Annotated in this window: 51 protein-coding genes and 1 riboswitch (2 of these 52 running past the window's edge); of the genes, 35 read left to right on the forward strand and 16 right to left on the reverse strand. The window is 70.4% G+C overall.

The annotated features are described in order from the left end of the window. Positions 1–318, reverse strand: partial view of a dihydroxy-acid dehydratase gene (gene ilvD, locus PLC66_RS02285; protein WP_324537499.1) — the 5' end (the start) only. 1,533 nt of this gene lie to the left of the window's left edge; the window shows 318 of its 1,851 coding nt (coding positions 1–318); it begins with the start codon at positions 316–318; its stop codon lies beyond the left edge, outside the window. A gap of 98 nt (positions 319–416) precedes the next feature. Between ilvD and PLC66_RS02290 the strand changes: the two genes are divergently transcribed. Next, positions 417–1,103: a YceH family protein gene (locus PLC66_RS02290; RefSeq protein ID WP_324537501.1), complete on the forward strand. Its 687-nt coding sequence runs from the start codon at positions 417–419 to the stop codon at positions 1,101–1,103. Between the two features lie 54 nt (positions 1,104–1,157). Next, positions 1,158–1,958 (forward strand): prolipoprotein diacylglyceryl transferase, encoded by an 801-nt coding sequence (gene lgt, locus PLC66_RS02295; RefSeq protein ID WP_324537503.1) that lies wholly within the window; start codon positions 1,158–1,160, stop codon positions 1,956–1,958. Positions 1,959–1,968: 10 nt separating this feature from the next. Here the strand turns inward: lgt and PLC66_RS02300 are convergent, their stop codons facing one another. Beyond that, positions 1,969–2,355: a DNA-binding transcriptional response regulator gene (locus PLC66_RS02300; RefSeq protein ID WP_324537505.1), complete on the reverse strand. Its 387-nt coding sequence runs from the start codon at positions 2,353–2,355 to the stop codon at positions 1,969–1,971. A 192-nt stretch (positions 2,356–2,547) separates the two neighbouring features. Here PLC66_RS02300 and PLC66_RS02305 point away from each other — a divergent pair, with 192 nt between their 5' ends. The 10 genes from PLC66_RS02305 to PLC66_RS02350 all read left to right on the forward strand — a co-directional run bounded on the left by PLC66_RS02305 (position 2,548) and on the right by PLC66_RS02350 (position 11,349). After that, complete coding sequence (locus tag PLC66_RS02305; RefSeq protein ID WP_324537507.1) at positions 2,548–3,936, forward strand: malonyl-CoA decarboxylase; 1,389 nt, start codon at positions 2,548–2,550, stop codon at positions 3,934–3,936. A gap of 16 nt (positions 3,937–3,952) precedes the next feature. After that, complete coding sequence (locus tag PLC66_RS02310) at positions 3,953–6,400, forward strand: EAL domain-containing protein (RefSeq protein WP_324537509.1); 2,448 nt, start codon at positions 3,953–3,955, stop codon at positions 6,398–6,400. Next, positions 6,397–7,575 (forward strand): hypothetical protein, encoded by a 1,179-nt coding sequence (locus tag PLC66_RS02315; protein WP_324537511.1) that lies wholly within the window; start codon positions 6,397–6,399, stop codon positions 7,573–7,575. The genes PLC66_RS02310 and PLC66_RS02315 overlap by 4 nt, the downstream gene beginning before the upstream one ends. Further along, complete coding sequence (locus PLC66_RS02320) at positions 7,562–8,020, forward strand: hypothetical protein (protein ID WP_324537513.1); 459 nt, start codon at positions 7,562–7,564, stop codon at positions 8,018–8,020. Before PLC66_RS02315 ends, PLC66_RS02320 begins: the two co-directional genes overlap by 14 nt. A gap of 206 nt (positions 8,021–8,226) precedes the next feature. Further along, positions 8,227–8,433 carry a hemin uptake protein HemP gene (locus tag PLC66_RS02325; protein ID WP_324537515.1) on the forward strand — a complete coding sequence of 69 codons (207 nt, stop codon included), beginning with the start codon at positions 8,227–8,229 and terminating at the stop codon, positions 8,431–8,433. 43 nt (positions 8,434–8,476) lie between these two features. Next, positions 8,477–8,719 (forward strand): (2Fe-2S)-binding protein, encoded by a 243-nt coding sequence (locus tag PLC66_RS02330; protein WP_324537517.1) that lies wholly within the window; start codon positions 8,477–8,479, stop codon positions 8,717–8,719. Next, positions 8,716–9,195, forward strand: coding sequence for a bacterioferritin (gene bfr, locus PLC66_RS02335; RefSeq protein WP_324537519.1), 480 nt, complete (start codon positions 8,716–8,718; stop codon positions 9,193–9,195). Before PLC66_RS02330 ends, bfr begins: the two co-directional genes overlap by 4 nt. A gap of 53 nt (positions 9,196–9,248) precedes the next feature. Next, positions 9,249–10,154 carry an energy transducer TonB gene (locus PLC66_RS02340; RefSeq protein ID WP_324537521.1) on the forward strand — a complete coding sequence of 302 codons (906 nt, stop codon included), beginning with the start codon at positions 9,249–9,251 and terminating at the stop codon, positions 10,152–10,154. A gap of 2 nt (positions 10,155–10,156) precedes the next feature. Then, positions 10,157–10,933: a MotA/TolQ/ExbB proton channel family protein gene (locus PLC66_RS02345; RefSeq protein ID WP_324537523.1), complete on the forward strand. Its 777-nt coding sequence runs from the start codon at positions 10,157–10,159 to the stop codon at positions 10,931–10,933. Next, on the forward strand, positions 10,933–11,349 hold the full coding sequence (locus PLC66_RS02350) for an ExbD/TolR family protein (protein WP_324537525.1): 417 nt from the start codon (positions 10,933–10,935) through the stop codon (positions 11,347–11,349). Before PLC66_RS02345 ends, PLC66_RS02350 begins: the two co-directional genes overlap by 1 nt. A gap of 16 nt (positions 11,350–11,365) precedes the next feature. Here the strand turns inward: PLC66_RS02350 and PLC66_RS02355 are convergent, their stop codons facing one another. Both PLC66_RS02355 and PLC66_RS02360 read right to left on the reverse strand, forming a co-directional pair. Beyond that, positions 11,366–11,776 (reverse strand): Fur family transcriptional regulator, encoded by a 411-nt coding sequence (locus PLC66_RS02355; protein ID WP_324537527.1) that lies wholly within the window; start codon positions 11,774–11,776, stop codon positions 11,366–11,368. Positions 11,777–11,933: 157 nt separating this feature from the next. Further along, positions 11,934–12,932, reverse strand: a complete 999-nt coding sequence (locus PLC66_RS02360; RefSeq protein ID WP_324537529.1) for a cytochrome-c peroxidase — start codon at positions 12,930–12,932, stop codon at positions 11,934–11,936. 295 nt (positions 12,933–13,227) lie between these two features. Here PLC66_RS02360 and PLC66_RS02365 point away from each other — a divergent pair, with 295 nt between their 5' ends. From PLC66_RS02365 to PLC66_RS02380, 4 genes are all read left to right on the forward strand, one after another. Then, the gene (locus tag PLC66_RS02365) at positions 13,228–14,490 is read left to right on the forward strand and encodes an efflux RND transporter periplasmic adaptor subunit (RefSeq protein ID WP_324537531.1); all 1,263 of its coding nucleotides are present in this window, start codon (positions 13,228–13,230) and stop codon (positions 14,488–14,490) included. Continuing rightward, positions 14,487–16,514 carry a MacB family efflux pump subunit gene (locus tag PLC66_RS02370; RefSeq protein ID WP_324537533.1) on the forward strand — a complete coding sequence of 676 codons (2,028 nt, stop codon included), beginning with the start codon at positions 14,487–14,489 and terminating at the stop codon, positions 16,512–16,514. Before PLC66_RS02365 ends, PLC66_RS02370 begins: the two co-directional genes overlap by 4 nt. 95 nt (positions 16,515–16,609) lie before the next feature. Next, positions 16,610–18,010 (forward strand): efflux transporter outer membrane subunit, encoded by a 1,401-nt coding sequence (locus PLC66_RS02375; RefSeq protein WP_324537682.1) that lies wholly within the window; start codon positions 16,610–16,612, stop codon positions 18,008–18,010. Between the two features lie 49 nt (positions 18,011–18,059). Continuing rightward, positions 18,060–18,230, forward strand: a complete 171-nt coding sequence (locus tag PLC66_RS02380) for a hypothetical protein (RefSeq protein ID WP_324537535.1) — start codon at positions 18,060–18,062, stop codon at positions 18,228–18,230. A 98-nt stretch (positions 18,231–18,328) separates the two neighbouring features. Here PLC66_RS02380 and PLC66_RS02385 read toward each other — a convergent pair whose 3' ends face one another. Both PLC66_RS02385 and PLC66_RS02390 read right to left on the reverse strand, forming a co-directional pair. Further along, the gene (locus tag PLC66_RS02385) at positions 18,329–19,042 is read right to left on the reverse strand and encodes a response regulator transcription factor (protein WP_324537537.1); all 714 of its coding nucleotides are present in this window, start codon (positions 19,040–19,042) and stop codon (positions 18,329–18,331) included. A 111-nt stretch (positions 19,043–19,153) separates the two neighbouring features. Next, positions 19,154–20,680 carry a PAS domain-containing hybrid sensor histidine kinase/response regulator family protein gene (locus tag PLC66_RS02390; RefSeq protein ID WP_324537539.1) on the reverse strand — a complete coding sequence of 509 codons (1,527 nt, stop codon included), beginning with the start codon at positions 20,678–20,680 and terminating at the stop codon, positions 19,154–19,156. A 240-nt stretch (positions 20,681–20,920) separates the two neighbouring features. On the opposite strand from PLC66_RS02390, the gene PLC66_RS02395 reads away from it, so the two are divergent. Then, entirely contained in the window at positions 20,921–22,561 is a 1,641-nt protein-coding gene (locus tag PLC66_RS02395) for an acyl-CoA synthetase (RefSeq protein WP_324537541.1), read from the forward strand. Between the two features lie 93 nt (positions 22,562–22,654). Further along, positions 22,655–24,073, forward strand: a complete 1,419-nt coding sequence (locus PLC66_RS02400) for a solute carrier family 23 protein (RefSeq protein ID WP_324537542.1) — start codon at positions 22,655–22,657, stop codon at positions 24,071–24,073. Positions 24,074–24,119: 46 nt separating this feature from the next. Here PLC66_RS02400 and PLC66_RS02405 read toward each other — a convergent pair whose 3' ends face one another. From PLC66_RS02405 to PLC66_RS02450, 10 genes are all read right to left on the reverse strand, one after another. Further along, positions 24,120–24,461 carry an AzlD domain-containing protein gene (locus PLC66_RS02405; protein WP_324537544.1) on the reverse strand — a complete coding sequence of 114 codons (342 nt, stop codon included), beginning with the start codon at positions 24,459–24,461 and terminating at the stop codon, positions 24,120–24,122. Beyond that, positions 24,458–25,162, reverse strand: a complete 705-nt coding sequence (locus PLC66_RS02410) for an AzlC family ABC transporter permease (protein WP_324537546.1) — start codon at positions 25,160–25,162, stop codon at positions 24,458–24,460. Before PLC66_RS02410 ends, PLC66_RS02405 begins: the two co-directional genes overlap by 4 nt. 74 nt (positions 25,163–25,236) lie before the next feature. Next, positions 25,237–25,812: a TMEM165/GDT1 family protein gene (locus tag PLC66_RS02415; RefSeq protein ID WP_324537548.1), complete on the reverse strand. Its 576-nt coding sequence runs from the start codon at positions 25,810–25,812 to the stop codon at positions 25,237–25,239. Between the two features lie 7 nt (positions 25,813–25,819). Continuing rightward, positions 25,820–25,996: riboswitch (yybP-ykoY riboswitch) on the reverse strand. 137 nt (positions 25,997–26,133) lie between these two features. Next, positions 26,134–26,568, reverse strand: a complete 435-nt coding sequence (locus PLC66_RS02420; RefSeq protein ID WP_324537550.1) for a putative toxin-antitoxin system toxin component, PIN family — start codon at positions 26,566–26,568, stop codon at positions 26,134–26,136. 2 nt (positions 26,569–26,570) lie between these two features. Continuing rightward, a complete protein-coding gene (locus tag PLC66_RS02425; protein ID WP_324537552.1) occupies positions 26,571–26,885 on the reverse strand; it encodes a type II toxin-antitoxin system Phd/YefM family antitoxin in 315 nt (104 codons plus the stop codon). 49 nt (positions 26,886–26,934) lie between these two features. Beyond that, positions 26,935–30,015: an efflux RND transporter permease subunit gene (locus tag PLC66_RS02430; protein ID WP_324537554.1), complete on the reverse strand. Its 3,081-nt coding sequence runs from the start codon at positions 30,013–30,015 to the stop codon at positions 26,935–26,937. Next, positions 30,012–31,028 (reverse strand): efflux RND transporter periplasmic adaptor subunit, encoded by a 1,017-nt coding sequence (locus PLC66_RS02435; RefSeq protein WP_324537556.1) that lies wholly within the window; start codon positions 31,026–31,028, stop codon positions 30,012–30,014. Before PLC66_RS02435 ends, PLC66_RS02430 begins: the two co-directional genes overlap by 4 nt. A gap of 74 nt (positions 31,029–31,102) precedes the next feature. Further along, positions 31,103–32,017: an adenylate/guanylate cyclase domain-containing protein gene (locus PLC66_RS02440; RefSeq protein WP_324537559.1), complete on the reverse strand. Its 915-nt coding sequence runs from the start codon at positions 32,015–32,017 to the stop codon at positions 31,103–31,105. 175 nt (positions 32,018–32,192) lie between these two features. Next, the gene (locus tag PLC66_RS02445) at positions 32,193–33,089 is read right to left on the reverse strand and encodes a ribose-phosphate diphosphokinase (protein WP_324537561.1); all 897 of its coding nucleotides are present in this window, start codon (positions 33,087–33,089) and stop codon (positions 32,193–32,195) included. Positions 33,090–33,216: 127 nt separating this feature from the next. Beyond that, positions 33,217–34,065: an alpha/beta fold hydrolase gene (locus PLC66_RS02450; RefSeq protein WP_324537563.1), complete on the reverse strand. Its 849-nt coding sequence runs from the start codon at positions 34,063–34,065 to the stop codon at positions 33,217–33,219. 392 nt (positions 34,066–34,457) lie between these two features. Here PLC66_RS02450 and PLC66_RS02455 point away from each other — a divergent pair, with 392 nt between their 5' ends. The 17 genes from PLC66_RS02455 to PLC66_RS02535 form a co-directional block, all read left to right on the forward strand. After that, positions 34,458–34,904 (forward strand): hypothetical protein, encoded by a 447-nt coding sequence (locus PLC66_RS02455; protein WP_324537565.1) that lies wholly within the window; start codon positions 34,458–34,460, stop codon positions 34,902–34,904. 103 nt (positions 34,905–35,007) lie between these two features. Beyond that, on the forward strand, positions 35,008–36,090 hold the full coding sequence (locus PLC66_RS02460; RefSeq protein ID WP_324537567.1) for a phage tail sheath C-terminal domain-containing protein: 1,083 nt from the start codon (positions 35,008–35,010) through the stop codon (positions 36,088–36,090). A gap of 22 nt (positions 36,091–36,112) precedes the next feature. Continuing rightward, positions 36,113–36,622: a hypothetical protein gene (locus PLC66_RS02465; RefSeq protein WP_324537569.1), complete on the forward strand. Its 510-nt coding sequence runs from the start codon at positions 36,113–36,115 to the stop codon at positions 36,620–36,622. Between the two features lie 4 nt (positions 36,623–36,626). Next, positions 36,627–37,148, forward strand: coding sequence for a hypothetical protein (locus PLC66_RS02470; protein ID WP_324537571.1), 522 nt, complete (start codon positions 36,627–36,629; stop codon positions 37,146–37,148). After that, positions 37,141–38,373 (forward strand): hypothetical protein, encoded by a 1,233-nt coding sequence (locus PLC66_RS02475; RefSeq protein ID WP_324537573.1) that lies wholly within the window; start codon positions 37,141–37,143, stop codon positions 38,371–38,373. The genes PLC66_RS02470 and PLC66_RS02475 overlap by 8 nt, the downstream gene beginning before the upstream one ends. Beyond that, positions 38,370–38,960, forward strand: coding sequence for a hypothetical protein (locus PLC66_RS02480; protein ID WP_324537575.1), 591 nt, complete (start codon positions 38,370–38,372; stop codon positions 38,958–38,960). The genes PLC66_RS02475 and PLC66_RS02480 overlap by 4 nt, the downstream gene beginning before the upstream one ends. A 6-nt stretch (positions 38,961–38,966) precedes the next feature. Continuing rightward, complete coding sequence (locus tag PLC66_RS02485) at positions 38,967–42,491, forward strand: hypothetical protein (RefSeq protein ID WP_324537577.1); 3,525 nt, start codon at positions 38,967–38,969, stop codon at positions 42,489–42,491. Between the two features lie 12 nt (positions 42,492–42,503). After that, positions 42,504–45,233, forward strand: a complete 2,730-nt coding sequence (locus PLC66_RS02490; RefSeq protein ID WP_324537579.1) for a hypothetical protein — start codon at positions 42,504–42,506, stop codon at positions 45,231–45,233. After that, positions 45,230–46,312, forward strand: a complete 1,083-nt coding sequence (locus PLC66_RS02495; RefSeq protein ID WP_324537581.1) for a hypothetical protein — start codon at positions 45,230–45,232, stop codon at positions 46,310–46,312. Before PLC66_RS02490 ends, PLC66_RS02495 begins: the two co-directional genes overlap by 4 nt. Continuing rightward, the gene (locus tag PLC66_RS02500) at positions 46,309–46,953 is read left to right on the forward strand and encodes a phage baseplate assembly protein V (protein WP_324537583.1); all 645 of its coding nucleotides are present in this window, start codon (positions 46,309–46,311) and stop codon (positions 46,951–46,953) included. The genes PLC66_RS02495 and PLC66_RS02500 overlap by 4 nt, the downstream gene beginning before the upstream one ends. A gap of 21 nt (positions 46,954–46,974) precedes the next feature. Then, positions 46,975–47,367 (forward strand): PAAR domain-containing protein, encoded by a 393-nt coding sequence (locus tag PLC66_RS02505; protein WP_324537585.1) that lies wholly within the window; start codon positions 46,975–46,977, stop codon positions 47,365–47,367. Positions 47,368–47,372: 5 nt separating this feature from the next. Then, positions 47,373–47,837, forward strand: coding sequence for a hypothetical protein (locus tag PLC66_RS02510; protein WP_324537587.1), 465 nt, complete (start codon positions 47,373–47,375; stop codon positions 47,835–47,837). Between the two features lie 7 nt (positions 47,838–47,844). After that, on the forward strand, positions 47,845–49,596 hold the full coding sequence (locus PLC66_RS02515; protein ID WP_324537589.1) for a baseplate J/gp47 family protein: 1,752 nt from the start codon (positions 47,845–47,847) through the stop codon (positions 49,594–49,596). Between the two features lie 43 nt (positions 49,597–49,639). Next, a complete protein-coding gene (locus tag PLC66_RS02520) occupies positions 49,640–52,138 on the forward strand; it encodes a hypothetical protein (protein WP_324537591.1) in 2,499 nt (832 codons plus the stop codon). Continuing rightward, a complete protein-coding gene (locus tag PLC66_RS02525; RefSeq protein WP_324537593.1) occupies positions 52,135–53,613 on the forward strand; it encodes a hypothetical protein in 1,479 nt (492 codons plus the stop codon). The genes PLC66_RS02520 and PLC66_RS02525 overlap by 4 nt, the downstream gene beginning before the upstream one ends. A gap of 69 nt (positions 53,614–53,682) precedes the next feature. Beyond that, on the forward strand, positions 53,683–55,395 hold the full coding sequence (locus PLC66_RS02530; RefSeq protein ID WP_324537595.1) for a hypothetical protein: 1,713 nt from the start codon (positions 53,683–53,685) through the stop codon (positions 55,393–55,395). 1 nt (position 55,396) lies between these two features. Next, a protein-coding gene (locus tag PLC66_RS02535; RefSeq protein WP_324537597.1) for a hypothetical protein crosses the window boundary here: on the forward strand, positions 55,397–56,599 show its 5' portion. The gene runs 630 nt beyond the window's last position; only the first 1,203 of its 1,833 coding nucleotides appear in the window; it begins with the start codon at positions 55,397–55,399; the stop codon falls past the right edge of the window.

Genomic DNA, 56,599 nt, shown 5'->3' on the forward strand with positions numbered 1-56,599 from the left:
GTACTCGACGCTGTCGGCGATGAGCTCGCGCGAGGGCAGCGAATACAGCATGCCGCCGTGACCCATGGCGATGCCGTCATCCACCGCGATGGTGTTGAATTCCTTGGCGACGCCGCCGGCGGCCTCGATCTCGCGCGCGACGAGCTGGCCGAGATCCTTCAGGTGCACATGGCCGGGCACGAACTGCGTGAAGCTGTTGGCAATGGCAATGATCGGTTTTTCAAAGTCGCCGTCCTTCATGCCGGTGGCGCGCCACAGGGCGCGGGCGCCCGCCATGTTGCGGCCGGCGGTCGAGGTGCGGGAACGGTACTGGGGCATGAAGGCGCTCCGGAAAATCTGCAGAGAAGACCGCGATTCTAACGCGCGCGACGAAGCATGCGTATCATCTTGGGTCCCGTCACCCGCCAGGAGCGCCCATGCAAGACTCGAACCCCGCTGCCGACAACGCTGGCGAACCCGGCTTCGACCTGGACGCGGCCGAGCTCCGCGTGCTGGGCGTGCTGATGGAGAAGGCCTTCATCACGCCCGACGCCTACCCGCTGTCGATCAACGCCATCACCACCGGCTGCAATCAGCTCACCGCGCGCGAGCCGGTGATGAGCCTGTCCGAGGCCGAGGTGCAGGCGGCCATCGACAGCCTGATCGCACGCCGCCTCGTGTCCAAGCGCGACCAGGCCAGCGCACGCGTGCCGAAGTACGAACATCTGGTGCGCCTGCGCCATTCGCTGCCGCCGCCCGAGCAGGCGGTGCTGGCCATCCTGCTGCTGCGCGGCGCACAGACCGCAGGCGAACTGCGTCAGCGCTGCGAGCGCCTGTACCGCTTCGACGACGTCGCCGCGGTCGACGCGGTGCTGGAGCACCTGGCCGAAAAATATCCGCCCCTGGTCGCCGCGCTGCCGCGCGCGCCCGGCACCAAGGAGACGCGCCACGTACACCTGCTCGGTGGCGAGGCTGCGGTGCAGGAGATGGCCGAAGCCCAGGCCGGCGGGGCGGCGGGCGGCCGCGCACGAATCGCGGAACTCGAGGACGAGTTGCGCCGTCTGCGTGAGGACTTCGACGCGCTGCGGCGCGAGTTCGACACCTTCCGCCAGCAGTTCGACTGACGGCGCCGGCGCCCCGGGCGCCCGACCCTCCAGGCAATCCACCCCGCCCCGCCCATGCTGACCCACCCGCAGTTCGACCCCATCGCCTTCTCGCTCGGCCCGCTCTCGGTGCGCTGGTACGGCCTGATGTACCTGATCGCCTTCGTGCTCTTCGTCGTGCTCGGCCGCCTGCACGCCAGGCGCCGGCCCGAGCTGGGCTGGAACGCGCAGATGATCGACGACCTGCTGCTGTACGGGGTGATCGGGGTGATCGTGGGCGGACGCCTGGGCGAAGTGCTGTTCTTTCAACCCACTTACTACCTGCAGCACCCGGGCGAGATCCTCGCCGTGTGGAAGGGCGGCATGAGCTTTCATGGCGGCTTTCTGGGCGTCCTGGTGGCCATGTGGCTGTATGGCCGCCGCCACGGCAAGGGCTTCTGGCAGGTCACCGACTTCATCGCGCCCCTGGTGCCAACCGGACTCGCAGCCGGGCGCGTCGGCAACTTCATCAACGGCGAACTGTGGGGTCGGCCGGTCAGCACCGAGCTGCCGTGGGCGATGGTCTTCCCCTGGGTGGACGCGGCGCCGCGCCACCCCTCGCAGCTCTACCAGGCCGCGGGCGAGGGACTGCTGCTGTTCGTGATCCTGTGGCTGTATGCCGCCAGCCCGCGTCCGCTGCGTGCCGTGTCTGCCGTGTTTCTCATCGGCTACGGCAGCCTGCGCTTTGTCGCCGAGTTCTTCCGCACGCCCGACCCGGGCATCTTCGGCACGCTCTCCCTCGGCCTGTCGACCGCGCAGTGGCTGTGCGTGCCGATGGTCGTCGCCGGCGTGCTGCTGCTCGCCATGACCCGCCGCACCCCATCTTCATCGAACTGACGGCGTCAGCTCAGAACAGCAGCGACGGCGCACGGTCGACGAGAAGGCCGGGGATGTCTGCAGGCGCGCTGATGGCGTCCGCACCGAGCGCGCGTGCCGCCCGCGCAGGCATGGAGTCGAGCGCCGGCACGGCGACGACGATGAAGCTGCCCGGCGCCATGCGCTTGAGAAGGCCGACGAAGCGCGCCGGCTCGTCGGGCGCGACGCGCCAATCGAGCACCACCGCGTCGGGCAGGGTCTGGAAATAGAGTTGCAGGGCCTGGCTCTCGCTCGACGTCTGTCCGACGATGTCCATACCCGTCGCATCGAGCGCATGTTGCAACAGACGCACGCCGCCGCGCGCCTGCTCGTCGGGCACGACGAGCAGCACTCGCAGGGATGGGTTGGAGCGGCGCATCGTGAAGGTCACCCGGGAATAAGCTTATGCCGAAGATGACATAGCCATTTGGTATGTGCAAGCACGAAAGCGGAAAATTGTCACGACGTGCCCGACTTGGGCGAGAGCAATTCGCGGCTTGCACGTTATGATCGGTGCAATTATTCAGCACGGGTCGGGACAGACGCTGACAAGACCCGGCAGGAGGAGAACATGACTGGCTCGGGACTCGTATCACGTGGCATCTCCAAGGTTCGCGAACTGGTGGCGAATGCCACGCATTTCGGCAAGGCGCCAGAGGGCGATGACCTCGATCGCATCCGTACCCAGCTGACCGAGTGTGCGGAGGGGCGTGGCGGCGAGGTGTCGACGCGGCAACGTGCGGCACGCCTTGCCGAGACCTACCTGCGCCTTGACGACGCGGGGCGGCATGCCTTCCTCAAATTGATCGCGCACGAGTTCGGGCCCGATCCCGAGCGCGTGGCCGCCGCCCACCAGGACTATCAGGACGCGATCGGCACGCCGACGCAGTGGGATGCCGAGGCCCGCCTGCGGGCGGCGATGCGCTCGCGCCGCCTGCGCATCCTGACCCAGTTCAATGCCATCCCGCAGGGGGTCAAGTTCCTCGTCGACCTGCGCGCCGACCTGCTGCGCTTCCTGCCCGAAGACCCCTTGCTCAAACCGCTCGACCGCGAGCTCGAGGCGCGCCTGTCGGCCTGGTTCGACGTCGGCTTCCTCGAGTTGCAGCGCATCACCTGGAATTCGCCGGCGGCCCTGCTCGAGAAGCTGGTCGAGTACGAGGCGGTGCACGAGATCCGCTCCTGGAAGGACCTCAAGAACCGCCTCGACTCCGACCGCCGCTGCTACGCCTTCTTCCATCCGCGCATGCCCCTGGAGCCGCTGATCTTCGTCCAGGTCGCCCTGCTCGAAGAGCTCGCCGACGACGTCCAGCGCCTGCTCGACATCGAGGCGCCGCTGGCCGATGCGAGCAAGGCGACGACGGCGATCTTCTACTCGATCAGCGCCACCCAGGCCGGCTTGCGCGGCGTCAGTTTCGGCAACTTCCTGCTCAAGCGCGTGATCGACGACCTCAAGCGTGACTTCCCGCGCCTGAAGAGCTTCGCCACCCTGTCGCCCATCCCCGGGCTGGTGCGCTGGGTCCAACGCAATCCCGAAGAGCTCGCCGAAGCCATCACCGCGGCCGACTGGAAACGCCTCGCGGCCTTCGGCGTCAGCGACACCGACATCAACGCGCCCCAGCTTGGCGCCCTGCTCAACGACGACACTGGCTGGACCAAGGACGACAAGCTCGCCCAGGCGCTGCGCGAACCCCTGCTGCGACTGGCCGCCCGCTACCTGCTCGAGGCACGCCGCGGCGACCAGCCGATCGACACGGTCGCCCGCTTCCATCTCGGCAACGGTGCCCGCATCGAACGCCTCAACTGGCTTGCCGACACGTCCGAGAGGGGCCTGAGCCAGTCCTGGGGAATGATGGTGAACTACCTCTACGACCCTGATCGCCTCGAGGCCAATCTCGAGGACTTCGCCAGCGAGGGGCGGATCGACGCCTCCTCCGCCGTCAAGCGCATGGCCAAACGCTGAGCGCCGCCCCCTCCCCATGCTGTTTCCACTGCGCCACTCCTCGATCCGCATCCGCCTGCTGCTCGCCAGCACGGTGGTGCAGATCGTGCTGCTGAGCCTGTTGCTGGCCAACAGCGTGCGCCTGATGAACAACGCCGTCTCGGCGAGCCTGGACACCACCATCGGCCAGAACGCCAGCATGCTCCATGCAATGAGCACGGCGTACGGCGACCAGCAGCGCTTCGACGCCATGCAGGATGTGCTCGGCGAACTGCTCGAGGGCGCCGAGGAGGGCCTGGTGTACGTGCGCATCGTGGGCGCCGACAACCACACCCTGGTCAGCGCCGGTCTCGGCGAACTGCAGGAGCTCCCGCCACCAAGCGAACACCGCCCCGGCTTCGTCGAACGGTTGCTGGGACATGAACTGGTCCATGTGCGCCGCCCCTTGCTGCTACCGCGCAACGAGGTCGGCTTCCTGCAGTTCGGGGTCTCGGTGGCGGTGCTCACCGATGCGCGCCGCGCCATCATGGAACAAGGCCTGGCGATCGCGCTGATCGAGATCGCGCTCACCTTCGTTCTGCTGTCATCGCTCGGCTACCTGCTGACGCGCAACCTTCGCCGCCTGCTCGACGGCAGCAAGGCAATCGCTGACGGCCAGCTCGAATATCGCGTTGCCGCGCGCGGCAACGACGAACTTGCGGTCATCGCCCGCCACTTCAACATCATGGCAGCGACCCTGCAGCAGCGTGTGCTCGAACTGCAGCAGACCGCACAACGCCTGCGCGCCAGCGAAAAGCGCTACGCCATGGCCCTGCATGGCGCCAACGACGGCCTGTGGGACTGGGACATCCGGGCCGGCACGGCGTACTACTCCGAGCGTTTCTGCCAGATCCTCGGCCTGCCGCCGGAGGCGATGCCGGCCGTACCCGAGGCCTTCCTCGAGCTCGTCCACCCCGACGACCGCAACGCCTATCGCCAGCGCCTGGTCGCACACCTCAAGGCCGAGAGTGCCCAGTTCATGGTTGAGCACCGCGTCCGCCTGCCCAACGGCGAGTACCACTGGGTGCTGATGCGGGGCGTCGCCAGCCGCGACGACGACCTGCGGGCGATCCGCATGGCCGGCTCGCTCGGCGACATCAACCTGCGCAAGCGGGCCGAGCAGCAACTCGTACACGACGCCCTGCATGACGGCCTCACCGGCCTGCCCAACCGCGCCATGTTCATCGAGCACGTCGACCGCGCACTGGCGCAGCGGCGCCGCGGCAACGGACATCAGGTCGCCGTGCTCGCCATCAACCTCGAACGCTTCAGCCTGGTCAACGACAGCTATGGCCATGCCGCCGGCGACGAGCTGCTGCGCGCCGTTGCCGGCCACATCGCCTCCATCATGCGCGACGGGGACGTCTGCGCGCGGGTCGGTGGCGACCAGTTCGCCGTGCTGCTCAACGGTTTGAGCAACTCGACCGAGGCCCTGCGCATCTGCGAGGACCTCATTGCGCTACCCGCCTTCGCCGCGAGCGCCACCGAGCAGCTGCTGCATCCGCGCTGCCGGGTCGGCGTCGCCCTCAGCGACAATGACCGCGAGGACGCCGAGTCGCTGCTGCGCGACGCCGACAACGCGCTCCACAAGGCGCGCCGCAGCGAGACCGCGGCGATCGAATTCTTCCAGCCGTCGATGCACGCCCAGGCCCTGCGCGCCCTCAAGATCGAGACCGAACTGCGCAGCGCGCTCGCTCACGGTGGCCTCACGGTGTTCTACCAGCCGATCATCAGCCTCTCCACGCGCCGCCCGACCAGCTTCGAGGCTCTGGTCCGCTGGCCGCACCCGACGCTCGGCCTGCTGTCTCCGGCCGAGTTCATCCCCCTCGCCGAGACGCTGGACCTGATCCATCAGGTGGGCATGGCGGTGCTCGCAACCGCCTGCGCCGACATCCGCGACTGGCGCCAGCGCCTGCCCGATACGCCGCCGCTGCCCGTCAGCGTGAACCTCTCCGCACGCCAGCTCGCGCGCGATGGGCTCGCCGAGGAACTGCTTGCGGCCATGGACCGCGGCGGCGTGTCGCGCGGCGCGATCCGCTTCGAGGTCACCGAGAGCCTGCTCGCGCGCCCGGACGGTCCGGCGATCCGCAGCCTGCATGCGTTGCGCAATGCCGGCATCGACATCCTCATCGATGACTTCGGCACGGGCTTCTCGACCTTGAGCTACCTGCACACCATGCCCTGCAACCAGGTCAAGCTCGACGGCTCCTTCGTGCATTCGATCACCCGCGACGAACGGCTGCGCGCGATCGTCCGCCACAGCATCGAGCTCGCTCACGACCTGGGCATGACCGTGGTGGCCGAATGCATCGAGGAAGAAGAGCAGCTCACCATCCTGCGCGATATGGGCTGCGACTACGGTCAGGGCTACCTGTTCTCGCGTCCGCTCGATCGCGATGCGACCTTTGCCAGCCTGCAAGCCCATTCGGGGGACTTATGTTCATGAGCAAATGGCCGCTCGCGGCACTGGCCGTGCTGGCCCTTCCCGCGGCCGCCCAGCCCGCCCCGGACTGGCAGTTCTCGGGCTTCGCCACCTTGGGGGCGGTCTACACGCGCTCGGACGACCTGCAGTTTGCGCGTGTCGGCATCGACGCACCGGGCGGCAGACGGGTCGACACCGGCCCCGACTCGGTGCTCGGCCTGCAGGCCGGCCTGCGTTTCGGCGAGCGCAGCAATGCCGTGCTGCAGATCGTCACCCGCGAGACCCAGCGCGGCGACCATCGCCCGAGGCCGGCACTCGCCTTCGTGAGCCACGCGCTGACGCCCGCGCTCAGTGTCCGCGCCGGTCGCCTGCGCAGTCCCTTCTTCATGCTGTCGGACTCGGTCGACATCAACTACAGCCATGCCTGGGTGCGCCCACCGGTCGAGGTCTATGGCCTGAACCCGTTTTCAGACCTCGATGGCATCGACCTGCTGCATCGCAAGACCTACGGCGACACCCACATCGAGTTCCACCCCTACCTGGGTCGCAGCAAGATCCCGGTGATCGGTGGCGGCGATGCGGAACTGTCGCGGCTGCTTGGCATGAACGTGACCGTCGAATTCGGCGAGTTCAGCCTTAGCCTTGGCCACGCCACCGCAGACCTCTCGGTGCGCCGCAGCTCGCAGGGTTTTCGCGACTTCGTGGCACCGCTGCCGCCCGAGCTGCAGGATCGACTCAGCGGCAGCGATGCCCGCGCCAGCTTCAGCTCGATCGGACTGCAATGGGATGACGGGCGCTGGCGCTTCAGCGCCGAACTGGCACGCAACACGGCCAAGGCCTTCTCCAACAGCGCCTCCGGTGCGTACGCCTCCCTCGGGCGGCGGCTCGGCAACTTCATGCCTTACGTGACGCTCGCCCGTCAGCGCGAGGATGATCCCGTCATCCGCCCCGAGGAAGCGGGCATCCATGCAGGGCGGATTACGCTGTTCAACCGCTCCCGCAACCAGTCCCAACGCAGCGCCACGGCCGGCCTGCGCTGGGACTTCACGAGCGAGGCCGCGTTCAAGGCCGAACTGAGCCATGTCCGTACCGACCGCGGCGCCTACGGGGCCTTCATCGCACGCGGCAACCCCTTCGCACCGGGCCTGGACCATCGCGTGATCAACCTGCTGAGCGTGTCGGTCGATGTGGTTTTCTGATCTGCCCCGCGCTCGACGCCTGCACGGCACGGTGTTGCTGGTGCTGCTGCTCGTCCTGTGCGCCCCGGCGTTCGCGCAGTCGGCGTCGATCGTGGTCGTGACCGCGGCCGACGGCCCGCTCGCCGAGCTCGACCGCAGCACGACCGAGCAGCTGTATCTGGGCCGGCGCGGCAGCCTGTTCCAGGGCCAGGGCGTCCTCCTGGTTGACCTGCCGTCGGGTCCGGTCCGCGATGAGTTCTACCTGCGCCTGACGCGGAAGAACCCCAGCCAGATCCGCGCCTACTGGTCGCGCCTGGTCTTCACCGGCCGCGCGCAGCCGCCGCGGGAAGCCGCGAGCACGGAGGAGGCACGTCGCATCGTGCTGCAAACCCCCGGCGCCGTGGCCTACCTGCCCCGCGCCGAAGCCGAGGATCCGGCACTGCGCATCCTGTTCAGCCTCGACTGAAGCGGCGGGGCGTGGCAACGCCGGCTGGCGCCGATCATCGCGGCCACTGCCGCTGGTGTCGATCACGTTCTCTCAGCCACTCTGCCCGGCCTTGCGCGAAGCGGGCTCGTCGCCGCGGTTTTCGCCCCGACGCTGACGAAGACAATTGACGGCCTCTTTGGCTGATGATTTAATGCGAATTATTATCATTCGTTTAACTTCAGATCATGGCCCATGGTCGCACTGCAAGCCCCTCGGCACCTGCTCACGCGGAAGACGAGCCCCCTTTGGCACGGCCCCCACGGCCCGGGGCAGACGCGCGGGTCCTTAGCGAAGCGCTGTTCGCAGGGCGCAGCACCCTGACCATCGAGCACGAAGGCACTCAATACATCCTGCGCGCGACGCGCAGTGGCAAATTGATTCTCACCAAGTGATCACGCGCCCCCGAGGGGCAAAATTCTAAAGGGAGGCTAGACTATGTACGTATGCGTTTGCCGCGCGGTCACGGAGCGTCATATCGATCAGGCGGTGCAGGCCGGTGCGCGCAACTTGCGTGACCTGCGCGCCGGACTGGGGGTCACGGTGGACTGCGCAAGCTGCGCACGCCATGCCCACCACTGCCTGCGCGCCGCCGTACAGGGTCGCTGCTTATCCCAGGACCCGCTCGTGCCGCCGGCCACAACGCTGCACCCTGTCAATCTCTCCCTGGAGGCAGCATGAAAGGCGACAAGAAGGTCATCCAGTTCCTCAACAAGCAACTCACCATCGAGCTGACCGCGATCAACCAGTACTTCCTGCATGCGCGCATGTACAAGAACTGGGGTTTCGAGCACCTCGGCAAGCACGAGTACGACGAGTCGATCGAAGAGATGAAGCATGCCGACCTGCTGATCGAGCGCGTGCTCTTCCTCGAGGGGCTGCCCAACCTGCAGAACCTGAACAAGCTCCTGATCGGCGAAAACGTACCGGAGTGCCTGCACGGCGACCTCAAGCTCGAGCAGGGCGGCCGCGAGAACCTGATCGAGGCCATTGCCTACTGCGAGTCCTGCAAGGACTACATCTCGCGCGAAATCTTCGAGCACATCCTCGACGACACCGAAGAGCACATCGACTACCTCGAGACCCAGCTCGGCCTCATCGACAGCGTCGGCCTGCAGAACTACCTGCAATCGCAGATGAAGCCCGCCTCCTCGTAACAGCCGCCCCGATTCACCCGCCCCGTCAAGGGGCGCAGCCCCGCCCCCTGACGATGCTGCCTGCCGCACCTGCCGCGCAACTGATCGACTTGCCCAATTTTGCCGCCGCCGACGCCTCCACTCCGGATGCGCCCCACAAGGCGCACGAGGTGCCCACGCGCGGGGTCGCAGCGGCGGCTGCCCAGTCCGCCACGCTTGGCGCTGGCGGTCGCATCGGCCTTGCGGCCCTGGTTGTGGCCTTGCATCTGGGCGGACTCGCCGCCCTCGCCCACCTGAGCCAGGATCCCGTCATCCCGCCGCAGCCGGAGCCGATCCAGGTTTCGTTGCTGGCCGCCGATCCGGTGCCGGCCCCGGTCGTCGAAGCGCCGCGGCCCCCTGCCCCCGAACCGACGCCCGCCCCCCCACCGCGCGTGGAACCGCCACCCGAAGCACCGCCGCCCGAGCTGCGCCAGCCACCGCCCCCTGCGCCGAAGCCGGTGGTGCGCAAGCCCCCACCGCCCAAGCCGGTCGCTGAACAGGTGCCCCCCAAAGCGCTCACCGAGTCGCCCACGGCCTTGCGCACGGCCGAGGACAGCCCGCCCGCCGTCGCCGAACCCAGCCCGGCGCCGCCGGTCGCACGCCAGGAGGCCGCAGCTGCGCCCGCGACCACGGGCGCCCCGGTGGCGGCGCCGATCACGGCGGCCCGCTTCGACGCCGCCTACCTCAACAATCCGGCGCCGGCCTATCCGATGGTGTCGCGCCGCATGCGCGAGGAAGGCCAGGTGATGTTGCGCGTGCTCGTATCGGCCGACGGCCAGCCCAATCGCATCGAGCTGCGCACCAGCTCCGGCTCCGAACGGCTCGACCGCGCCGCACAGGAGGCCGTGTCGCGCTGGCGCTTCGTGCCTGCCCGCCAGGGCGAGCGCGCCATCGAATCCTGGGTGCTGGTACCTATCGTCTTCAAACTCAAGGGAAACTGAACATGGACAGTTCGCAGGCATTCGGCCTCGCCCACCTGTGGGCGCAATCCGACTTCATCATCCGCGCCGTGGGCGTGATCCTGCTGCTGATGTCGATCACCAGCTGGTACCTGATCCTGATGCGCGCGCTGCGCCAGCTGCGCGCGCGCCGCCACGCCGAAGCGGTCGAGGCCTTCTGGGCCGCGCCCGACCTGGACAGCGGGCTCAAGCGCCTCAATCAGCAGGCCCCCGACTCGCCCTTCGAGGCCCTCGCCGAGCAGGGCGCGGCCGCGGCCCAGCACGTGCGCCGCCACACCCGCAACGACACGCTCGGCGGCACCCTCGATGCCGACGAGGTGATCACGCGCGCCTTGCGCAAGTCGATCGCCCTGTCGACCGCGGCCCTCGAGTCAGGCCTCACCGTGCTCGCCTCGATCGGCTCCACCGCGCCTTTCGTGGGCCTGTTCGGCACGGTGTGGGGCATCTACCACGCCCTGGTCAATATCAGCGCCTCGGGCATGGCCACGCTCGACAAGGTCGCCGGACCGGTGGGCGAGGCGCTGATCATGACCGCCTTCGGCCTGTTCGTCGCCATTCCGGCGGTGCTCGCCTACAACGCCATCACGCGCGCCAACCGCGTGGAGCTGTCCGAGCTGGACGCCTTCGCCCATGACCTGCACGCGGCCTTCTCGACCGGCTCGCGCATTGCCTCCGCGACCGCGCGCCACGACGACAAGGACGATGGCGCCAGGCTCGCGAGCTTGGGCGCCACGCCTGCCGCCAACCACGGAGCGGCATGATGGCTTTCGGCGGATTCAGCCAGGGCGACAACCGCCCGCTGCAGAGCGAGATCAACATGGTCCCGCTGATCGACGTCATGCTGGTGCTCTTGATCGTGTTCATGATCACCGCCCCGCTGCTGACGCACTCGGTCAAGATCGACCTGCCGCAGGCCTCGAGTGCACCGACCGAGCAGAAGCCGGAGACGATCGCGCTGTCGCTCGATGCCGAGGGCGGGATCTTCTGGAACAAGGACCAGATCGACGTGCTCACCCTGCCTGCACGCCTGGCCGCTGCAGCGGCACAGACGCCGCAGCCGGAACTGCACTTGCGCGCCGACCGCAACACGCGCTACGAGACGATCGCCGACGTCATGTCGAAGGCGCGCAGCGCGGGCATCGAGAAAATGGGCTTCGTGACACTGCCCGAGGGATGAGGGCAGCCGCGCGGGCTCAGGCGCCGCGGTTGCGCACCCGGACGATCACATCGACCTCCTGCAGCTCCACCCCTTCGGGGAGGCGCGGCGCACCGATCACCTCGATCTCGTCGGCAGCGAGGTCGCGCACCTCGCCGGTATCCATGTTGTAGAGATGAAAGTGCGGCGTCGTCGTCGAGTCATAGACGATGCGCTGCGGGTCGACGAAGAGCTCGCGCACGAGCTGCTTTTCGGAGAAGAGCTTGAGCGTGTTGTAGACGGTAGCCCGCGACACCTCGGGCGCAGAGCGCTTCACCTGCTCCCAGATCTGGTCGGCGGACATGTGCACGGGCGCAGAGAACAGCACGCGGGCAATCTCGATGCGCTGGTGAGTGACCGGCACGCCCGCCTTGCGCAGGCAAGCAATCGCGTCGGAGGGGCTATACATGGCGGTCTCTCTGGTCAGAATCGGGCTTGCCGGGGTCTTGTACGTGCCTGCTGCGTTCGCAGGCGACGTCGAAATGCTGAACCTCTTCGCCCGTCAACGTCAACAGGCGCCCGCGGCTGATCCCACGGGCGCCTGTCGCCTTGCCTGCCGTTTGTCCTTACTTGAAGGGATCCGGGCGCGGCGTGGCGTTGCTCGACGGCGGCAGGATCGGCATCGTGATCTGCGGCTGGTCACCGGTCAGCGTCTTCAGGAAGGCGACGATGTTGCCGATCTCGTCCTCGCTGTAGGTGCGGCCGAGCTGCAGGCGACCCATGATATCCACCGCCTGCTCCAGCGTGGCGGCCTCGCCATCGTGGAAGTAGGGGTAGGTCATTTCCACGTTGCGCAGCGTGGGCACCTTGAAGTTGAAGCGGTCGGCATCCACGCCGGTCACCGCCGAGCGCCCCTCGGCCGGCGAGGTCGACTGGTAGGCCTCGACCACACCCATGCGCTGGAAGGAGGTGCCGCCTGCGGCCGGGCCATTGTGGCAGGCGACGCAGCCGCTTTCCTTGAACAGCGTGTAGCCGGCAAGCTCGTTGGCGTTGAGGGCCTTGTCGTCGCCCTTGAGCCACTGGTCGAAGCGCGCGTTCGGGGTGACCAAAGTCTCCTCGAAGGCGGCAATGGCGGCCGTCACCATGTCCATGTCGATCTGTTCCTTGCCGAACACGGCCTTGAACTCGCTGACATAGCCCGGGATCGACTGCAGCACGTCGAGCGCCAGCGTGTGCGGCATGTTCATCTCGACGTCGGCCTGGATCGGCCCCCCGGCCTGCTCCTGCAGGTTGGCGGCGCGGCCGTCCCAGAACTGCGCGATGGCGAGGCTGGAATTGAGTACCGTCGGCGAGTTCACCGGGCCAGCCTTCCAGCCGTGACCGATGGAGGTCTTGAGGTTGTCGGTGCCGCCCCGTGACAGGTTGTGGCAGGTGTTGCACGAGATGATGCCGGACATCGACAGGCGGGGCTCGAACCACAGCTTCTTGCCCAGTTCGACCTTCGCTGGCTCGGCAACCTTGGCCGGTTCGATCGGCTTGATCGGCTCGTCACGGACCGTTGCCGCCCACGCTCCCCCGGCCACGGCCAGCGCCACCACCACTCCCACGGCTTTCAGCTTCAACATCATGCTTCTCCTTGTTTTCACAGCGAATTGCGCACACGGGCCCAGCTGCCCGCGAGGCGGAGTCCCGCTCCCCTTTAGACCTGATCCAGATTTCGCCGCCATTAGACGACAAGGAACAACATCGAATCTTGACTTTAATCAAGCATTGAGGCGATGAACGAAGTTGGAGCCACCGGGTCTTTCTGGCGCGAAGCGTGCTTCAATCCGATACAAACCCGGAGCAGGCCTGCCGCTATGCTCCCACTGTCGAATACCTCTCCAGGCGGCCGCGCAGACGGTCGAGCCCCTACGGAACATGCCTACCCCCCTCAGCCCCCACTCGAAACCTGCACGCCCGCGCTGGCGTCGGCCTGTGCTGCTGATCGCGGCCGCCGCCCTCGCCGGTGGCGCCTGGTTCGCCTGGCCGCAGCTCTTCGGCGAGCGCGATCCGCTCGCCCCGTACCAGTTCGCCAACGTGCAGCGGGGTACGGTCGAGGACGTCGTCACCGCCACCGGAACGCTGCAGCCGCGAAACTACGTGGACGTCGGCGCCCAGGTCTCGGGCCAGCTCGAGAAGATCCATGTCGAGGTCGGCACCGAGGTGAAAGAAGGCGAGCTCCTCGCCGAGATCGATCCCACCGTCTACCTGGCGCGGGTGGACGCCTCGCGCGCCCAGTTGCGCAACCTGCGCGCGCAACTGAAGGACCGCGAGGCCCAGCTCGCCCTCGCCCGCATCCAGTTGCGCCGGCAGCAGGCCTTGATGGCCGAGGACGCCACCACCAAGGAAAGCCTGCAGACGGCCGAAGCCTCGGCAAAGTCGGCCGAGGCCCAGCTCGAAGCCCTGCGCGCGCAGATCGAGCAGATCGAATCGACGCTGCGCGCCGACGAGGCCAACCTGCAGTACGCCCGGATCCTGTCGCCGATGACCGGCACCGTGGTGTCGATCACCGCCCGCCAGGGCCAGACGCTCAACACCAACCAGCAAGCGCCGGTGGTGATGCGCATTGCCGACCTCAGCACGATGACGGTGCAGACCCAGGTCTCGGAGGCCGACGTCAGCCGCCTCAAGCTTGGCATGGAGGCCTACTTCACCACCCTGGGCGGCGCCGGCAAGCGCTGGCACGGCACGCTCGAGAAGATCGAGCCCACGCCCACCGTGACCAACAACGTCGTGCTCTACAACGCGCTCTTCGACGTGCCCAACCCCGACGGCCGGCTGATGACGCAGATGACGGCGCAGGTCTTCTTCATCGTCGCCCAGGCCAAGGACGCGCTGCTGATCCCGATGGGCGCGCTCAGCCAGGGCGCGCCGCGACCGCCCCAGGCGAGCGCCGCCGGCCGCGGCCCGGGCCAGGGGCGCGGCCCTGCTGCGAGCGGGGTCCCCGCCGCGGGCGGCAAGGCCGCGGTCCGGGTCGTCGGCGAACGTGGCGCACTGGAAGACCGTGCGGTCGAGATCGGCGTCACCAATCGCGTCCAGGCGCAGGTGCTGAGCGGACTGCAGGAAGGCGAGCGCGTGGTCTCCGGCCTCAGCACCGGCGGCACCTCCGGCAGTCGTCCCCAGATGACGCCGCGGCTATGAAGGCCGAGCGACTCCCCCCGCCTGCCGACATGGGCGCGCCAGCGCACGAGGCTGCGAGGCGGGCCGCTGCGCCCTGCGAGGCACAGCCGGCGCCCGGCGCGGTGCCCCTGATCGCGCTCGCCGGCATCACGCGCAGCTTCATCACGGGTGAAGTCGAGACGCGGGTGCTGCACGGCATCGACCTCGAGATCCATCCCGGCGAGTTCGTCGCCATCGTCGGCGCGTCCGGCTCGGGCAAGTCAACGCTGATGAACATCCTCGGCTGCCTCGATCGCCCCTCCAGCGGCACCTACCGCTTCATGGGCGAGGACGTGGCCGGCTTCGACCGCGACGCGCTCGCGCGCCTGCGTCGCGAGGCCTTCGGCTTCGTGTTCCAGAGCTACAACCTGATCGGCGGCGCCACCGCGCGCGACAACGTCGAGGTGCCGGCGGTGTATTCCGGCATGCCGCCGGAAGAGCGCCACGCCCGCGCCGAGGAACTGCTCGGCACCCTCGGGCTGGCCGAGCGCATCCACCACCGTCCGAGCCAGCTCTCCGGCGGCCAGCAGCAGCGCGTGTCGATCGCGCGCGCGCTGATGAACGGCGGGCGCATCATCCTCGCTGACGAGCCCACCGGCGCCCTCGACAGCAAGAGCGGGGCCGAGGTCATGAAGCTGCTGCGCGAACTCTCCGCCGCCGGCCACACCATCATCCTGATCACCCACGAGCGCGAGGTCGCCGAGCAGGCCAGCCGCATCATCGAGATCCGCGACGGCCGCATCGTCGCCGACCCCGGCCCGCGCCCGCCGCAGGGCGAGGAGCCCGACTTCGCGCCCCACGTCGATCGCACCTCGCCGCTGTCCGACGTCGTCGAAGCCACCCGCACCGCGCTGCGCGCGCTGCGCGCCAACCTGTTCCGCGCCATCCTGACGCTGCTCGGCATCGTCATCGGCGTCGCCTCGGTGATCGCGATGCTGGCGATCGGCGATGGCGCCAAGCAGAAGGTGATCGACCAGGTCAGCGCGATGGGCACCAACCTCCTCACCGTGCGCCCGGGCGCCCCCAACACGCGCGGGCGCGACGCCCCCGCGACCCTGGTGATCGAGGACGTGCAGGCCATCGCCGAGTTGCCCAACATCCTCGCCTCGGTGCCGGAGCAGGGCGCCACCATCACGCTTCGCGCCGGCAACGTCGACCACCGCAGCAGCGTCAACGCCACCTCGGCCGACTACGTGGTGGCGCGCACCTGGGCGCCGGCCAGCGGCACCTTCTTCAGCGCAGAGGACGAGGCACGCTACGCCACCGTCGCGGTGCTGGGCCAGACCGTGGCCAATGCGCTGTTCCCGGCGCGCGGCGCGGTGGGCGAGTTCGTGCTGGTGAACAACATCCCCTTCCAGGTCGTCGGCGTGATGTCGCCCAAGGGCGCCACGCCCTGGGGCCAGGACCAGGACGACATCGTCTTCGTGCCCTACACCACTGGCAGCCTGCGCATCACCGGCCAGCGCTTCCTGCGCAACGTCACCGTGGCGGTGGAAGACGTCGCGCGCATCGACGACACCCAGGCCGAGGTGCACAACCTGCTGCTCGCCCGCCATGGGGTGGAGGACTTCCAGATCCGCAACATGGCCTCGGTGATCGACACCGTGTCCGAAACGCAGAACACGCTCACCATCCTGCTCGGCACGGTGGCGGCGATCTCGCTGCTGGTGGGCGGCATCGGCGTCATGAACATCATGCTGGTGTCGGTCACCGAGCGCACGCGCGAGATCGGCATCCGCATGGCCACCGGCGCGCGCATGAAGAACATCCTGCAGCAGTTCCTGATCGAGGCGCTGGTGGTATCCGCCGTCGGCGGGCTGATCGGCGTGGCGGTCGGGCTGGGCAGCGCGGCCATCATCGAGCGCTTCGGCACTGCCGTGCAGTACTCGCTGACGCCGGTTGTGCTCGCCTTCAGCTGCGCCTTCCTCACCGGCCTGATCTTCGGCTACCTGCCAGCGCGCAAGGCCGCGCGCCTGGACCCGGTGGTGGCCCTCGCCTCCGAATGATCCACCACATCCGAGCCCAAACCCGCTCTCACGCCCACGCCAACGCCAACGCCAACGCAGCGAGCGTGGGCGCGATGACACCGCGTATCGACCCCATGCCGCTCGCGCGACGCCGCCTCCTCCCCGTCCTTGCCGCCCTCTTCGTCACCGGCTGTGCGATCACCGAACCGATCGCCCGCCCGCAGATCGAGCTGCCGGCCGCATGGGCCGAAAGTGCCACCTCCAGCACTGACGCAAGCACCGACGCGATCCACGCAGACTGGTGGCAAAGCTTCGGCTCCGCCCAGCTCGATGCGCTCGTCGCCGAAGCGATGTCCACCGCGCCCGATCTGCGCATCCAGGCCGAGCGCGTGGCACAGGCCGAACTCGCGCTGCGCCAGGCCGGCGCCTCGCTGTTTCCGGCGCTGAACCTGAGCGGCGGCAGCGGCACACGCAACGTCGATGGCAATGAATCGGGTTCCACCGACCTTAGCCTGGGCGCCAGCTACGAGCTCGACCTGTGGGGCCGCATCGCCGCCGGCGTCGACGCCAGCCGCGCCAGCCTCGCCGCCACCCTCTACGACTACGACGCTGCCCGGCTGTCGATGAGCGCCAGCGTCGCGAGCACCTGGTTCCAGGCGCTTGCCCTGCAGGAACGCGTCGCCATCGCACATCAGAATCTCGCCATCGCCGAGCGTGTACTGCGCGTCGTGCAGGCCCGCTACGACAACGGCGCGGCGTCGGCGCTCGAGCTCAGCCAGCAGCGCAGCACCGTGCTCAACCAGCGCAAGGCGATCGAACCGCTGGAGGTGCAGCTGCGCCAGACGCGCAGCGCGCTCGCCATCCTGCTCGGCCGCAACCCGCAGGCCAGCTTCGCCGCCGACCAGCGCCTCGACGGCCTGCAGGTGCCGGAGATCGGCGCCGGCCTGCCCTCGGAGCTGCTGCTGCGCCGCCCCGACATCGCCGCCAGCGAGGCCCGCCTGGACGCCGCGGCCGCCAACATCGCCGCCGCCCGCGCGGCGCTGCTGCCCGGCATCAGCCTGTCGGCCGGTGCAGGTGTCGGCAGCACCGCCCTGCTCTCGCTGGCCGACACCACGCGCACGCTGTCGCTGTCGGCCAGCCTGTTGCAGCAGATCTTCGACGGCGGCCGCCTGCGCACCGAAGTCGAGCTCCAGCGCTCCCGCCAGCGCGAACTGCTCGAGACCCACCGCCGCACCCTCCTCGTCGCCCTCAAGGAAGTGGAAGACGCGCTGTCCGACAGCGCACGCGACGCCCGCCAGGAAGCCGCCCAACGCGAGATCCTCGCCGAGGCCCAGCGCAGCCTGCGCCTGGCAGAGCTGCGCTACCGCGAAGGCGCCGACGGTCTACTCACCGTGCTCGACGCCCAGCGCGCCCTGTTCGCGGCCCAGGACCAGCTCGCCCAACTGCGCCTGGCACGGCTGGGCAACGCGGTGAATCTGTACAAGGCACTCGGGGGCGGCTGGCAGGGGGCCCGAGCGCGGGTCCCCCCGGCCTGAGTTCCGCCGAGAAAAGTTCGCGTCAGCGCTGCTCCTCGAGGTCGAGATCATGGCCGGCGACAGCCGCCACCGCGATCGCTCCAACTGCTGGTATGCCTTATGGCCGGCCCCGATAGGCGACGCGGGCAAAGACGACATCCACGACATCCGCCGCCTGAGCGACACCCTCGAGGACTCGCTGGCGCGCATCACCTTCAGGCGGGCTCGAGCACGCCTTTGAGCCCAATCAGCAAGCGTGCTGCTGTTCACCGGCTGGCTGGCGGGCAAGGTCGTGCCTGGCCGGCACCCCGGTGGGGCGCATGGTGTGCATCCCCGGCCTCAGCGCCAGCTCACCGTCGCCGCCAGCAGGTAGCCGGCGCCGTACACCGTCTTGATGAACTTGCCGCTGTGCCCGCCCTGCTCGAAGCGCTTGCGCAAGCGCGACACGCGCAGGTCGATGCTGCGGTCGAGCGCGCACACGTCGCGCCCGGCCAGCAGCTGCTCGCGCGACAGGATCTGGTTGGGACGCTCGAGGAAGGCGATCAGCAATTGCGACTCGGCCAGGCTCAGCGTGTCTTCCACGCCCTCGGGCGACACCAGGCGATGGGTGGCGCGCTCGAAGGACCAGCCGGCGAAGTGGGCCGTGCCCGGCGGCTGGGCCCCGACGGCCGGCTCGGGCTGATAGCGGCGCAGGATGCTGCGCACGCGGGCGATCAGCTCGCGCGGCTCGAAGGGTTTGACCACGTAGTCATCGGCGCCCAGCTCCAGGCCCATCACGCGATCATGAGTGTCGTCGCGTCCGGTAGCGATGAGCAGGCCGAAGCGGTGGCGGCTGCGCAGCTGCTGCAGCACCTCCATGCCATCCATGTCGGGCAGGCCGAGGTCGAGGATGGCGAGATCGGGGGCCTGGGTACGCAGCTGGCGCAGGAACTCGCCGCCGGTCGGGAACACGGCGCTGCGGTAGCCGAAGCGCCCCAGCGTGCTGGTGATCAACCGCGCCACCGCGGCATCGTCCTCGACCACGTGAACCAGGGCCTGTGCCTTGTCGCTCAAATCCCAACCTCCGCGCATTCCGGTCTGGCCACCCAGGGCCTGAACAATGACGGGCGCGCCGCGCTCGCTTACCCGACACCCTCGGGACGTCAGCCAACGTCGGCCGCGCGATCAGGCGAGTACGGCGTGCAGCACCTCGACCAGGCGTTCCTGGGGGAAGGGCTTGTCGAGCACCGGCACCTCGGCGTCGTCGCGCCCCGCTTCGGCCCGTTCGGCATAGCCGCTCATCAGCACCACCGGCACCTCGGGCCGGAAGCGGCGCACGAAGCGCGCCAGCGCCCGCCCATCCATGCCACCCGGCATCACGATGTCCGACAGCACGAGCCCGATCGCGGGGATATTCTCGATCATGTCGGCCGCCTCGTGGCCACTTTCGGCCTCGAGCACCGCACAGCCCAGCGCCGAGAGCTGCTTGCGCACCACGTCGCGCACCTTGTCGTCATCCTCGACCAGCAGCACCAGGCGACCCTGCAGCGACACCTCGGGCGCGGGCGCGCGCGCCGCCGCCACGGCCGTGGGCGCGGCCTCGCGCGGCGCCTGCGGCAGCAGCAGCGACACCGTGGTGCCCACCGCCTGGCGGCTGCGGATGCGCACCCCGCCGCCGGACTGCTTGATGAAGCCGTAGACCATCGCCATCCCCAGGCCGCTGCCACGGCCGAAGGTCTTGGTGGTGAAAAAGGGTTCGAAGACGCGTGCCAGGGTGGCGCCGTCCATGCCGGTGCCGTTGTCGGCGACGGCGATCTGCACGTAGCAGCCGGGCGGCAGCTCGATATCGTTGGCCGCCCGGCCCTCCAGGCACTCGAGCGAGCACTCGATGCGCAGCTCGCCGCCGTTGGGCATGGCGTCGCGGGCGTTGAGGGCGAGGTTGAGCAGCGCGCTCTCGAGCTGGTTGGGGTCGACCAGGGCGTGCAGGTCGACGTCGCGCGAGGCGGTGGTGATGGCGATGGTGCTCGGCAGCGAGCGCCGGATCATGCGCGCCATGTCGAGCACGAGCTCGTTGACCTCGACCACCACCGGCGCGATCGGCTGCTGGCGCGAGAAGGCGAGCAGGCGCCGCACCAGGCCAGCCCCGCCCTCGGCCGCAGCCAGTGCCGGCTCGACGTATTCCGCCACCGCGGGATGATCGCCGAGTGCCTCGACCAGGCCCTGCAGGTTGCCCATCACCACCGTCAGCATGTTGTTGAAGTCGTGCGCGAGCCCGCCGGTGAGCTGGCCGATCGCCTCCATCTTCTGCGCCTGGGCGAGCGCGGTCTGGGTGCGGCGCTGCTCGGTGACGTCGACCGCGTGCACATAGCAGCCGATGACCTCGCCGTCGGGGCCGAAGTCGGGCACCAGGGTGCTGCGGGTGAACAGGATCTCACCGCCGGGGCCGGGCATGCTGTATTCGTAGCTCACCTGCTCGCCGGCGAGCGCGCGGCGCACCTTGTCCTCGACCTGGGCGAAGACGTGCGGGCCGATCACGTCGAGGATGGGGCGGTCCTTCATCGCCTCGCTGGTGGTGCCGAACCACTGCGCGTAGCGCTTGTTGCCGTAGCGGAACACCCAGTCGTGGTCGAAGTAGCCGACGTGCGCCGGGATGGTGTCGGTGATCTGGCGCAGGCGCAGTTCGCTGTGGCTCAGGCGCTCCTCGCTCGACATGTGTTGCTCCCGACTCATCCCTGGTGACGCCCCCGCTCGACCCGCGGCCGCGGGCACCAAACGCCCGATTCTATGCCCACGCCGGACTCGGAGAAGGCCAGGACAAGATTCAGTACATTCTCGCGCAATTACCGACAAGATCTTTTGCCATTCTCCATACCCGACGGTATGGAGGTCCGGCCCGTGCCCGCGCCTGCCATCCCGATCGCCAACCTGTTGCACATCTGGGAGTGGAGAAGGATGTCGAAGACTGCATACGAACAAGGACTGGACAAGAATCCGGCGAACTACGTGCCGCTGTCGCCGCTCAGCTTCATCGAGCGCACGGCCATGGTGTATCCGACGCGCACCAGCGTCGTGCATGGCGCGCGCAGCTATACCTGGGCACAGACCTACGAGCGCTGCCGCCGCCTGGCGAGCGCGCTGGTCGCCCACGGCGTGGGCAAGGGCGACACCGTGGCGGTGATGCTGCCCAACGTGCCGCCGATGTTCGAGGCCCACTTCGGCGTGCCGATGACCGGCGCCGTGCTCAACACGCTCAACACCCGCCTCGACGCCGAAGCCATCGCCTTCATGCTCAAGCATGGCGAGGCCAAGGTGCTGATCACCGACCCCGAGTTCGCCGCCGTGATCCGCGCCGCGCTCGCGCTGCTCGACGGCGACAAGCCGCTCGTCATCGACGCCCTGGATTCCGAGTACCCGGGCACCGAGCGCGTCGGCACCCTCGAATACGAGGACTTCCTCGCCGGCGGCAACCCCAATTACGCCTGGAGCCTGCCCGCCGACGAGTGGGATGCGATCGCGCTCAACTACACCTCGGGCACCACCGGCAACCCCAAGGGTGTGGTCTACCACCACCGCGGCGCCTACCTGAACGCCGCCTCCAACATCATCAGCTGGGGCATGCCGCAGCACGCGGTGTACCTGTGGACGCTGCCGATGTTCCACTGCAACGGCTGGTGCTTCCCGTGGACCCTGGCCGCCAACGCCGGCGTCAACGTCTGCCTGCGCAAGGTCGACCCGGCGCTGATCTACGAGTTGATCCGCAGTCACAAGGTGACCCACATGTGCGGCGCGCCGATCGTCTACGGCATGCTGATCAACGCCCCCGACGCGCTGCGCGCCGGCATCGGGCACAGCGTCGCCGGCCTCATCGCCGGTGCTGCGCCCCCGGCGGCGATCATCGAGGGCGCCGAGCGCATCGGCTTCGACATCACCCACGTCTATGGCCTGACCGAGACCTATGGCCCGGCCTCGGTGTGCGCCAAGCACCCCGAGTGGAGCGAACTACCGATCGACCGCCGCGCCGAGCGCAACGGCCGCCAGGGCGTGCGCTACCACATGCAGGAAGCGATCACCGTGCTCGACCCGGTGACGATGGAGCCGGTGCCCGCCGACGGCGAGACCATGGGCGAGATCATGTTCCGCGGCAACCTGGTGATGAAGGGCTACCTCAAGAACGAGAAGGCCACCAACGAGGCCTTCGCCGGGGGCTGGTTCCACACCGGCGACCTCGCGGTCATGCACCCGGACGGCTACGTCAAGATCAAGGACCGCTCCAAGGACGTGATCATCTCGGGCGGTGAGAACATCTCCTCGCTGGAAGTGGAAGAGGTGCTGTACCGCCACCCCGCGGTGATGACCGCCGCCGTGGTCGCCCGCCCCGACGCCAAGTGGGGCGAGGTGCCGGCGGCCTACATCGAGGTCAAGGACGGCGCCGGCGTCACCGCCGACGACATCATCGCCCACTGCCGCGAACACCTGGCGCGCTACAAGGTGCCCAAGCACATCGAGTTCTGCGTCCTGCCCAAGACCTCGACCGGCAAGATCCAGAAGTTCGCCCTGCGCGAAATGGCCAAGTCCGCCTCGGCCATCGAGTAAGCCCCTGCCCAATCCCCCCGCGATCCGGGCGGCAGGCCGCGCGCCGCTGTCCGGGTCTCCCCAAGCATAACGACAAGCTCAGGAAGACAAACCATGTTGATTCAGCGCCAGCACGGCGCCGAGCATCCTTACTGGCCGCTCGGCCCCTTCAAGGTCCGCCTGCCCTTCATCCACTACCGCTGGGAATACCCGGAGATGGTGCAGGGCCTGTTCATGTTCGTGGTCGGCCTGGCCATGATCCCGCTGCTGCAGAAGTACCTCGGCATGCCCTACGAGGCAGCGCTCGCCTTCTGCGTCATCGCCGGTATCGGCTACATGCTGCCCGCGCTGCTCGGCGTGCCGCTGGTCCCGGGCTGGATCACGCCGGCGATCCCGGTCGTCATCCTCTTCCTGCAGGGCTTCGAGCCCGGCCCCGAGGCGGTGCGGGCGATGTTCGCGCTGCAGATCACGGTGTTCGCGATCTTTCTGATATTGGGCATCACCGGGCTCGGCAACCGGCTGGTGACGATCATCCCCAACTCGCTCAAGAGCGGCATCATCATCGGCGCCGGCATCGCGGCGATGATGGGCGAGCTGAAGGCCGGCGGGCGCATCGACGCCACCCCGGTGTCGCTGCTGCTGGGCTCGATCGTGTCGGCCTACATCCTGTTCTCGCTGTCCTTCAAGCACATCGTCGAGACCAGCAGGTTCGCCAAGACGATCTCCAACTTCGGCATGATCCCCGGCCTCTTCGTCGCCATCCTGGTCGGCTGGGCGGTCGGCGAGTATCCGTTGCCGGACATCCAGTGGGGCATCACCCAGCCCGACTTCAAAGGCATGACGGACTACCTCATCTTCGCCGTCGGCATGCCCAGCCTGGACATGTTCCTGCTCGCCATCCCGACCGCGATCATTGCCTACGTGATCGCCTTCGGCGACATCCTGGTCGGCTTCACGCTGTGCAAGCGCGTCGATCACCTGCGCCAGGACGAGCAGATCGAGCTCGACGTCACCCGCGTGCACCTGGTCACCGCAATCCGCAACGGCATCCACGCCTTCTTCGCCCCCTGGCCCGGCCTCGCCGGCCCGCTGTGGACCGCTGCCCACGCCACCGTCGCCGAACGCTATGCGCTGGGCCGCAAATCGATGGACTCGATCTACTCCGGTGGCGGCACCTTCTGGATCACCGGCTTCATCGCCCTCTTCATCCTGCCGCTGGTGTCCTTCTTCAAGCCGGTGCTGCCGATCGCGCTGTCGCTCACGCTGGTGCTGACGGCCTACATCTGCATCATGGTGGGCATGGAAGAGCTGAAGAACTCGACCGAGCGCGGCGTGGCCGGCATCGTCGCGGTGACGCTGGCGATGCCCGACCCGAAGGCGACGGTGTACGCGGTGGTGATCGGCCTGCTGCTGTACTGGCTGATCGAGCGCCCCAACGCCGCCCAGCGTGCCAGGCAGGACCTGTCGATCATCGGTGACAACACCGCCGACATCGAAGCCGGCGACGAGCACGGCGTGGCGCCCAGCAAGTAGGCGAACCCAGTCACAGCCTGCAAGGGGCTGGAGCCGGTAGCCGAGGCTACCAGCCCAGCCCCTTTCTCATCAGCAGCAGCACGGCCATGCCGAGGATGAAGGGCAGCCAGGGGCTGCGCCAACGCCACGCCACCACGACCACCACGATACCGGCAGCGAGCTTGGGGTTGAGTGGATCGAGACTGCCGCCGTCGAGCAGCAGGTCGGGCATCACCAGCGCCGACAGCGCCGCCGCCGGTGCATAGCGCAGCGCCCGCTGCAGCGCGGGCGGCAGGCGGCCCTTCTCGCCGGCAAGGATGAAGCTGCCACGGGTCAGGATGGTCGTCGAGCAGATCACCAGCAAGGTCAGCCACAACCACAGGCCCTCGCTCATCACGCCTGCGCTCATCGTGCCGCCCTCCGCGCCAGTGCGCGCTCGGCCATGAAGCCGGCACCGATGCCGAGCGCGATGCCCGCGATCAGCCCCAGGCGCAGCGGCAGCTCGCGCAGCAGCACCGCCCCCAGGCCGCCGACCAGCGCCGCCACCCACATCGGCCGCTCGCGCAGCATCGGGATCATCATCACCATCAGCGCGATCGTGGTCATGAACTCGAGCGACCAGTCGCGGGGAATCACCCCCGCCCCGAGCACGCCTACCAGCACGCAGCACTGCCACAGACCCCAGCCGTACAGCGAAGGCACGATGTAGTAGCCCCAGCGCCACTGCGCATCGTCGGCGCGGCGCAGCTTGTCCGCGCCGATCGCGAACATGCCGTCGACCAACAGGTAGCTCGAGACCAGCCGGCGCATGAAGCGGTGGCCGTGGAAGGCCGGCGCCAGCGCCGCGCTGAAGATGACGAAGCGCAGGTTGAGCACCAGCGCGGTGAGGAAGATCAGCCACAAGGGCGCCCCGCTAGCGATCAGCGGCAGGGTGCCGAGCTGGGCGGTGCCGGCATACACCAGCAGGTTCATGCCCATGGCTTCGAGCGGCGACAGGCCGATCGAGCGCATGGCGATGCCGGTCACCATCGCCCACGGGACGAGACCGACCGAGATCGGCAGAAAATCGCGCATGCCCTCGCGGGCACCGCGGCGGAAGGACGATTCCATGAGGCCGGGCTGCAAAAGCGCTCAAGCATAGCAGGCCGCCCGCCTGCCTGTCCGCCGTGCCCGCAGGGGGAGGTTCAGAAACCGAGCGCCTCGCCGGCGCCGAACAGGGTGGCGATGCCCAAGCCGAGGAAGATCGCCGCGGCGATGCCATGCACCAGCCTGACCGGCATGCGCGCCGCCGCGCGGTCGCCGAGCAGCACCGCCGGCACGTTGGCGATCATCATGCCCAGCGTGGTGCCTGCGACCACCGCGACCAGGGCCTGGTATTGCGCCGCCAGCGCGACGGTGGCGACCTGGGTCTTGTCGCCCATCTCGGCGAGGAAGAAGGCGATCACCGTCGCGCCGAACACACCGAAGCGCGGCAGCTTGGCGTCGTCCTCGTCGAGCTTGTCGGGGATCAGTGTCCACACCGCCATCGCGATGAAGGACAGGCCCAGCACCCAGCGCAGGGTCTGCGGCCCCATCAGCGTGGTCAGCCAGGTGCCGACGGCGCCGGCAAAGGCATGATTGGCCAGGGTGGCGACCAGGATGCCGGCGATGATCGGCCACGGCCGGCGGAACTTGGCGGCGAGGATGAAGGCGAGCAGTTGCGTCTTGTCGCCGATCTCGGCGAGGGCGACGATGGCGGTGGAAATGAGGAAGGCGTCCATTCGATTCGGTTCCTGGCCGGTTCACAACCTATGACCCTGCGCCACCCCGGCCATCGACGGCAGCAGCAGGGTCAAAGGTCTTGCCAGGTTCACAAACCCGTGCGCACCACGGCCTGACGACCGAGCATGTTGACACGCACCCCTCCCGAGCACCGGAGGGCGGCTACTCCCCAATGACGGCGCGGATTCTAGCCGAGCCCGCACACAGGGTCAAAGCGAAGTCGCGAACAGGTGATGAAGGCGCTGAGCGAGACCGCGGACGGCAACTGAGCGATCGAGCGGCGACGCCAAGGCGCGTGGATGATCAGGACGAGCGCGCGCTCAAAGCCCGCCGTGTCGCCGCCAGAAGTCAGCGGGCGTGAGGACCGGGTAGCGGTCCGCCAAGACCAGCAAGTCCTTGTCGCCCGTGATGAGGTAGTCGATGCTCGCCCCCCGCATTGCCGACAGCAGGGTGCCGAGCACAGGGAGGTCATCGTGATCGCGCAACGCCGCATCGACTACCGCCAGCGGCTCGACGAGCTCGGCCTGAATGGAGAGGATATCCACGAGGTCGTCCACTTCCTGATCGGAAAGACCATGACGCGCAACAAGGCGCGGCAGAACGCGGCGCAGTTCGTCGAGAATGAAGTGCGACAAGACGACATCGACCGAGCCGTACCGCCAGGCGGCGATGATCTTGCCGGGAACACTACCGGGATAGGCCAATCCTGAAAGCAGGACGTTGGTATCGAGGACGACGCGCAGCGCAGACGGCACGTTCAGCCTGCAGTCCGTCGCGCCTGGACCCGCCGATCCTCGGCAATGGCCGCGTCGATCTCCGCCATGCCGATTTCCTCGGCAACGCCCGAATAACCGGCCTCGATCCGCTCGCACAGCGCGTCGAAGCGGGCCTGCATTCGGCGGATGCGCTCGAACAAGCGCGCATCGACAAGCGCGGCGACGGGCTTGCCATCCTTGTTGATCACCACGCTGTCGTGGCGATACTGGACCTGATTGAGCATCTCGCCGAGGTTCTGGCGAAAGGTCACGGCACTTGTCTGCGTAATCACTTTGACCTCCTGTTCAAGCATCATGACCATTATGGTCATAACGATCCAGATCGACAATCATGAAAGGCCCTGCTCAGGCCCTGCCGCCTCGCTGCATCGCCATCCGATACACCAGCGGCACCGCGAACAGCGTCAGCACGGTCGAGAAGCCCAGCCCCCACACGATGCTGGCCGCCACCGGCCCCCACATCAGCGACTTGCCGCCCAGCCCGATGGCGAGCGACAACAGCCCGCCGATGGTGGTGGTCGAGGTGATCAGGATCGGCACCACGCGCCGGCGCGCGGCGTAGATCACGGCGTGCTGCACGCTCATGCCGGCCTCGCGGCGCTCATTGGCGGCATCGATCAGCACGATCGCCGAATTCACCGCAATGCCGGTCAGCGCGATGACCCCGTAGAGGGTGTAAAGCGACAGCGGGTTGCCCGACACCAGCAGGCCGAGCACCACGCCGGTGAAGGCCAGCGGCACGGTGACGAGGATGATGAAGGGCTGCCAGTAGCTGCGGAACTGGGTGGCGAGGATCAGGTAGATCAGCCCGAGGCCGAGCAGGAAGAGCTTGCCCATCGAATCCAGGCTCTCCTGGATGTCCTCCAGCTCGCCGGAAAAATCCAGCTCGACGCCGGGGTATTGCGGCTGCAGCCGAGTCCATGCCGCCTTCAGGCGATTGTTCGCGTCCACGGTGTCGATCTGCTCGCGGTCGAGCTCGGCCTCGACGGTGATCGCGCGCGTGAGCTGGTAATGGCGGATGTAGCCCTTCGACAGCCGCAGCTCGTGGTCGACCAGCTCGCCCAGCTGCACGCTGCCGCGCTGCGCCAGCGGCACGACGCGCTGCAGCAGCTCGGTGACGTCGGCGAAGGGCTCACTGCGCGCGCGCACCACCACCTCCACCTTCTCGCCCGCATCGCGCGTGGTGGCGACGATCTCGCCCTCGCCGTACAGGCGGAGCAGGCGCGACACCTCGTGCGGACTTACCCCGGCGCGGGCCAGCTTTTCGCGGTTGAGCAGCAGGCGCATCTCATTGCGCCCGGGCACGTCGTCGTCGGTCAGGTCCGTCACCCCGGGCAGCCGCGCCGCCTCCTCCATCAGGGCATCGGCGGCGGCCCGCAGCACGGGATAGTCGTCCGATTTCATCTTCACCGAGATCGGCTTCGCGGTCGGCGGCCCGCCCTTCATCTCCATGAAGGAGTAGCTGGCCTCGCCATCGAGCGCCGCGATCAGCGGCCGCAGCTCGGCGATGATGTCGCCGGTGTCGCGCATGTCGCCATTGCGCGGCAGCAGCGACACCAGCACCTGCGCGTACTGGTCGCCATACACCGGCTCGGTGTCGGTGAACTTGAGCCCGGCGTAGCTCACCACCGATCGCAGCTCCTCCGCGCCGATCGCGCCCGCGACCACCGCGGCCGCGCGCTCGGCGGCGGCCAGCGTGCGCTCGGGCGTGACGCCGGCCGGCATGTCCACGCTGACGTAGAACAGACGCATCGAGTCGAAGGCAAAGAACTGCACCTTCACGAAGCCGCCCGCCACCGCGCCACCGGCGCCCGCCATCACCAGCAGCAGCACGGCGATCGCGCTGCGCGGCCGGCGCAGCACGCCGACCAGGCCGAGTGCGTACTTCACCCTCAGCCAGTGGGTGAAGCGCTCGCGCAGCAGCTGCGCCCGCGTCGGTCGCAGCGAGGACTGCAGCCCCAGCGCCAGGATGTGCGTGGGCAGGATCCAGAAGGCCTCGGCCAGACTCACCAGCAGGCCAACGGTGACGACGAAGGGCACGATGAACATGAAGCTGCCGAGGATGCCGGGCAGCAGCATCAGCGGCAGGAAGGCGGCAATCGTGGTCAGCACCGCCGCCAGCACCGGCAGGCCGACCTCGCGCACCCCGGCCAGCACGGCCTGGCGCGGCGCCTCGCCGCGCTGCAGGCGGTAGTAGATGGCCTCGACCACCACCACCGCGTCGTCGACCAGCATGCCGAGCGCGATCACCACACCGAGCAGCACGGTGAGATTGAGGGTGGAGTCGATCAGGTCGACCGCGATGAAGGTGCCGGCGAGCGAGAACGGCACGCCCAGCGCCACCAGCAGCGCCAGCCGCGAACCGAGGAAGATCCAGCACATCAGCAACACCGCAGCGAGGCCGAACAGCGCGTTGGATTCCATCACCCCGATCGCATGGCGGGTGGCGTGCGTCTGGTCATCCACGACCGCAAGCTGCAGGCCCTGGCCGGCGAGCAGCAGGTTGCGGTCGGCGGCGAAGCCCTGCAGGCGTTCGACCAGTTGCAGCGTGTTGGCGCCGGCCTGCTTGGTCACCGACAGCATCACCGCCGGCCGGCCGTTGTAGCTCACCAGCTGGTTGGCGCGCTCATGGCCGCGCACCACCGCCGCCACCTCATCGACCGCCACCCGCCCTTGCGGCGTCACGATCGCCGCCTGCGCGAGTTCCTCGGGGTCGGGGGTCTTGCCCTCGAGGCGCACCAGCCACTCGCGGTCCTGCACACGGATGCGCCCGGCCAGGGTGTTGCGGAACCAGCTCGCCACCCCGTCCGACAGCTGGACCGGCGACAGCCCCGTGGCCGCCAGGCGTGCGGGGTCGAAGTCCACCTGCAGTTGCGGATCGTCGAAGCCGGCAGCGATCACCTGGTCGACGCCGGCCAGGCCCTCGATCTCCTTCTTCATCACGAAGGCCGCCCGGCGCAGGTTCTCGCCGCCGCTGCCATGCAGCACCAGGATGGCGGTGGGAAAGCCGTTGGAGCTGGTGATCTCCAGCACCACCGGGTCGGTGGCATCGGGCGGCAGCTCGGCGGCGGCCTTGTTCTGGATCTCGCGCCGCAGGTCATTCACGCGCTTGTCGAACACGCGCTCGGAGAGCTCCTCGAAGCGCACCAGGATGGACGACACGCCCTCGCGGCTCGATGAGGACACGAAGCGAATGTTCTGGACCTGCTTGATCGCATCCTCGAGCGGGCCGGTCAGTTCGCGCTCGATGTCCTCGGCCGAGGCGCCGGGCAGCGTGGTGATGATGCTGACCCAGTTGAAGTTGATCTCCGGGTCCTGCGCCCGCGGCATGGTCAGGTAGCTGAACAGGCCGCCGAGCAGCACCATCAGGAAGGCGATGTTGGCGAGCGGGTGGTTGTCGATCAGCCGCCCGTAGAGCGCCTTCACTGCGCGCCTCCGCCCGCGCCCTCGGGCGTGCCGACACCGCCGAGGCCGAGCGCGAAGCGGCCCTCGTCGATCACCACCGTCGTGGGCGGCCAGTCGACCGCCACCGCGCGCCCGGCCTGGGCCTGCGGCAAGGGCACGAAGACCGCCACCCCGTCGCGCACGATCCAGGCCCCGAGCACGCCCTCATGCTGCTGCACGTAACCCGGCGGCAGGTGCGGCACGCTGCTGCGCCAGCGCAGTTCGCCGGCCAGGCCCGGCGGCAACGCCGCACCACCGTCGAGCATCACCTCGCGCGCCTGGCCGGCGGCCTCGAGCACCGGCGACACGCGACGCAGCCTCAGCGCCTGCACCGTCTCACCCGCCACCAGTTCCAGCACGCTCGCCGCGCGCAGGCTATCGACCTGCGCCGCCGGCACCCGCGCCCGCACCTCGGCGTCGGCGCTGGCAGCAAAGCTCAGCAGCGCCATGCCCACGGTCGCCAGCTCGCCCACGCTCGCCAGGCGCTCGCGCACCACGCCGGTGAAGGGTGCGCGGATCACGCAACGCGCCAGCGCCAGTTCGGCCGCTGCCAGCGCGGCGGCGGCGGCCGCGCGCTCGCTCTCGAGCACGCCCACCTCGGTCTCGCGGATGCGCAGGCCGTCGGCGCTGATGAAGCCGCGCCCCGCCAGCGCCCGTGCCTGCTCGAGCTGGGCACGCGCCAGACGGATGCGGCTGTCGACGAGGTCGCGCTGGGCACGGGCGCGCTCGACCTCGATGCGGTAGGCGGCGTCGTCCAGACGCACGAGCTCGGCGCCGCGCGCCACCGTCTCGCCCTCGCGCGCCGGCATCGCAAGGATGCGTGCCGACACTTCGGCCGCGACCCTCGCCTCCTCGCGTGCATGCACGGCAGCCGGGGCGCGGAATTCGGGATACCACGCGATGTCGGCGAGCGGGCGCTGCGTCCACTGGGCGGCGCCAACACCTGCGGGGACGAGGATCGGCAGCAACAGCAGCAGGACGGTGAGGGTTCTCATTGCAGATCGCGGGGTGGTTTGCCGAATGTGTTGCCGAGGCTGCGACCGCCCTTCGTCAGCAAGCCCTGCGCCGCTCAACCCTCGTCGATGACGCGGAAACCGAGCGTGGGCGCGGTGAAGTCGTCCGGCGTGGCGCCGAGGCCGATCTCGCCCTCGCCGTAGAGCGTGCAACTGTCACGTCGCAGGATCACCGGCGCCGACGAGCCGGCGAAGCGGACCCAGCTGCCGTTGCTGCTGAAATCGGTGATCACGCACTGGCCACCCGCCCACTCCACGCGCGCATGGCGGCGCGACACCCGCGGATCGTCGATGGGAAAGCCTGCGCCCTCACCACGACCGATGATCAGCGGCCCGTCGTCGGCGTGGAGTTCGACATGCTGGTCGAGGCGGTCGATATCGATGCGCTGGATCAGCGTCGGCCCGTCGATGAGCTCCTGATAGCCGAGCAGCGTGGTCAGGGTGGTTTCGGCGCTGCGCGCAAAGTCCACCCGCCACACACGCATCGGCTCGGCCTTGCCCTTGATGGTGATGCGATCGAGGCTGTGACAGGCGATGCGCATCGGTTCGGGCAGGCTCGCGAACACGGCCTCGCCGATCAGGGTCTCGCCGGCCTGAGCGCGATCGCTCAGGCGCGCAGCGACATTGACCGCATCACCATAGCAATCGCCGTCGTGCTCGACGATGGAACCGCGATCGACGCCGGTCTTCACGCCCAGCGGTGCGCGCTGCAGCTCGACGCTGGCCAGCTCCTCGAGCACTTCCTGCATGCGCGCCGCGGCCTGCACCGCGGCCATCGTGTCGTCGAACAGCACGAGCACGCCATCGCCCAGGTACTTGACGACACGGCCGCCGGCAGTGGCCAGGTGACGGCCGAGCGCGTGCGTGCACCGGGTGACGATCTGCGTCGCCGCCACGTTGCCCGCCTTCTCGAACAGTCCGGTACTCCCTGTCAGATCGGCAAACACCACAGTCCTGACCGATTGCTCCACGCGTCTCCTCGTTCTTGTCCCGTCTGCGCGCAAGAGGCCTGCCCACGGGCGGGTGAGCAAGCAGTTCGCTGCATCGCGGAAAACGAGATGCTAGCACTAAGCCCTGAGGACGTCATCGCCGGCACAGGGGCGCCGGAGCGGGCCAGGGCCTATGCAGACGGCAAAAGGAGGGGGCTCAGCTCACGCCGATCTCGCGCAGCGCCTCGGCCAGCATCGGGGCCACGCTGATGGCATTGCTCGGGTGGGCGATGCAGTCGGTGCTCCACACCTCGCCCACGCCGGCGGCATGGATCAGGTCGAGCGCGTCGCCGGCGAACAGCGCGTGGGTGACGGCAACATCGACCGACACCGCGCCCGCCGCGCGCAGCACGGTGGCCGCACGCGCCAGCGTGTGGCCCGAACTGGCGACGTCATCGAGCAGCACGACCGCACGTCCGGCCACGGCCGCGCCGGCCGGCAGGGCGATGTCCACATTGCAGTCATCGTGCCGGATCTTGTCGCACACGAGGTAGTCCAGTCCATGAGGCCGGGCCGCGGCCTCGACCCATTGGCGCGATTCGGCATCGGGCCCGACCAGCAGCGGGCGTTCGCGGCGTTCGACCGCCACCTTGGCCAGCAGCTCGGCGCCCGACAGGGCGAGCGCATGCGGCACCGGGATCGCCTCGGCCAGGGAGTCGATGCGATGCAGGTGCGGGTCGACGGTGATCACGCCGTCGAACAGGCCCGCCAGGAACTCGCCGACGATGCGCTGGCTGACCACCTCGCCGCTGCGAAAGGCCTTGTCCTGGCGCATGTAGGCCAGATAGGGCGCCACCAGGGTGAGGTGCTGCGCACCCAGCCGGCCCGCGGTGCGCGCAACCAGCAGCAGTTCAAGCAGCTTCTCGTTGGGGCGGTGCAGGCTGCGGTACAGCACCACGTTCGGCGGTAGCTCGGCCGGCAGGCGCAGGCGCAGTTCGTCGTCGGGGAAGCGATGGCGCTCGATCTCCGCCAGCTCCAGACCGACAGCCTGCGCCAGGCGCAGGGCCTCCGCGGCTTCGTCCTCGAAATGCAGGAGCACGGTGTCTTTACTCATCATCGACGCAAGACTACACCCCTGCCCGCCCCCCTTGAAGAGCCTGCAGACGCACGGGCGCGAAGGATTTCACGCCTCGTGGGCGACCGTGCGCGGGAGCCGGCGCACGGTCGCCCCGTGCCTGCCCTTAGCTCAACGGCAAGGGCTCGTCCGCCTGCGCTTCGGCAAGAAAGTCGCTCACCAGCCGCGCGAAGCGGGCCGAGTGCTCGATCTGGGTCCAGTGCCCGCAGCGGCCGAAGACATGCAGTTGCGAGCGCGAGATCAGCTGGGAGAAGCGGAGCGAGCTGGACAGCGGAATCACCTGGTCGTCGCGGCCGTGGATGATCAGCGTCTCGTGCGGCAGCGCGGCGATGGCCGCCTCCGGGCTGGCCATCGCATCCACCCAGCGCTGGCGCGGCGCCGGGAACATCGCCGCGAAGGCCTCCTGGAAGCCGGGCTGGACGCTGGCCTCGTAGCGCAGGCGGGCAAGCTCGTCGTTCACCAGGCTGCGGTCCCAGGCGAAGTAGTCCATGATCCGGCGCATGTTGGCGATCGAGGGCGTGTAGCCCCATACCGCGTCCAGGCCCTCGGTGATCGGGAAGTGCACGCCGACCGCGCCCATCAGCACCAGCCGGCGCACGCGCTGCGGATGGCGGATCGTCAGCGCCACCGCCAGCGCGCCGCCGAAGGAGTTACCCACCAGGTCGGCCTGCTCGATGCCCAGCGCATCGAGCAGGCCGACCGCCTGATCGACCCAGGCGTCCATCGTGTACTGCTGGCCGGCGGGACGCTCGCTGAAGCCGAAACCCACCATATCCGGCGCAATCACGCGCGCCTGCCTGGCCAGCTCCGGCATCACCAGGCGCCAGTTGGCCCACGCCGACACACCCGGGCCCGAGCCATGGATCATCAGTAGCGGAAAGCCCTCACCGAGGTCGTGATAGTTCGTGCCAATGCCGCCAGCGACGATGCTGCGGCCGATTTCAGGACTGCTCATGCTCTGCTCCACTATTGCCTGTCTGGACACCGGCGCCCGCCCGCGCGGCGGCGCCAAACCTCGCAGTGTCGCCGAGGACGGCCAGCATGATAAGAGGCTGCGCAGGAAAGCGCCCCCGCACTCCGCGAACGGGCTGAAACGGGAAGGGGGACCCGGCGCGACCGGATCACCGCACGCAGCGGGTGCCGATCCACAGCGCCGGCGGCCCGGCCAGAAGCCGCTGCGATAAACCGCCGCGCCTCGCGAAAGCACGTGTGCACGCGGTTTGACAAAGCCTCACCGGGGAACTACACCAAATAGCACAGAAGAATAAGACCCCAGTCGGCGTCGACCCAGCGAGCTAGCGAGCTGAGCCCGACGGATCACTCAGCAAATCAACACGGGAGACGCGGATGCCTGATGCCCTGTCCCGGGACGCCATCGACGCCCTGGGGCTTGCCGTCGATGAGCTGCTGCCGAGCGACACGCCCGCGGGCTTGAACCGCACACGGGTGATCGAGGCGCAGCGTGTTCGCCTCCTCGGGCTGGGGGGCTATGTCGGCAATCATGTCGAACCCGAGGCGGCGCTTTTCGGCCGACGGCTGGCCGCACGGGTCAGCATCAGCATCGGCGGCGGCAACGAGGCCAATGCGCGGGCCCACGCCAGCAGTCTGGCCAACCACCTGCTGTGCCTGTCCCGCAGCGAACTGGGGGCGGCCGGCGTGCATCGCCTGCAACGGGCAGACAGTGCCGATGCGCGCGTCATCGTCTTCGACATCGACTTCGAGTTCATCAGCACCCCCACGACAGCGGAGGGCGTGATCAGCGATCTCGTCCTCGATATCGCGCCCGACGGCTGAGCACCCGGACGCCAACAGCGCACCGCGCGCCCGGCGCGCCGTGCGATCGACAATGCCCCGCGCGGGGCGCATACACCCCCAGCGGGGAACCAAGGAGCGGGCGATGGAAGAGAACTTTGCGGAACAGATCGTTCCGGGATCATTCATCCGGGTGCAGGCAGAGGGACTGATCGCGCCCAAGGGCGTCAGCTTCGGCAACGTCGGCATCGTCGGCACGGCGGCGGCGGCCGACGGCGTCACCGATGCCATCGGCCAGACCCACATCCTAGGCAGCATGGAGGACGCCGCCAAGCTGTATGCGGCCTCCGACGCGCTCAGCGCCGGCACGCTCAACCTGATGCGCGGGCTCGCCCTGCTGTTCGCCAACGGCGCACGCACCGTGTATGCCCATGCGCTCGCCGCCGGCGCCGACCAGGCCGCCTTCGCCACCGCCACGGCGGAACTGCTCAAGGACACGGTCAACATCCTGGTCGCGCCCGAACTCGCCACCGCGACCGCGCTGCAGGTCCTTCCGGCGGCGGTCAACAGCGCCGAGGGCGATGGCAAGGACGTGATCACCGTGATCGGCTCGGACGCAAGCACCGTGACCGCCGTCACCGATCAGGTCGCAGCCAACAAGCGCGTGGTGCTGGTCACCCCGGGCCTGCGCACCTACGACCCGGCCGCCGGCGCCATGGTCAGCCTGCCGGGCAACTACACGGCGGCCGCGATGGCGGGCCTGATCGCCAGCCTTGCGCCACAGGCCAGCCCCACCAACAAGGTGTTCGCCGGCGTCACCGAGCTCACCACCCGCTACAGCTACGGCCAGCTCAAGGCCCTGCTGCAGGGCAACGTGTGCGCGCTGGAAGACCGCCAGGGCATCCGTGTCGTACGCGGCATCACCACCGAGCGCGAGGCCTTCGCGCAGATCACCACGCGGCGCATCGTCGATTACGCCAAGGCCGGCATCCGCCAGGTCGCCAACCCCTTTGTCGGCCGGCTCAACAACGAGCGCGTGCGCACCGCCCTGCACGGCGCGCTCGACAGCTTCCTGACCACCATGGTGGTGGACGAGGCGCTCACCGGCTACCAGCTCGAGGTCAAGGCCACGCGCGCCGACGAGGTCGCCGGCCGCTGCATCGTCAATGTCGCCATGCAGCCGACCTTCAGCATCGATTACATCCGCGTCACCCTCGCGCTGTCCTGAACGCGCAGGAAAGGAGACCGACATGCCATCCGCCGCCAACACCCATGTTTTCACCGGAGCCGACGGCTCCATCCTGCTCGCGCCCGCCGGCGAGGGCCCCGAGGGCGCCGCCGCGGGCGCGGTGATCGAGGGCAACGACCTCATCCAGGTCGGCCGCGTCACCGGCGTCACCGTCCAGGTCAGCTCGGCGATCCGCCCCTTCCACGAGATCGGTCAGCGCTACGCCAGCGAGCTGCGCTCGGGCAACGTCAGCGTGCGCGGCCACATCGACCGCGCCTGGCTCAACGGCGCGCTGCTGCGCCTGCTGCTGGGCGAAGCGAGCGAGCAGCGGCCGCGCAGCTCATGGGCCCAGCCCGCCTTCAACATCACGCTGATGGCGGAGAACGCCGCCAACCCCGGCACCAAGTCGATCGTGACTCTGCACGAGGTCAAGCTCGAGCAGTGGAACCTGACCATGCCCGAGGACGACTTCGTCATGGAAGGGGCCGACTTCCAGGCGCTGTACGTGACCGTCCGCGACGAACGAGGCTGAGCCCATGAGCATGGCAGCGGAGGCGCGACTGCAGGCTGCCCGCGCGGCGCCCGAGGCCTACCTCGGCGCCGACGAGCTGCTCGCCGGGAGCGCCGCGACCTACGACATCGAGGTGCCTGCCGCGCTGATCGAGGCAGGCCGCAGCGGCTTCGCGGGACGGGTGCAGATCCGCCCGCTGACCGTGCGCGACCTGCAACTGATCAGCCGCGCCGCGCGCGACAGCGACAGCCTGGCCGGCGCCCTGATGGTCCATGCGGCGCTGCAGCTGCCGGCGCTGTCGCTGCCGCAGGTGTCGGCGCTGCCCCTCGGGCTGATGGAGTTCCTGCTCGCCGAGGTCAACCGCGTCAGCGGCCTCGCCGTCGCCCCCGCCGCGCTGGAAGAGGCCGCCGAGCAGCCGATCGCGCGCGCCGCCCATGTGCTGGCGCGCGAATTCGGCTGGACGCCGCAGCAGATCGGGGAGCTCACCCTCGGCCAGATCCTGCTCCACCTGCAGATGCTGCGCGAGGAAGGCGGCCGCCATGGCTGATCCGCGCCGCCTCGCGGCCGCCCTTGCGCCCTTCCATGAGGTCAGCAAGCACCTGCAGGCGACGCAGGCGCGGCTGTCCGCGCTGCTCGCCGCCGTCACCGGCGAGGCCGCGGCGCGCACCGGCAATCTCGAGCGCCTGCCCGCAGCGGCGCGCTTCAATCCCTTCGCCGTCGCGGTGCCCTTGAACCCCTTCGTAATGCCGAAATTCGTCGACGCGGCGAACGCCGCCAAGGCGGGCGGACGGCGCGCCGACACCGGCAAGCGGGCCGCGCCCACGCCCGCTGCACCCCCTGGCGCGAACGCAGGAGCCGCCGCAGCCGGCCTGGCCAGCGCCGCCGATAGCCTGCGTCAGGCGCCGGGCCGGGCCGCGGATCTCCCGCCGTCGGCCGCAGCGCGCACCGCCGCCGCGCGCCCCGAGAGCGATCGCACGCACGCGGACACGGCCCGATCCGGCGCCGCTGCAGCGGCCGGTGCGGGCGCGTCGTCGGCGGGCGCCCCGTCGGTCGGCGCGCTCATCGAAGCCTTGCTGCAGGGCCACGCCGCCCCCGCCGCCTGCCCCGAGGCCGGCCGCTCCCCCGCGCGCACGGCCCGATCGGGCGCCACCGCAGCGGCCGGCACGGCCAAGTCGTCGGCCAGCGTGCAGTCGGTCGGCGAACTCATCAATACCGTGCTGCAGGGCAGCGCCGCTGTCGCGCGCCCCGAGGCCGGCCGTACGCTCGCCCACGCGGCCGGCTCGGGCGCCGCCGCAGCGGCCGGCGCGGGCAAGGCTTTGGCGGGCGCACATCCGGTCGGCGAACTCATCGGCGACCTGCTGCAGCGCCACGCCGCCCCGCGCCCAGCCAGCCGCCCGCCCGCGAACGCGCAGCCCACGGCGAGCGCTGCCGACGCCGGCGCCTACCTGCAACCCGCCACCGACACGCTGCGCCCCCTGGTCGCGCCGCGGTTCCTGCACCCGCTCCCCGACACCGGTGCCGGCCCTGCGGAGGCGGGCGCGCAGCGCGCATCCGAACGCCTGCCGCTGCTGCGCGCGCCGTCCCGGCTGCTCGGCACGCCAGCGCCCGGCGCGCAGGCCAGCGCCGCGGCGCCAGCCACTGCCAAGGCCTGGACAGCCGCCGCTGAACCCGCATCCGGCCAGCCCGCACTCGGCCAGCCCGCGGACCTCACCGCCGGGCTCGACCGCCTGCTGCGCGAACAGGCCTGGCTCCGCGGAGTGGACCTGACATGAGCCTCACGCCGATGCTCGCCGACTGGGAGCTGCCGCGCGTGACGCGGCTGGAAACCCTCGAGACGCGTGACTTTCTCGAACTGCCCGTCCCCGGACGGGCCGGCAGCCTGTTCCAGGATCTCGAGCGCCGCCCGGCACGCATCGTCATCGAAGGCTCGGTGTTCGGCAGCGAGGCCGGGCTGGATCTGCTCAATGCAGTGCGCGAGAAGTACCTTGCGGGCGCGCCGATGACCTTCGTCTCCGACATCGTCACCGGCACCGACATCCAGCACGTGCTCCTGCAGCAGGTACACATCCAGGCCGAGGCCAGTGCTCCCGACCAGATCGACTATGCGCTGTGGCTCATCGAGTCGCCACCACCGCCGCCGCCGAGCGACATCCTCGGCGGCATCGACACCAGCCTGCTCGACCAGGCGGCCGGCCTGCTCGACGACGCCATGGGCGCGCTCGATGCGCTGCAGGCGCTCGGCAACATGCCCGAGCTGTCCGACCCGACCGGCCCGCTCACCGGCATCCTCGGCGACACCGGCCCCGCCATCGGCCAGCTCGGCAGCATCGGCGCCGGGCTGCGCGACCTGCTGGAGTAAGCGACCATGGCCGGACTGCTGGTTCAACTCGACCTGACAGTATCCGGCGCCGACCTGTCCGCCATCGCGGGCAGCATCGGCGGCGCCTACGGCGAGCTCGGCCGCCTCATCGCCAGCTGGCAGAGCGGCCCGCCGGGCGATTTCGGCAGCGCGCTCGCCGGCCTGGCCGGCCTGCCGGTGCCGCAACTGTCGGGCGGCTTCGACTTCAGCGTCGGCTTCGGCAATCTGCTGCCCAGCCTGCAGGGCGAGCTCGGCGGGCTCGCGCAAGGCCTGCAGGCCGACATCGGCGCCCTGCCCGAGCGCCTCGGCGCCGAGCTGCAGGCCGCCTTCGCGCCGCTGCTCGCGCGCATCGCACGCCTGCAGGCCCTGTTCGGCACCGACTGGCGCTGCGGCCTCGGCGTCACCGCCGGACTGACGGCGGGGGCGGGCGGTTCCGGCGGTGCAGGCGGCAGTGGAAGTGGTGGAAGTGGCGTGAGCGGCGGGAGCGGCGGCAGTGGCAGCGGCACGGGATCCGGCGGTGGCGCGCCCACGGCGCCGGCGAACGATGCCGGTGCGCTCGACGCCGACCAGGTCGCCGCGGCACGCGCGCTGATCGATACCCTGCCCGCCGATCTCTCGGTCCCCAGCCTGCTGCGCTGGGTGCATGCGCGCGTCGGCACCTTCCGCCCCGGCTACTTCCAGTTGCGCTCGCTGCCCCTGCTCGACGACCTGCGCGACCCGCTCGACACGCTGATCCGCTGGGACGACGCCAGCGCCGCCGAGGTCGAGACCGAACTGCGCCACACCATCGAGCAGCTCGCCGCGCTGATCGCCTTCAACACCAGCGCCTGCATCACCCGCGCCCTGCCCACGCCCGATCTGGCAGCCCAGCCCGGCGCTGCGCTCGGCGCGGCCGGCACGAACTTCGTCGCAGCGCTGGGCACGCTGGCGACCGCCACCGCAGCCCAGCCCCCTGATGCCGGCGCCATCGCAGCGGCGCTGGCGAACGCGCAAGGCCTGCGCGCGCCGCTGCTGGCGACGCGCAACGCCGCCCTCGCGCCGGCCAGTGCCGAGGCCCGCGCCCGCCTGATGAACGCCCTGCTCGAGCTGCCCGGCACGCTCGACGCCGGCCTGTGCCGCAGCCTGGTGCTGCTGCTGCCGCGCGCCAGCTTCGCCGACCTCACCCAGTCCGTGCCGGGGCTCGCCGTCGCCAGCCTGCCGGCCAACGCCTTCGCGCCGCTCGAAGCCCTGATCGACGACATCCGCGCCCGGCTCGAGGCCGTGCTCGAGCTGCTCGACATCAGCGCCGTCAGCGCGCCCATCAGCGCCGCCCTCGACCGCGCCCGTGGCGCCATCGCCGCGGTGGAGGGCCAGCTCGCCGCACTCGGTGCCAGCAGCGCGCGCGCCTTCGAGGATGCACGCGGCCAGATCCAGGCGCTGGACCTCGCGCGCCTGCAGCAACAACTCGAGCAAGCCCTGGAGCAGGCCGTGGCGGCGATCGAGACGGCGCTCACCACCGCCCTGTCGCCCGCCACCGCCGCCCTAGGCCAGGCCTTGCAGGCCGCCGACGCAGCGATGGACGCGATCGACCCCGAGGTGCTCACCGCGCCGCTGCAGCAGGTCCTCCAGCCGCTTGCCAGCCTCAGCCAGCAGGACGGCGTGGTCAAGCTCATCCAGGTGCTGGAGCAGGTCAAGGCGCTGGCCGAGTCGCTGTCGCGCATCTCCTTCGCCCCGGTGGCGGACGAGGTCATCGCCGCCATCAGCAAGCTCCAGGCCGTGCTGCGCGCGATCGACCCGGCCACCCTGCCCGCCCCCGGCCCCGAGCTGATCCGCTCCGCCATGAGCGTGCTGCCACCGTCGCTGGTGCCGCTCACCGACCCGCTCATCGTCAGCCTCGACACCCAGCTCGAGGCCAGCCCCACCGACCTGTTGCTCAAGCTCAAGACCATGCCCGAGGAGGCCCGCGCGCGCCTGCTCGAGTTCTCGCCGCGCGCCGCCCTCGGCCCGCTGCTGGCCGAACCCTTCGCCACCGTGCGCGACGGTCTCGCCGCCTTCCAGCCCGCGCAGTGGCTCGATCAGGCCGAGCGCGCGCTGGCCGACACCCGCCAGCGCCTCGGCCGCCAGCTCGACGTCGGCGCCGCGCTCGCCGCGCCGGCGCAGGCCCATGCCGCGCTGCTGCGCGAGCTCGAGGGCCTGCGCCCGTCGACCCTGCTGCAGCCCCTCACCGACAGCGTGCGCCAGGCCCTGCAGGGCCTGGACGCGGCCGTACCGGCGGGCGAGCTCGGCGACGGGCTGAGCGCGGCACTCGAGCAGGTGCGCAGCTTCGGCGACACGCTGGCGAGCGCGCTCGACGTCGCCGACCACCTGGTCACGCGCCTCGATGCGCTCGGCAATCCCGGCAACGAGTTCGACGCCTGGCTCGATGGCGTCCTCGCCAAGGTCCCCGAAACCGCCACCGCGGCGCAGCTCGAGGCCCTCGAGGCGCTGCGCCAGGCCGCCCTCGGCAGTAGCGCCGATGCGCTGCGCGCACTGTGGGCGACGCACCGCGATGCGCTCGGCGCGGCCCTCGCCAACACCAGCCCCGCCACCCAGTCCGAGGCGCTACTGCGTGAGCTCGCGCTCGCCCGCGCGCGCATCCGCGGCCGCCTCGGTGCGCTGCCGCCGGCACTCGCCAACCCGATCGCCAGCTGGCTGGACGAGGCCGACACCCGCGCTGCAGAAGACGGCCTGCTCGCCTTCGCCGCGCTGTCGCGCCGGCTGGCCGAAACCGACGCGCGCATGGCGACCCTGCTCGACCAACTCGGCAGCCGCTTCCCGGCCGAACAAGGCCCCTTCGCTGCCTTGCTGCCGGGCAGCCCGGCGCAGTTGCGGGCCTGGGTGCGCGAAGCCCTGGTACGGCAGTTCGGCCGTCCGCTGGTGCTCTTCATCGACAGCCTGCAGGTGCTGGTCGCGCTGCTGCGCAACGCCTCGGCCGCGCTGCGCCGGCTGGTCGATGCGCTGCAGTCAAAGCTCGACGAACTGCTGGCCGCCCCGCAGGCGCTGGCCGAGCTGCTCGCCGGCATCGAGTCACTCACCGACCGCATCGCGGCGCTCGACCCGGGCCTCTATGCACAACAGGTCGACACCTTGTACCGCGACCTGCTCGGCGAGCTGCGCGCCCTCGACCCCGCCGGGCTGCGCCAGCCGCTGGAAGCCACCCGCGACCGCCTGCTCGGGCGCATCTCGCTCGACGCGGTGATCCCACCCGCCCAGCGCGCCCAGCTCGACGCCCTGCACCGCGAACTGCAGATCAAGGTCGGCGCGCTCGACCCCGACCCGCTGCTGCTCCAGCCGCTGGACGAGACCTGGCGGGCGACGGTGGAGCCGCTGGTCGCCGCGCTCGACATCAGCGCCTCGATCCAGCTCATCATCGACTGGATCGACGGCCTGCCGCCCGAGCTGCGCCTGCACATCGGCCGCGTCGACACTGCCTACACAGCGCTCCTTGCCAGCGCCCCCGGCGGCAGCGGCGCGTCGGTGAGCGTGAGCGCCAGCGTCAGCGTGGGCCCCTAGGAGAACCGCACGATGCTCGGCTCCCTGCTGATCCAGCCACAGATGCTCAGCCGCATGCAGGGCCGCGGCGCCGGTGACGAGATCGCCGACGAGATCGTCGCCCTCGCCCATCTTCTGAGCCTCAACCCGGCCGCGGCCGAGGCCATCCGGCCCGCCTTCGAGGCCGCCGGACGGCGCTTCGCCGACAGCTTGCTGAGCCGGCTCGGTCAGCGCCTGCCGCAGGCGCTGACCGAGCTGCGCAGCCTGATCGAGCCGCTCACCACCCCGCTGGCCGCCTTCGCCAGCGGCCCGCCGCCGGCCTCCACCGCCGACCTGCTCGAGCGCATCGCCGACGGCCTGGAGCGCCTCGCACCGCTCGCCGGGCTGCTGTCCGACGCCCAGATCCGCAGCACGCTGCAGCGCGCCAGCCGCATCCTCACCGACACCCTGGGCTTGAGCCAGGCGGGCTTTCGCGCCGATTTCCTGGTCATGCTCGGCGAGGTACGCGCCGAACTGCGCACGCACCCCGAGGGCGCCAGCGCGGCGGCGCGGGCGGTGCGCGAGAGCTTCGCCTGCCTGCTCACCCGCCTGGAAGAGGAGGTCTATCCGCGCTTCCCGACCCTGGATCTGGACATCGACCGGCTCGCCGCCCTCCTCATTCGCGCCTTGCGCGAGACGCCGCTGCCGGCCATTTCCGGCCAGGCCCCATGCCTGCTCGGCCGCATCGAGGCGGTGCTGCACCTGCTCGCCGAGATCACCCGGGCGGCGGCCAGCAGCGCCCGCAGCCCCCAGCCGCGTACGGCCGCTCCCGCCACCGCGCCATCGTCGACCTCCCGTCGCGCCCCCCGCGCCAGCGCGCGCTCGACCGCCACCCCGCCACGCGACCAGGACGGGGAGTACTGCTGGTACGCGTCCTGGCTGTATGCACGTCATCGCCAGGGCTTCTCGAACGGCGCCGGAATCGGGCTGCTGCAGAACGTCGCACCCGGCTACCCCGGCGACGAAGTCTGGCTCAGCACCGACCGCAAGTGCCTCACCCTGCGCCGTGCGGGCGTGGACGACGCCGTGCTGCACCGCGCCGACAGCCCCTTCGCCTGGCACGAGGCGCCGCAGTTCCGCGGCCCGCCGAGCCGCGAGCATTTCAGCTTCGGCGCGATCTCGCCCGGCTTCCTCGAGGGCTGGACCCAGACCACCGCCATCCTGCAGAAGCTCGCCGCGGGGTTCTGGCATGCCGTGGGAATGGGCCAGGGCGAGCGCGAGTACGCCTGCAACATCCCGCTCTGGCTGTGGCACTGGACCGACGGCATCGCGAGCGGAGCCGGCGGCGCACCGCTACCCTCGCTGATCAGCCGCTCGCTCGGTTGGGGCGTGGGCTCGACCTGGCTGTTCTCCTCGCTGCTGCCCATGCTCACCGTGATCGGCGGCTCCTTCGAGGGCGTGCACACCAGGACCACGGCCGGGCTGGGCTTCCTGCAATGGCTCACGCTGATCGGCGGCGACGCGCTGTCGGCCTACACCATCAGCAGCGCCACCCAGGGCGTGAACGACCTGTTCCTGTCGGTGTTCACGCTGATCAACCAGACCGGCGCGGGCGGACCGCCGTCGGCGGGCGATGACCTGCGTCCGGCCAACTGGCAGCGTGCCGATGCGGTCATCGGCCTCGTCAACCTGGTGATCGGCTTCGGCTTCCGCGGCCTGATCCCGCGCGATGACTATGGGCTGCCCTTCGACAAGGACGGCGGCGCCGCCTTCGGTCCGCTCTACGTGCCCTGGATGTTTCCCTGTGCGCCCCTGGTCGGCGCCTTCGCCAACACCATCGGCACCCTGTTCGCCTGGGCCATCGCACGCACCCACAGCCCGGGCCAGCTCGGCGAGAAGATCGCCTCCGGTGCCCTCTCCGGCTTCCTCGCCTTCATCGTCGAGTTCTACGCCCAGCGCGACGGCAGCACCGACGACGGCCACTACAACCCGCGCATCGACCCGGCGGACAGGCCGTATGCGGATGCGGCGGGCAACCCGCGCACCGACTTCATCGGCTATCCGGACAAGGCCGGCTCGCCCTATCACCTGCCCTACGCGGCCGACACCGCGATGTACGTCGGCCAGGCCAATCTCGGCTTCTTCAGCCATGCGCGCTGGAACAGCTTCCCGCAGATCTATGCCTACGACTTCGCGCACGATTTCGGCGACGAGGTCCTCGCCATCCGCGACGGCACGGTGGTCGATTTCTTCGACTGGATCCCGGACAACATCAATCCGGATGGCGCGCAGCAGACAGCCGCACGGACCGCCTCCAACGCCGTGATGGGCGCGGCCTGGCGCAACGGCAAGCCGAGCTGGAACTACATCATCGTGCGCCACGACAGCCTCATCAACGACCAGGATCGCGATCAGGGCGGCACCCCGGTCACCACCTACGCCGTCTATGGCCACGGCGCCACCGGCGGCGTGCGCGAGCTGTGGAATGCCCTCTACGGCAAGGCCGCGCTCGACATCATCGGCACCCGCGTGCGCCGCGGCAATCCGCTGATGCGCGCCGGCAGCACCGGAGTGAGCTTCCACAACCACCTGCATCTGCACCTCGTGCCTGGTCCCGGCCCGGGCGCAGCCACCCACACCCCACCCCGCCCCATCCTGCAGGAGGGCGATCTGGGCGACTACACCCTGCCCTTCGTATTCGCCGACGCCCCGGGCGACGGCGTGCTGCGCAGGCTGCGCTGGTACCGCTCGGCCAACACCCGCAGCACGGAGCTGCCGCCATGATCGGCGACGCGCTGATGGACACGCTCGGCGGTGCGCTTGGCCTGGGCGCGGGCAGCGCCGCCCTGCCGCCGCCGCGCGCCAAGGTCTCGCGCGGCGGCGCTGCGCCTGCGGCAGGCGGCTTCGGTGCCGAGCTCGTGGCCCTGGTCACCGGACCCAGCCAGCCCGACCCGCTCACCGCCGCGCTGATCGGCGCCGAGGTCACGCTGCTGCCGGCGCCCGGGCTGTCCTGCTGCCGGCTGCGCTTCCTGCCGCGCACCGACTTCCCGTCGCTCGCCGCAGGCGATGTGCTCAAGCTGCAGCTCGGGGCGGGCGACGATCCACCCACCGTCTTCAGCGGCCCGATCGCCCTGCTCGGCGGCGCCAGCGGCGTGCTCGAGCTCGTGCTCGGTTCGACGGCCACGCCGCTGGCGCGGCTGCGGCGCAACGCCGGCTACGAGAACCAGGGCTTCGCCGACCTGCTCAAGCTGTGGGCCGGCGAGGCGCAGCTCAGCGCCGGCGACATCGACACCGGACCCAAGTTTGCCTTCCTCGCCATCGACGCCCAGTGCTCGCTGTGGGAGTGGATGTCCCGCCTCGGCGCGGCCGCCGGCGTGCAAGTGTGGACCGACGCCGACGGCCACCTCCAGGCTCACGCCGCGCGCGGCCAGCCGGTGGCAAGCTGGGCCTGGGGGCGCGACCTGCTCGCGCTCGAGGCCGACCTGCACGACCCGGCGATCACGCCTTTCGCCCCCGGCGTCACCGGGCGCGCGAACTCCGGCGCCTGGAGCGACGGCGAAAAGCCGGCGCCCGGCACGGGCGGGGGCGGTGGCGCAGTAGGCGGGGCGGCGGGTGGGGCAGGCCCGGGCGGCATCGCCGGCGCGGCCGCGGCGCTGCTCGGCGGCGCGCCCGGCGGCGGCAAGGCCGCGGGACGGGTGCGCATCAGCGTGCCGGGCTGTCCGGCACTGGACATCGCCAGTCCCTTCCGCCTCGAGAATTGCCCGGGCGGGCGCGGCGACGGCGACTGGGTGGCGGTCGCGGTGGAGCACCGGCTGGCGCCGGGACAGGGCTTCATCACGCGGGCGACGGGAGTGCCGGCATGAGCGAGCTCTACGACACCATCCAGCAGATGATCCGGCGCGAACTCGCCAGCCGTCGCCAGGCCGAGATCGGCACCGTGCAGGCGGTGTTTCCGGCGGCCTCGGACGGCACCGCCTACAGTGCCGACGTGGTGCTGCGCGACACCGACCTGGTGCTGCGCCACGTGCCGGTCGCCACCCCGCGCAAGGGCTTCGCCAGCCTGCCCGAAGTGGGCGACCTGGTGCTGGTGAGCTTCGTCGGCGGCGCGCTCAATCGCCCGGTGGTGTGCGGCACGCTCTACAACCAGGCCGACACGCCGCCCGACAACAGCGAGAACGACTGGGTGCTGCAACTGCCCTCGGGTGCCGACGCCAGGGACGGCGGCGTGCGCATCGAGATCCGCCAGTCCTCGCCGCAAGGCTTCAGCGTCAGCCTGATGGGCGAGCGCTTCAAGCTCGAGGTGCAGGACGACGACCCGGTGATGCGCCTGAAGGTGGCCGACGCCACGATCAGCATCGACGGCGGCGGCGGCGTGAAGATCGACACCGCAGGTGACCTCGCGATCTCCGCGGCGGGCACGCTCAGCCTCAAGGCCGACGGCGACGCCACGTTCGAAGCCGGCGGCAACCTCGTGCTCAAGGGCGCGATGGTCAAGATCAACTAGGGCCAACGAGGAGACGCGACGATGAGCCTGCCAGCCGCGAAAGAAGGCGACCGCATCCTCGCCACCGACATCCACATCCAGATGGTGCCCAGCCCCGGCGGTCCGGTGCCGACGCCGTTGCCCAGCCCCTTCGTCGGCACGATCGACGGCGGCCTGTCGGCCGACGTGTTCATCGAAGGCAAGGCCGCCGCCACCAAGGACTCGACCGCCACCAACACGCCCAGCCACATTCCCGCCGCCGGCCCCTTCCAGAAATCGCCGTCGAACAGCGCTACCATCCTCGCCGGCTCGAGCACGGTGCTCATCAACGGCAAGCCGGCGGCGCGCATGGGCGACATGGCGCAGACCTGCAACGACCCCGCCGACCTGCCCGCCGGCAGCGTGCTCGCCAGCGGCACGGTCCTGATCGGATGAACGCCATGCCCAGCTTCCGCCCCCCGCCCACCGAACACCTGCTGCGCGACATCGCCATCCATGCGGTGCATCGCGAGCTGCGTCCGGTGTATCGCCCCACCGAGACGGCGAAGCAGCCGCGCGCGGCCTGGGACTTCGTCGCCCGCGAGGGGCTGGAGAACCTCGCCCAGGCCGTGATCCTGCGCCTGCTCACGCCGCGCGGCGAACTCGCCGCGCTCGGCCACCCGGACTACGGCTCGCGCGTGCACGAGCTGATCGGGCGCGAGAACGACGGTCCGCGCCGCAACCTGCTGCGGCTCTTCATCCTCGAGGCGCTGAAGGCCGAGCCGCGCATCGACAAGGTGGCCGAGCTGCGCGTCGAGCCCTCGCCCGGCGCCCGCTCCACGGTCGATGTGCTGCTGCGGGTCAAGCCGGTCGCCGCCACCGAGCTGGTGACGATCGGCCCCTTCTCCATCGAACTTGCCGTGTGAGGACGCCATGTCTTTCCGCCGCAAAACCTATCCCGAAGTCGCCGAAAGCCTGCTCAACCGCCTGTTGGGCGGGGTGAGCGGCGAGGCCCACCCCTACCCGCCGGCGCGGGCCGCGCGCGAACCCTACCGCCACGCGCTGGAGCGCCCGCCGGTCGACCGCATCACCGCGGTATGGGGGGCACGCAATGGCGACACCCACCGCTTCGCGCCCGATGCCGACTACGCGCTGTCGGCCGATGGCGCCGAGCTCGAATGGCGCACGGGTGGCGCGCGCCCCGACGAGGGCACGGCCTTCGAGGTGCATTACCTGCCGCGCCAACGCGAGATGCGGGTCAATGACCTCTATCCCGGCTCGGTGGTACGCACGCTGATGGAGGCGGTCGCGCTCGAGACCGCCGGCCTGTATGCCCAGATGGAGACGGTGTACCGCGCCGGCTTCCTCGACACCGCCAGCGGCGGCGCGCTCGACCACGTCGTCGGCCTGCTCGGCATCCGCCGCGTTCGCGCCGGGCGCAACAGCGGCGAGCTGCGCTTCACCCGCGCGCGCAACACCGCGGGCGAGATCACCATCCCCGCCGGCACCCGGGTCGCCACCGCCGACGGCGCAATCGAATACGAGACCACCGCCGACCTCACCCTGGTCGATGGCCAGGCCGCGGCCAAGGTCGCGGCGCGCGACCTCGTCGCCGCCAACGACGCCCTCGCCGCCGACAGCCTGGTGCTGATGGTGCGCCCGATCGCCGGCATCGAATCCGTCACCAACCCGGCCGCCACCGCGCGCCAGGACCGCGACGAGAGCGACGACGAGCTGCGCAGCCGCGCCCGCCGCTTTCTCGCCGGCTCGGCGCGGGGCACGCGCAGCGCGCTCGAGGCCGCAGTCGCCGCCGAAGGCCTGCGCGCCGAGATCCTCGAGCCCGCGCCCGGCCGCGTCGACATCCAGCTGCAGGGCGTGCTCGACCCCGACCACCGTGCGCGTCTCGACAAGGCGGTCCTCAGCGTGCGCCCGGCCGGCGTGCAGGTCCTGATCCACGACGGCAGCCCACCGGCGAAGATCAGCCTCGACCTGCGCCTGACCACCGCGGCCGGCCTGCTCGACGCCGAGCTGCGCGCGATCCAGGACAACATCCGCAAGCGCTACGCCGACTACTTCGCCCGCCTGCCGCTCGCCAGCGACGGCAGCCTGACGCGCCTGGTCGGGCTCGCGATCGGCGTCGACGGTGTCGAGGACGTTCGCATCATCGCCGCCAGCGCCGACGGCACCGGCGTGCTCGACGCCGCGCAGGGGCTGCTGAGGCTGGCCACGCTGTCGACCGAGCTGGGCGAGGTGCGCATCGTCGACCCGGCGCTTGCCACCGGCCTGCGCCTGCTGCTGCGCTATCCGCGCAGCGCCGCCATCCCCGACCAGGCCAGGCTCGCCAGCGCCACCGAGGCCGCCATCGCCAGCCTCAACCTGCTCGCCGAGGCCGGCGACGCCAGCGACGATGCCAGGCGCGTGCTCGACTGGAGCCGGCTCAGCCGGATCCTGCCGCTGCCGCATGCGGGCTGGAGCAGCGCCACCTTCGAGCAGCAACTCGCCGGCGCGGCGGGCGCCAGCGCCGACGACGTCGCCCCCTACAGCGTGCAGTGGGTGCTGACCCGCCCAACCGCCCTCAGCCAGGTGCTCGACGGCCCCACGGCGCCCGGCTTCGCGCTCGCCACCGGCGAACGCCTGTCGCTCGCCGGCGTGGTGGTCGAGGTCAAGCCCAAGGATGCGCCATGAGCACGAGCGGCCCCGCGCACCGCGCCTGCCCATGGAGGCCCGCATGAGCGCACGCGATCCGGCCTACGCCAACCAGCTCGAGCGCCTGCTCGCGCTGCTGCCCAGCCTGTGGCGCCCGCAGCACGACGAAGGGGGCCTGCTCGCCGACTGGCTGGACGCGGTGGCCGCCGCCCAGGGCGAGGCCGCGGCCGAACTGCAGCACGTGCTGCGCGCGCACTGGTGGGACACCGCCGACGCCGCACTGTGGGCGCGCCACTATCAGGCCGAGCGCACCGAGCGCGGCCTGCCGGCGGCCAATGTGCGCGAGCCGCGCGACCGCGCCGAACTGCAGCGCTACCCCTGGGTGCGCGACCTCGCCCGCCTCGGCGCCCTGCTCGACCTGCCGCCGTGGCAGGACCCGGCCAGCCTGCGCGAGAACGTCGAGGAGTACCGCCAGCGCCTGCCCGACATCGTCGACGCCTGGCGCCTCGGCCTGACCACGCCCGACGCCTTGCGCCGCCTGGTCGATGCCGCCCTGCCCGAGGACATGGCCGCGCCGCTCGCGCGCCAGCGCAGCCGCTTCGCGCTCGAGGAGCCCGCCGTGGTGCTGCGCCAGGTGCGCGCGCTGAGCGCGCCGCCGACGGTGCAGCAGGGCGAGCGCGTCGCCCCGCTCGCGCGCTGGGCGCTCGACACACCGACGACGCCCGGCTTCGTCCTCGCCGGCATCGCCGCCGAGCCGCCTTGCGCCGCCACCGCCGCACCGATGATCGAACGCTACACGCCCGGCGCCCGCCCGCTCGGCATCGGCCTGGCCTGGACCGGCACGCTGGCGCCCGACCAGGCGCTGCGCCTGACCCCGACCCGGCGCGGCTGGCTGGCGCGTGACGCCCACCTGTATGCCACGGTGGCCGAGTCGGCTGCCAACGCCGCGCGCGACCCCTCGGCCAACGGCCCCTGGCACGAGGCCGCCAGCCTGCCCGCGGGGCGCATCCTCAGCCTCGCCGCCGCCCCGGACGGCAGCCTGTGGGCCCTGCAGCGCACGCTGCAGACCTGGCGCGTACAGCGCTTCAGTGGCACGAGCTTCGCCGCGGTCGAGACCGACGCGCCCGACGGCCCCTACCTTGCCCTGTGCTGCGCCGGCGACTCGGCCTGGCTGGGCACCGCTGCCGGCCTCTTCCGCTGCCCACTGTGGCCCGCCGGCGGCGGCCTGCGCTGGCGCGCGGTGGCCGGCTTCGACGGTGCCGTGCGCGCGCTGGCGACGAACGGGTCGGAGCTGTACGCGGGCGGCGCGGACGGCCTGAGCGTGATCGAGCTCAGCGCGCCCGTGCTCGATGCGTCAGGCGACAACCCGCCGCTCGAACGTCGCCACGCCGGACTCGACATCCACGCCTTGCTCGTCGAACCCGGGCGCGAACTGATCGCCACCGCCAACGCACTGTTCCTTTTCCGCCAGGGGCTGTGCTGGCGCTACGAGGGCGCCGCGGTGTCCGAGCACCTGCCCGACTGGCAGGCCGAGGCCGCCGCCGCACCCGACCTGCACAGCCCGCTGCCGCCGCTCGGCGCGCTGGCGGCCACCGCCGACGGCAGCCTGTGGCTGGGCAGCGCGGCCGGCCTGGCGCGCTGGCATGTGGCCGAAGGCGAGGGCACGCGGCTCGAGGCTTTCCCCGAGCTGATCGGCGCGGTGCGCAACCTGGTCGTCGATGAGCGCGGCCTGCTGTGGATCGCCGCCGACAACGGCCTGTTCCGCTACGACGGTCGCGATCTCGCGCGCCACGACCCCGAAGCCGGCAGCTGGATCGCCGAGGGCCGCGCCGACACCGCCTACCCGAGCGACTTCGCCAGCACGCCGCGCGGCCACTGGCGTTTCGACCGCGACCAGGCGCGCTGGCTGCGCTGGGATCCCGCGCAGCGGCGCTTCGCCGACCCCGGCCTGGCGGACCGCCGCGCCGGCACCGGCCGCGAGGGAGCCGGCGAGGGCGTCGCCGCCCTGCTGTTCGCCCCTGGCGTGCGCGCCGAGCTCGGCCAGTGGGACGCCACCACAGGCGGCTTCAGCGCGAGCGCCGAGCTGCCGCCCGCCGAGCTGCGCCTGCGCATCAAGCCCGACGAACTGCGCGTGGTCGATGGCGTCGCCCCCCTGCTACCGCCGCCGAGCGGGCGTGGCGACGAGCGCTGGCGCTACCTGCAGCTCGCACCCGGCGCGGCGCCGCCGCCCGGCGACAGCCACTGGTGGTCCACCGAGGGCCAGCTCTTTCCGGCGCCGGCACGCAAGGCCGCGCTACCAGGACATTTCCGCAGCGACCCGGTCTTCCTCGCCGATCCCGAGCGCGAAGGCCAGTTCGACCACCTCGCCTTCACTTACCCGCCCTCGGCGCGGCTATGGGCCTTGCTGCCGGACGGCCCGGCGGTCGGCATCCGCATCCGCCTGTGCCTGCCCGACCCCGACGCCGCCGCCGACCCGGCGCTGATCGAGCGGGTGTGGAAGCTGGTCGAGCGCGCCCGTCCGGCCGGCGTGCCGCTGCAACTGATGGTCGAAGGCAGAATCGTCAAGGAGAGCACATCATGACGCTGGAACAAGCCATGGCAATCGTCGCCGGACTCGGCGGCAAGGCGCCGGGCCACCTGATCCGGGCCGAGGACTGGAATGCACTGGTGAGCGTGCTCGACACCTATGGCGCGCAGATCGACGCCCTCGACACCGGGCTGCAAGGCCTGCAGGCCGAGGTCGCCACGCTGGCGACGAACCTGCAGGCGGCGATCGTCGCGCTGGAAGCGGGTGTGGCACCGCTCGAGGGCCTGGATGAGGTCGTCGCACGCATCGACGCCGAGACCGCCCCACTGCGCGAGAACTACCTGCTCAGGGTCAGCACCACGAGCGAGAACTACCTCGTCGGCCAGGTCGCCGAGCTGGTGTTCACCGCCACCGCGCTCGATGGCAGCCCGCTGCCCGAGCCCCGCCCCTGGCTCGACGTCGTCACCACCTGGGGCCGGCTGCGCGCTGCGCCCGGCTTCGTGGTGCGCGAGAACGCAGAAGAGAACGCGCTCGCGGTGCAGTTCAACAACGCCGGCCAGGTGCGCGTGCAGTTGCGCTCGCACTTCACCAGGGGCATCGCCGCCAGCACCGAGGCCGCCTTCGCCGGCGTGCTGCAGGCCCAGGCCGGCAGCAGCGGCAAGACGGTGATGCGGGTGCTGCAGGAGGCCGCCTCGCCGCAGGATCCGGAAGCGCAGATGGCCTTCCGCTCGATCAGCGCGATGTACGAGGGCAACCACAGCGTGCGTGGCTTCGCCGACGCCTATCTGGAGCAGTACACCGGCGGGCGCATCATCGGCGGCATCGTCGTCAGCCCCGGCGAGTGGCGCAACTATCGCGCCACCGTGATGGCCTTCGCCAAGCCCGATGCCGTCGCCACCTCGCCCGACCCCACGCGCGGCGTCGCCACCATCCAGGTGAACTTCCGCGAGTGGATTCCGAACTGGTCCTTCGGCCACATCGAGACGGTCGATCCGGTGCTGCCCGACTGGTCGCGCCTGCTCGAGCTCAACATCCGCGTGCCCGACCTGGTCCATCGCATGGTCAGCGAGCTCGACAAGCGGGCGCTCAACACCGGCGTGCTCGGGCGCATCCGCGACATGAAGGCGCTGGATAAGGCGGCCAGCGTCATCAACCCCGGCAACGACACGCTGATCCAGCACGGCAAGGCGATGATGCAGGGCGCACTGCAGATGCAGTTCGCCACCGGCCTCGCCGACACCGGCGTCGCCGGCGGCTACGCCCGGCAGGCCGGTATCACCCAGCAGGTCAGCCAGACCGCGAAGGCCGCGCAGGACACCGCGCTCGATGCCGCCACAGCCAAGCAGGCGGTCACCGTGCTGGAGAACCGCGTCAAGGCTGCCGAGCAGACCGGCAAGGAGATCAGCGCCGGCCTGCGCTCGCTGGGCGACGGCATCAACAAGATCGACGTCGTCCAGGTGGCCGATCTCGGCTCGCGCCTGAATGCGATCAACACCTCGCTCAGCGGGCTGGCGAGCAAGATCCGCTGAGGGCCCGCGTCCCCGACACCGCGCGCGAACCGAGACCAACCCACTCCTAGGCGAACCATCTCCAGGGCCATGCCGATCGTCTATCTGCAACCGAGCGACCTCTCTGCCGTGCAGGCGGCGCAGGTGCTCGACTTCCTGAACCGGGCGACGAGCCCGGCCCAGCTCGACCGCGACATCGAGTTCCCGGGCGAGCCGGACATCGGCCTGCGCCTCGGCCAGCGCCTGCTCGATGCGCGCGCGGCGCTCGGCGGGCAGTTCACCGACATCGTGCAGGTGCGCGCGATCCGCCTGATCGGGCCGGAACGCTTCACCGAGATCTGCGTTGCCGCGCTCGGGCTCGACCCCTTGCGCTGGATCGAACTGTTCTACGGCGGCGCCCCGCTCGCCCCGCAGGCCGAGACCGGCCTCGGCGTCAGCATCGAGGTCCAGCCGCAGGCGGCCTGGCTGGGCCAGCCGCGCACGCTGCGCCTGCGCGTGAGCGACCTCGGCGGCACGCCGCGCGCCGGCGTACCGGTGACGGTGCAGTGCGGCCTCGGACGGCTGGTCTACATGTACGGCTTCCGGCGCCTCGAGGGCCAGGCGGTGACCGTGCTCAGCGGCGCCGACGGCACGGCCGAGCTCGAGCTTCTCACCCCGCCCGCCGAACCGCTGGCCGAGAACCAGCAGGCCGCCCTCGAGCATGCGCTCGCCCGCCTCGACCCGCATGCGCCCCACCCGCTCGAACTGGCGCCGGCCCTGCGCGCGATCGCCGAGGAATACCTGCGCGACCGCAGCTACAGCCTGCGCAGCGCGATCGACCTCCATGTGCGCGACCACCGCGAGGCCATGCTCGACAGCGTGAACCCGGGGCGCTGGCGCATGGCCTGGCCGGCCGACAGCGCCCTGGTGCAGGCCGACGTGCTCGCCGACGAGGACAGCGGCACCAGCCTCGCGCGCGCGGTGCGCACGCTGACCTGGATCAACTGGGTCGGCCCCTGGCTGAGCTTCATGGCCGAGCTGCTCGCCGATGGCGACGCGCTGGCGCGAAGCCTGGCTGCCACCACCGCCGAGGGCGGGGCCGGCGGCGGCCCGATGCTGGGCCGCTTGCTCAATCTCGGCCAGGCCCACCTTGCCGGGCACGCCGGGCGCGCCGCCGAATGGCTTGGCCGCCAGCAGGTCACGCAGACAGTGGACCGCTTTCTCGGCGCCGGCGTGGATGCGCTGGCGCCGGCGGTGCGCGACGATGTGGTGCGCCAGCTCGGCGTCGCCGCCAGCGGTCTCACGCCGCGTTCGCTCGGCAGCTTCACGCTGGCCGACAGCACGCGCAGCGAACTCGATGTCCGCATCGACGCGGTCGCCCAGGGCAACCTCGCCCGCTTCGAGTACCTCAGCGCGCTGGCCACCGACATCGACGGCAAGGCCGCCCAGGTCGACCGGCACATGCAGGAGCTGCAGACGATCGCCACCAGCGTGCGCCAGGACCGTCTCACCGTCGATGCGCGCTCCGCCGAATTCAACACGCGCTACGCACAGTTCGATGCCCGCTACGCCGATTTCGACGCCCGCTACACGGACTTCGACTCACGCTACACCACCTTCGACTCGCGCTACACCCAGATCGACGGCCGGCTCAACGAGTTCGATACCCGCTACGGCCAGTTCTCGACCGACCTCACCCGCTTTCGCACCGACCTTGCCGGCTTCGACCAGAATCGCGTCACGCTCACCGACCGCATCAACACGGTCGACAGCAACCTGAACTCGGTGGTGCGCCTGAACAACCTGCGCCAGCGCGGAGGCTGAGGTGAGCCCGTCCGCCCCCCTGTCCGCTCCGGCGTTCGCCCCCTTCGGCCTCTATCCGAGTGCGAGCTTCAATGCCACGACGCAGCTTAAGGCGGGTGCCACGTTCGTGCTCGACAGACCGCTCGCCAGCGGCACCGGCAGCGTCGTGTTCCGCCGCTCGCTTTGGCTGCCGCTGCCCGCGGCCTGCCGCGACGCCAGCGCCCTGCAACTGGCCGACAGCCAGCTCGAGCTGCGCTTCTCGCCGGGCGAGCTGAACCTGGCGAGCGACGACCCGCACTGGTTTACAGCCGTCGACGACGACGGACGCCAGCAGACACGGCTGGCCTTCGTGTGGCCGGCGACGGTGGTACGCATCGACGGCCCGCATGCGGGCAAGCCTTACGCATTCGGCCTGCACCGCGCCGACGGCGAGGCGGTGTCGGCCGAGGCCACGCAGCGCGGGCAGACCGGCGTCACGCTCGCCCCGCCCTGGCAGGGCTCGCCGCTGGTGGTGCGCTTCGATCGTCCGCTGCCTGCGAACGTACGCGCCGACACGATCCGGGAGGCAATGCTCACCAAGCCGCGCGCCCAGCCCCAGACACGCGCGGCAGCCCCACCCAAGGGCGGCGAGATCCTGCAGGCGCAGGAAGCGGCGCTGGCCGCCGAGGCCGCGGCGTTCGCGCAGCGGCGGCTCACCTCGACGCTGGTCCCTGGCGTCGCCATCGCCGCCCGTCCGGCAAGTCCGCGCCTGCGCCTGATGCTGCTGGAAGGGGGCAAGGAGCGGCTGCTGTGGCAGGCGATCGAGCCGGGCGAGCACGCCACGCCGGTGAGCCTGCCTGGCTCCGCGCTCGCCCAGGAATGGGCCGCCGCCCTGGAGCAGATCGTCGCCACCTGCCGCAAGCTGCCGCCCGGTGCCGATCTGCCCGGCCTGCGCCTGGACATCGAATCCGACGCACCGTGCCTGCTCAGCGTGCCGCATGCCGCGCTCGCCCTCGACGCCGAATACGATCTGCTTGCCGCGCCTGCGGCCGCCGATGCCGACACCGATGCCGACCAGGACACCACCGCGGACGGGCTGCGGCTCGTCTTCGACGGCACTCGCCACACCCGCCTGGCGCTCGCCCTGCCCCCGCCGCCGACGGGCGCCCGGCGCGCGCTGCAGCTTGGCGGGCGCATCCGCTGCGCCGACACGCCGGCCGTGGGAGCCGAGCCCGCCGCGTCCGGC

Origin of the sequence: Thauera sp. (assembly GCF_035444905.1) — a bacterium.
In the GTDB taxonomy this organism is placed as follows: Bacteria; Pseudomonadota; Gammaproteobacteria; order Burkholderiales; family Rhodocyclaceae; genus Thauera.

Coding starts and splice junctions, on each gene's coding strand:
- PLC66_RS02490 (WP_324537579.1), top strand. CDS start 42,504: ATGCTCGGCTCCCTGCTGATCCAGCCACAGATGCTCAGCCGCATGCAG.
- lgt (WP_324537503.1), top strand. CDS start 1,158: ATGCTGACCCACCCGCAGTTCGACCCCATCGCCTTCTCGCTCGGCCCG.
- PLC66_RS02415 (WP_324537548.1), bottom strand. CDS start 25,812: ATGGACGCCTTCCTCATTTCCACCGCCATCGTCGCCCTCGCCGAGATC.
- PLC66_RS02375 (WP_324537682.1), top strand. CDS start 16,610: ATGCCGCTCGCGCGACGCCGCCTCCTCCCCGTCCTTGCCGCCCTCTTC.
- PLC66_RS02330 (WP_324537517.1), top strand. CDS start 8,477: ATGTACGTATGCGTTTGCCGCGCGGTCACGGAGCGTCATATCGATCAG.
- PLC66_RS02370 (WP_324537533.1), top strand. CDS start 14,487: ATGAAGGCCGAGCGACTCCCCCCGCCTGCCGACATGGGCGCGCCAGCG.
- PLC66_RS02425 (WP_324537552.1), bottom strand. CDS start 26,885: ATGATGCTTGAACAGGAGGTCAAAGTGATTACGCAGACAAGTGCCGTG.
- bfr (WP_324537519.1), top strand. CDS start 8,716: ATGAAAGGCGACAAGAAGGTCATCCAGTTCCTCAACAAGCAACTCACC.
- PLC66_RS02360 (WP_324537529.1), bottom strand. CDS start 12,932: ATGTTGAAGCTGAAAGCCGTGGGAGTGGTGGTGGCGCTGGCCGTGGCC.
- PLC66_RS02525 (WP_324537593.1), top strand. CDS start 52,135: ATGACGCTGGAACAAGCCATGGCAATCGTCGCCGGACTCGGCGGCAAG.
- PLC66_RS02300 (WP_324537505.1), bottom strand. CDS start 2,355: ATGCGCCGCTCCAACCCATCCCTGCGAGTGCTGCTCGTCGTGCCCGAC.
- PLC66_RS02520 (WP_324537591.1), top strand. CDS start 49,640: ATGAGCGCACGCGATCCGGCCTACGCCAACCAGCTCGAGCGCCTGCTC.
- PLC66_RS02350 (WP_324537525.1), top strand. CDS start 10,933: ATGGCTTTCGGCGGATTCAGCCAGGGCGACAACCGCCCGCTGCAGAGC.
- PLC66_RS02500 (WP_324537583.1), top strand. CDS start 46,309: ATGAGCGAGCTCTACGACACCATCCAGCAGATGATCCGGCGCGAACTC.
- PLC66_RS02355 (WP_324537527.1), bottom strand. CDS start 11,776: ATGTATAGCCCCTCCGACGCGATTGCTTGCCTGCGCAAGGCGGGCGTG.
- PLC66_RS02445 (WP_324537561.1), bottom strand. CDS start 33,089: ATGAGTAAAGACACCGTGCTCCTGCATTTCGAGGACGAAGCCGCGGAG.
- PLC66_RS02515 (WP_324537589.1), top strand. CDS start 47,845: ATGTCTTTCCGCCGCAAAACCTATCCCGAAGTCGCCGAAAGCCTGCTC.
- PLC66_RS02310 (WP_324537509.1), top strand. CDS start 3,953: ATGCTGTTTCCACTGCGCCACTCCTCGATCCGCATCCGCCTGCTGCTC.
- PLC66_RS02450 (WP_324537563.1), bottom strand. CDS start 34,065: ATGAGCAGTCCTGAAATCGGCCGCAGCATCGTCGCTGGCGGCATTGGC.
- PLC66_RS02290 (WP_324537501.1), top strand. CDS start 417: ATGCAAGACTCGAACCCCGCTGCCGACAACGCTGGCGAACCCGGCTTC.
- PLC66_RS02365 (WP_324537531.1), top strand. CDS start 13,228: ATGCCTACCCCCCTCAGCCCCCACTCGAAACCTGCACGCCCGCGCTGG.
- PLC66_RS02465 (WP_324537569.1), top strand. CDS start 36,113: ATGCCATCCGCCGCCAACACCCATGTTTTCACCGGAGCCGACGGCTCC.
- PLC66_RS02460 (WP_324537567.1), top strand. CDS start 35,008: ATGGAAGAGAACTTTGCGGAACAGATCGTTCCGGGATCATTCATCCGG.
- PLC66_RS02470 (WP_324537571.1), top strand. CDS start 36,627: ATGAGCATGGCAGCGGAGGCGCGACTGCAGGCTGCCCGCGCGGCGCCC.
- PLC66_RS02405 (WP_324537544.1), bottom strand. CDS start 24,461: ATGAGCGCAGGCGTGATGAGCGAGGGCCTGTGGTTGTGGCTGACCTTG.
- PLC66_RS02345 (WP_324537523.1), top strand. CDS start 10,157: ATGGACAGTTCGCAGGCATTCGGCCTCGCCCACCTGTGGGCGCAATCC.
- PLC66_RS02325 (WP_324537515.1), top strand. CDS start 8,227: ATGGCCCATGGTCGCACTGCAAGCCCCTCGGCACCTGCTCACGCGGAA.
- PLC66_RS02395 (WP_324537541.1), top strand. CDS start 20,921: ATGTCGAAGACTGCATACGAACAAGGACTGGACAAGAATCCGGCGAAC.
- PLC66_RS02510 (WP_324537587.1), top strand. CDS start 47,373: ATGCCCAGCTTCCGCCCCCCGCCCACCGAACACCTGCTGCGCGACATC.
- PLC66_RS02480 (WP_324537575.1), top strand. CDS start 38,370: ATGAGCCTCACGCCGATGCTCGCCGACTGGGAGCTGCCGCGCGTGACG.
- PLC66_RS02380 (WP_324537535.1), top strand. CDS start 18,060: ATGGCCGGCGACAGCCGCCACCGCGATCGCTCCAACTGCTGGTATGCC.
- PLC66_RS02305 (WP_324537507.1), top strand. CDS start 2,548: ATGACTGGCTCGGGACTCGTATCACGTGGCATCTCCAAGGTTCGCGAA.
- PLC66_RS02340 (WP_324537521.1), top strand. CDS start 9,249: ATGCTGCCTGCCGCACCTGCCGCGCAACTGATCGACTTGCCCAATTTT.
- PLC66_RS02455 (WP_324537565.1), top strand. CDS start 34,458: ATGCCTGATGCCCTGTCCCGGGACGCCATCGACGCCCTGGGGCTTGCC.
- PLC66_RS02390 (WP_324537539.1), bottom strand. CDS start 20,680: ATGTCGAGCGAGGAGCGCCTGAGCCACAGCGAACTGCGCCTGCGCCAG.
- PLC66_RS02495 (WP_324537581.1), top strand. CDS start 45,230: ATGATCGGCGACGCGCTGATGGACACGCTCGGCGGTGCGCTTGGCCTG.
- PLC66_RS02435 (WP_324537556.1), bottom strand. CDS start 31,028: ATGAGAACCCTCACCGTCCTGCTGCTGTTGCTGCCGATCCTCGTCCCC.
- PLC66_RS02400 (WP_324537542.1), top strand. CDS start 22,655: ATGTTGATTCAGCGCCAGCACGGCGCCGAGCATCCTTACTGGCCGCTC.
- PLC66_RS02530 (WP_324537595.1), top strand. CDS start 53,683: ATGCCGATCGTCTATCTGCAACCGAGCGACCTCTCTGCCGTGCAGGCG.
- PLC66_RS02410 (WP_324537546.1), bottom strand. CDS start 25,162: ATGGAATCGTCCTTCCGCCGCGGTGCCCGCGAGGGCATGCGCGATTTT.
- PLC66_RS02320 (WP_324537513.1), top strand. CDS start 7,562: ATGTGGTTTTCTGATCTGCCCCGCGCTCGACGCCTGCACGGCACGGTG.
- PLC66_RS02505 (WP_324537585.1), top strand. CDS start 46,975: ATGAGCCTGCCAGCCGCGAAAGAAGGCGACCGCATCCTCGCCACCGAC.
- PLC66_RS02475 (WP_324537573.1), top strand. CDS start 37,141: ATGGCTGATCCGCGCCGCCTCGCGGCCGCCCTTGCGCCCTTCCATGAG.
- PLC66_RS02315 (WP_324537511.1), top strand. CDS start 6,397: ATGAGCAAATGGCCGCTCGCGGCACTGGCCGTGCTGGCCCTTCCCGCG.
- PLC66_RS02485 (WP_324537577.1), top strand. CDS start 38,967: ATGGCCGGACTGCTGGTTCAACTCGACCTGACAGTATCCGGCGCCGAC.